Raw genomic sequence first — 54607 nt, 5'->3', positions numbered from 1 at the left:
GGATGAGAGCTCCCGGCCGGGTGCTGGCCAGATCGTGCACCAGGTTGCTCCACGCCTTCTCCGGGTCGTCGTTGAGCTGGTCGCGGTGTCGCTCGATGGTCGCCAGGGCCTGATCGCGAAGGTCCTGGGCGACGGCCAGGAACAACTCCTCCCGAGTGCCGAAGTGCCGGTAGAGCGTGGCGATCCCGACCCCCGCTTGCTGCGCCACCGCGCTCAGCGGGATGTCCGCGCCGTGGGTGGCGAGCAGTTGCCTGGCTGCGGCCGTGATGGCCGTGGCGTTGGCGGCGGCATCGGCGCGCATGACGACTCCTTGGCTGGGGTGGGTTTACATCAGTCTATACGGAGGATTATGCTCCGGTTATAACCGGAACAAAATACTCCACTTAGGCGAGGGCATGATGGGCAAGCACGAGGTTCACGCGGCGGCGGCCGCGCAGCAGGTAGCACCGGTCGCGGGTCCACCGCGCGGACGAATTCTCGGGCTGGTGCTCGGCCTGACGGCGGCGGTGGCGCTGATGTTGTTGGCGTTGGTGCTCCCCGCCGCACACTCCGGCCCCGACCAACTGCCGATCGCGGTGAGCGGACCCCAGGCGGCACAGCGCGAGTTCGTCGGCACACTGGCGGCTGCCCACCCCGGTGCCTTCGACGTCATCAGCAAGGCTGACGCGGCCCAGGTGGCGACAGCTATTCGGGATCGATCGGTGGTCGGCGGGATCTCCCTGACCCAGTCCGGCGCGACGGTGCAGACCGCGTCGGCGGCCGGGGCGCCGTACGTCACCTTGTTGCACACGGTCGGTACCGCGATGACCGATCAGGGCCTGAAGGTGACGTACGTCGATGTGGCGCCTTATCCCTCCGCTGGCCCGGCCGGGTCAGGGCTGACCGCGCTTGGCCTCCCGCTGGTCTTCGGTGGAATGGCCTCTGCGGTCAGTCTGTCCACCCTGCTGAAGCGCCGCTGGTGGCTGCGGGTCACTGCCTCCATCGCGTTCGCGGTCTTGGCGGGACTGGCCGCAACCGCCATCCTGCAGTTCTGGATCGGGACTCTCGAAGGCAACTACTGGGAGGCGGCGTTGACGATGATCCTGGGGATCGCGGCGATCTCACTGACGGTGCTGGGACTGGAGTCGCTCTTCGGCTACCCGGGCCTGCTGGTCGGCGCGCTCCTGATGCTGTTCGTCTCAAACCCGTTGTCGGGCATCGCAACCGGGTCGCAGTGGCTGCCTCACCCGTGGGGAACGATCGGGCAATGGCTGCCCATCGGCGCTACCGGCAACGCGATGCGCGGTGTCGGGTTCTTCGGCGGCGCTCTGGCGGGCGGCTCGCTGCTGGTGCTGCTCGGCTGGGCGGTATTCGGGGTTGCGCTGACGACCATCGCCCACCTGCGGCATCGTCGGGCCCGCGAGGCGGCGGCGTCCCTCAGCACGGATCGCCAACTCCTCCCGGCCTGAGCGGAGCCGACCTCAGCTGAGGTGCACCGGCTCCGGTCGGGCCTTGTGGCCCTCGTCAGCACCGACCTGCTCCTGCCCATCGGCGCGGTCGTTCTCCAGCGCCGAGCCGGCCGGGACCAGCCGGATGATGACGGCCTTGGACGTTGGCGTGTTGGATCCCTCCGCCGTCGAATCAAGCGGGATCAGTGGATTGGTCTCCGGGTAGTAGGCCGCGGCGCTGCCCCGCGGCGTTGCGTATTCGACGATCCGGAAATCCCTTGCCACGCGGTCGATCTCGTCGGCTTCCCAGTGCGTGATGAGGTCGACCATGTCGCCGGGTTCGAAGCCCAACATCGCGATGTCCTCGCGGTGGATGAAGATGACCCGCCGCCCGTCGTGGATACCGCGATAGCGGTCGTCGAGGCCGTAGATGGTGGTGTTGAACTGGTCGTGGCTGCGCAGCGTCTGCAGCACGAGATGCTTTTGTGGCACCTGCATGACGTCGATGGGCGCGACATGGAACTCGGCTTTGCCGCTCTTGGTCGGGAAGGTACGCGAGTCCCGCGGCGGATGCGGAAGGGTGAATCCGCCCGGCTGTTTGGCCCGCTCGCTGTAGTTCTCGCAGCCGGCGACCACGCGCGAGATGTGGTCGCGGATCACGTCGTAGTCGTCGCGCATGGCGGCCCAGGCGATCCCGTAGCGGTCGCCGAGCGTCGCCTGCGCGATACCGGTGACGATGGCAACCTCGCTGCGCAGGTGCTCGCTGGCCGGCTGCAACGGACCGTGCGAGGCGTGCACGGCACAGACCGAATCCTCGACGGTGACCTGCTGCGGGCCGCTGGCCTGCACGTCCGTCTCTGTGCGACCCAACGTGGGCAGGATCAGAGCGGTGTCGCCGGTGACCAGGTGTGAACGGTTCAGGGTGGTCGAGATCTGCACGGTGAGAGCGGCCGAGGACAACGCCGCGTAGGTCACATCGGTATCCGGGCTCGCATCGACGAAGTTGCCGCCGAGGCCAAGGAAGAAGGAGGCTTTGCCGTCGCGCAGCGCTCGGATCGAGTCGACCACGTCGTGGCCGTGCTCGCGGGGCGGTTCGAAGCCGAACTCCGTGGCCAGCGAGTCCAGGAACCGCTCCGGCGGCCGCTCCCAGATGCCCATCGTGCGGTCGCCTTGCACGTTGGAGTGACCGCGCACCGGAAACAGGCCGGCGCCCTTCTTGCCGATGTCTCCACGCAGGAACGCCAGATTGCACAACTCGCGGATCGTGTTGACGGCGTTGCGGTGCTGGGTCAGGCCCATCGCCCAGAAATAGATGGTGGCCCGGGAGGCCGCGATCATCTCCGCAGCCTGGGCGATCTGTGCCTTCGTGAGCCCACTGGACTGCTCGACCTGCACCCAGTCGAGGGCGCGCAGATGCTCGCGCCATTCCGCGAAACCGGTCGTGTGCTCGTCGATGAAAGCGCGGTCGAGCGCGTCCTGCTCGAGCAGAAGAGCTGCGATGCCCTGGAACAGCGCCAGGTCGCCGTTGAGTTTGACGGGGAGGTGCAGGTCTGCGATCTGCACGCCGTCGCCGATGACTCCCCTGGGCTTCTGCGGATTCTTGAACCGCATCAGGCCGGGCTCGTTGAGGGGGTTGATCGCGATGATCTTGGCGCCGCGGTGCTTGGCGATCTCCAGAGCCGACAGCATCCGTGGGTGGTTGGTGCCGGGATTCTGGCCGGCGATGACCAGCAGATCCGCGTCGTAGACATCCGACATCCGCACACTGGCCTTGCCGATGCCGATGGCCTCCGCGAGGGCGACACTGGTCGACTCGTGACACATGTTGGAGCAGTCCGGCAGGTTGTTGGTGCCGTAGGCCCGCACGAAGAGTTGGTAGGCGAACGCGGCCTCGTTGGAGGCGCGTCCGGAGGTGTAGAAGATCGCCTCGTCGGGATCGATGGACGAGAGGTGCCGGGCGATCAGAGCGAACGCATCGTCCCACTCGATCGGCGAGTAATGCGTGGCACCAGGCTGCTTCACCATCGGGTGGGTGATGCGTCCCTGCATCCCGAGCCAGTAGTCGTCATGGGCGCGCAACTGGTCCAGGGAGTGCTCGGCGAAGAACTGCGGCGTCACCCGCTTCTTGTTGCCCTCGTGGGAGACCGCCTTGGCACCGTTCTCGCAGAACTCGGCGGTGTGCCGGTGATCGGGGTCGGGCCAGGCGCAACTCATGCAGTCGAAGCCGTCCTTCTGGTTCAGCTTCAACAGGGTCTTGGCGCTGCGGATCGGCCCCATCTGGGTGAGCGCGGTCTTCATGGCGACTGCGACGCCGGGCACCCCCGCGGCCCAGTCCTTCTGGTGGCTCACCCTGAGGCCGGCTTCATCGACGTCGGGGAAGACCTGGTCAACAGCATCCGGATCCGTCATAGCCGCGACGCTACCCCTGTGGGCTGACAGGATCATCCCCTGCCGGTGTGCAACGGTGGGTGCATGGGTGGCGACCGATCGGCGTACGACGCGATCGTGCTGGCCGGAGGAGCCGGCTCCCGCCTGGGCGGGCCGGACAAACCCGACCACCTGGTCGGTGGGCGGTCCATGCTCGAACGTGTCGTTGCCTCGGTCGCCGGCGCCCGGCGGGTGATCGTCGTCGGCCCTGAGCGTACGGCGATCGGCGGCGTGCGCTGGGTGCTGGAGGATCCGCCGGGCGGGGGACCGGTCGCCGCGGTGGCGGCTGGGCTCCCCGCCACTGGGGAGGCGGTGACGTTGCTGCTGGCTGCTGATCTGCCGTTTGTCGCGGCCGCGATCGAGCCCTTGCTTGCGGCACTGGGCCGCGATGATGACGCCGTGGCGCTTGCTGATGCCGGGGGACGGATCAACTTCCTGGCCGCCGCCTGGCGGACGCAGGCGCTGCGGGAGGCGGTCGCGGCGTTGCCCGATCCAGCGGGTCGGCCGATGCGTGCCCTGGGGATTCCGCGCGCCGTACCCGATCCGGCCGGGTGGGGGGATGATTGTGATACCCCAGAACAGTTGGCGGCGGCTCGGCACCGGGCAGGAGAGGAATAGGCGTGACGCAGGAAGTGCAGCAATGGTCCGATGAGTTGGCGGCGGCCCTGGGCTTGGACCCGGAGGTGATCGACGTCGATGAGATCCTGGGGATGACCGGTGTCGTTGCCCACGCCGTCGTGCGCCCGGCTGCTCCGATGTCGGCGTTCCTGGTGGGGTTGGCGGCGGGTTTGCAGGGTGGGGATCGTGCAGCGATCGAGCGCGCGGTAGCGGTCACCAAGGACCTGGCCCAGGCGCGGCCCGACGGTCTGGGTCGGTGAGGAAGCAGGCTGCCCGTCGCCGGGTCACCCGGATCGAGGTGGGCGACGACGGCGGGGTGGTGCGGCGCGCGGTGCGCGAGGATCACCTCGCGGCGGAGGAGCCGCTGGAGATCCGGCTGGGCGGACGGTCCTTCGTGGTCACCATGCGTACGCCGGGTCACGACGTCGAACTGGCCCAGGGCTTCCTGGTCGGCGAGGGCGTGATCCGCGGCCGCGATGATCTGCTGAGCGCGCGCTACTGCGCCGGCGAGGTCGACGGGGAGAACACCTACAACGTGCTGGACCTGCAACTGGCGGCGCACGTGCCGCCACCGCTGGCCACCGCCGAGCGCCACACCTACACCACCTCTTCCTGTGGAGTCTGTGGCAAGGCGAGTATCGATGCGGTCCGGACGATTTCAGCGTTCGACGTGGCCAGCGACCCGTTGGAGATCCGCCCTCAGCAGTTGGTCGAGCTGCCGCAGCGGCTGCGAGATTCGCAACCGGTCTTCGAGCGAACCGGCGGTCTGCACGGTGCGGCGCTCTTCGACGGTCGCAGTGGCGAACTACTCGCTGCCCGAGAGGATGTGGGTCGGCACAACGCCGTCGACAAGGTCGTCGGGTGGGCGGTCGAGCACGACAAACTGCCGTTGGCGGGCACCATCTTGATGTTGTCCGGCCGCGCGGGATTCGAGCTGATCCAGAAGGCTTCGATGGCCGGGATTCCCTGTGTTGCAGCGGTTTCCGCGCCATCGTCGCTGGCCGCTGAGCTCGCCCAGGAGGCGGGGATCACGTTGGTCGGGTTCTTGCGTGATCGCTCGATGGTCGCCTATTCAGGAGCGCATCGACTCGTCGGTGAGGTCACTCGAGGGTGAGGGTGCGGGCGTCGGCGTCGAGTGTCGCGGCGACCCCGATCGGGTAGCTCTGCACGTGGCCACCGTGACCGATGTTGGCGCCGTCGATGGTCGGAATCCCCAGTGATCCCAGCCGATCTCGCACGACCCGAGAGAGCACGTCCTCATCACCGCTGTCGTGCCAGGTTCCGCAGATGATGCCCGCGGCATCGTCGAAGTAGCCGGCCCGGCGAAGGTGGGTGAGCATCGTGTCGATGCGCTCTGGTGACTCGGTCTCGTCCTCCAACAACCAGATCCCCTGATCGGGTACCCACGCGGTGTCGGTGCCGACTGACCCGGCCAGCAGCGACAGGTTCCCGCCGCAGGTGATCCCGTCGGCACGGCCAGGAGTGACTGTGTGTGCGTCCGGGAACTGCAGGACGAGTTCGGGGTGTGTGCCGGTGGCCAACCGGATCAGCGAGTTGAACGAGTAGGACTCGGCGAACTCGTGCTCGCTGACCATCGGACCCATGATGCTGCTCCAGCCCAGGCGGGAGGCAACCGCTTCGAGCAGCCCGGTGACGTCCGAGTATCCGACGACCAGCTTCGGAGTGGTGGCTTCCAGTCCGCTCCAGTCCAACGCTTCCAACGTTCGCTGTGATCCATAACCACCACTGACGAGGAAGATCGCGTCGATGTCGCTGTCCAGCAGAGCTTTTCGCAGATCGGCGGCACGCTCGGCGTCGGTGCCGACCAGCCAGCTGAACTGGGTGGCTCGACCGCGCGCGGTGGGAAACTCGACCGGCTCGAAACCCGCGAACCGCAGTGAGTCGTAGCCAGCCTCCAGCCGGTCGAGATTCGATGGGCTGCTCACGCCGAGGACGCCGATGCGTGCCCCGGCGCGTAGGGCAGGCGGTTGGCGCAGCGAGGCGTTCACGACGAGTGGCTGTGATGGCGCTGGAGCAGGGGGAGCACCTCATCGACTGAGTCGACCAGATGGGTCGCCTTGGCCATCGGTCGTCCTGCACCGAGAGCCTCGATAGCTGGCCACACCGGCACATCGTGTGCCCACTGCTGCTCACCGACCAGGATCAGCGACGGCAACGGACGCTCGTCGGTGACGTAGTACATCGGTGTGACGGCTTGGAAGATCTCCTGCACCGTGCCGGCGGTGCCGGGAAGTACCACGATCGCGGTGGAACTGCGCGTCAGCAGGGCGTCCTCGCGCAGCGCGTTGGAGAAGAACTTCGCGATCCGCTGGGCGAACATGTTCGGCGGCTCATGTCCGTAGAACCAGGTGGGGATACCCAGGCTGCGCACCTGCGGTGACATCCGCACTGACTTCGCGACCGATGCCGACTGCTGGGCCCAGGCATCGATGCCCTCGGACCAGTCCGGAGCCTTTGCCAGGCTCGCGACGGCGTGGTTAAGCGAGTCCGTATCCCGCACGGCGGCACCGAGATTCGCCGCCTCCATCGCTCCCGGGCCACCACCGGTCGCGACCAGGAAACCAGCCTCGGCGAGTTTGAACCCCAACCGGGCCGCATCGGCGTACTGGGTGCTGTTGGCTCTGACCGAGTGGCCGCCCATCACGCCGACGACCGCACGGTCGTCGAGCAGTTCGATGAGTGCATCGTTCATCGCGTCGTCGTGCATCGCGCGCACCAGCGTGGCGTAAGCATCGCCCGCCGTACGCCGATCGCGCAGCCAGCGGTAGGCGCGGGCATCGGGGGTGGCTGAGTACCCGCCGTCGGTCAGGCCGGCGTACAACTCGGCGGGGGTGTAGAGCGCGCCGCGGTAGGGGTCCACCGGCAGTTTCGGATCGGTCGGGAAGACCAGGGCGCCGATCTGGCGCAGGTGGCGATCCAGCGCCGGCGTGGTCTCACCACCCAGCACGATGGTGCCGTTGGCGTGGGTCTGGGTCAGCAGGACGGCCTCGCGGTCGCGCAGATCCAGATCCTGCAGGCGCAACCCGTCCAGCGAACCACCCGCCTGCAGGATGGCATCAAGGGCTCGCAGCGTCGCGATCTCGGTTGCTCCGGTCACGTCGCCATTCTGCCCGGCGTCGTCGGTGCTCGATCGTAGGGTTCGAAGCATGTTGCGCACCCTGGCCATCCGCGGCTACCGCTCCCTGCGTGACGTGACCGTGCCGTTGTCGGGATTGACCGTCATCACCGGCCCCAACGGCAGCGGCAAGTCGTCGCTCTACCGGGCGGTGCGGTTGCTGGCCGACGTCGGATCCGGACGACTGATCGGCTCGTTGGCCCGCGAAGGGGGTCTGGGTTCGGCGTTGTGGGCAGGCCCGGCGGAGTTGCGCTCGGCGCGGTCCAGCGGGGTCACCCAGGGCGTCTTGCGCAAAGGACCGATCAGCTTGTTGGTCGGATTCGGCAGCGATGACTTCGGCTACCTGATGGACCTGGGTCTGCCGCCGCAGTCGCCGGAGGCGAGGCTGGCCCCGCAGCCCTCACTCTTCCTGCGCGACCCGGAGATCAAACGGGAGGTGGTGTTCGCCGGCACGGCGATGCGCCGGGCCAACGTGCTCGCCCGACGGTCCTGGGGACTGGTCGAAGTGGCCGACGCCGACCTTGATGGGTCGGCCGGCTGGCAGCGGCTGAGCGACAAACTCGCCCCCTACCGATCGATGCTCACCGAGTACGCCGATCCAAGCCGAGCCGCCGAACTCGTCGCTGTCCGTGAGCAATTGAGGTCCTGGCGGTTCTACGACGGCTTCCGCGCGGACGTGGACGCGCCCGCTCGGCACCCCATGGTCGGTACCCGCACACCGGTGTTGGCTGACGATGGCCGCGACCTGGCAGCGGCGCTGCAGACGATCATCGAGGACGGCAGACGGCAGCTCGATGAAACGATCGACGACGCCTTTCCTGGGTCCAGCATCGAGATCGTTGAGAACGACGGCCTGTTCGACATCGCGTTGCAACAGCCCGGGATGCTGCGCACAATGCGCGCCGCCGAACTGTCCGACGGCACGTTGCGCTACCTGTTGTGGGTGGCCGCGTTGCTCAGCCCGGCGCCCCCGCCGCTGTTGGTGATCAACGAGCCGGAGGCGTCCTTGCATCCCTCGTTGTTGGAGCCGCTGGCCCGGCTGATCACCGCAACCGCGACCCGCTCCCAGGTCATCGTGGTGACCCACTCATCGGCGATGACGGCTGCGCTTGAAGCGGTTCCGGTGTTGGAGTGGGACGGCGAGCAGCCCCTTTTGCTGCCCTTGAACCGCGACACCGGTGAGACGGTGGTCGAGGGCCTGGGTGCGTTGACTACGCCTGAGTGGCAATGGGGTTCGCGCCGATCATGATCGTCACCTGGCCGCACGCTGGGAGAACGCTGACTCACCCGCAGAGGTAGTTGTGCCGCGGGTCACGCAGGGACAGGGTTCTCATGGCTCATGCACAGGATGGCGGGCGGGGCCGAGCAGGGGATATGACCAACTCCGCCGTCACCATGAGCTAAGGGGTCGTTCAGGTGAGAATGTCGAGTAGAGCGGCGGCGGGTGCTGCCGCAACAGCACTTGTCGCAATCATGTCGAGCGGAGTGGCTTCGGCGGCGACTGCGCCGAAGCCGATCACATCAGGCAACTTCGAGTACACCGCCCCGCAGTACTACTGCAACGGGCAGGTACCAGCGGTTGCCGGCTACTTCCGCACACTGCGCCACGCCGAGAAGGCAGTGACCCTGACCTTGCCGGGAGTGGGGAGCAAGACACTGGGGGCCGCAAAGCCTTACGAACCAGGGGTTTACGCAGCCGCAGGCATGAAGGGCGCGGACGGCGCGCTGGTCGTCAGCGGGTCGAGCACGGGGTCGAAGTTCACGGTGCAGATCCACCTGCCCACGAGTTGCGCCGGGTTACCGACCACGCGTCCTGCGCCGCCAGCATGGGTGGTAGCGAAGCCTACGGGGTCAAGCAGTCCGACGAGTTCCACCCACCCGACGAGCGGACCACCGGTGGTCACCGACGGTCCGATGACGCCGGCCACCGATGGGTCGAACGAGCAGGTGCTCATCGCGGGCGGCGTGCTCGCCGCGGGCGCCCTGGTCACGGGCGTCGGATTGCGTCGGCGCCTCAAGCGCCAGGGCTGATTCTTGGATCCGGCCGGCCCCGGCGTTCATCGGGGCCGGTCGTGAACCGCAGTTCAACAACTGCGCCGGGCGCAACCGCAACGGCAGCGGTGAACCCAGGAATGTCTAGGTCGCGAATCACGATGTCTGGCAGTTCATCTGAGGGCCATTGCACAACCCGGTCGGTTTCAATACCGATCTGCTGCATCGGGATCCGCAGGCCGTCCCCGGTCAGTTTGAGGGCAGCTTCTTTGCGCACCCAGTCCTGCAGGTCCGCGGCGCCGCAATCGGCGGGAACCGCTCGACCGAGGGGTTCGAGGTCCACTCCAACCGGGGTGTCGCCGACTGCGACCAGCGCTGTTCCGTTGGCGTGCGCGATGCTGAGGTTCGCGCCAGCCACGCGTGGTCGCCCGTGGGGTGCCCCGCATCTTTCGCACGTCCGGTCGAGGGGCACCTCAGCTTCCGGTACGCCGAGCCAAGCCCCCAGCGCGAACCTCGCGAGCGTCGTGCCCACCAGGAAGTCCGTCGCCGCGGTGACGGACTTGTAGCGCGAAAGGCGCTCCCGCTCAGTGGGGTTCAACCAGTCGAGCGGACCTTTCGCGGAACTCACCCACACCTGGACGGTGTTCTTCATCGCGGGAAGGTGCGTGCGAGGCGCGGGAGGGCGCGATCGACCGCCGTGGGCAACCCGTTGCCGAACGGCGCTGTCACCACAGGATCCTCGGCTTTCCAGGTGGCCACCGCACGTCCCTGGTGCAGCACCGTCGGCAGGAAGTAGCCGTTGCGGCCAGGTACCACCTTCTCGAAGTCGGACGGCGACAGCGTTGGTGCCCGATCGGCGTACCCGATGATCAGTTCGTCGAAGGCGGGCAGCAACATGGGGGCGCGCGCAGCGGCCCGCAGGTTGGGTAATGCGTCGAGAGTCCGCGGATCGACGTAGAGGGCTCGGCCATCGAGCTGGATCTCCTCGAACGCCGAAACAATCTGGGCCCACAACGGTTTCACGTCCCGCACGAGGAGTTTGCTCCACCAACAGAAGTCCGCCATGGACGCGGGTCCGTGCGAGCGCAGATAGCGCTGCGCGAACTCCACGATGGCAGCGTCCCGCTCCAGCGTGCGGGACGACGGGATCCAGGTGGCGCAGAGCACGAGGTGCTGCTGGCTGTCGACGACCGGACCGAGGCAGACCACACCGTCCAGTGCGAGGCGTTGCAGCAGATGGATGAACCGCTGCCCGGCGACGTCCACGCCGGCGCTGACCCAGGCTGCCTTCAGGTCGCTCCGCGAGCAGCCACCGTCGGCCAGAGCCGCCTGCGTCAAGGAGCGCACTTCCTCGACGTCCCGGTCAGCGATCCCGAGTTGCCGATGCCGACCGGCGGCGGCGCGCACGGTCGCTGCCGAGGTCAGGGACAGCATCCACTGCAGGTCTTGCGCAGGCAGCCAGTGCAAGGTTCCACGCATCGGCCAACTGCGCACGATCGCAGCGGAATTCGCTGCCTCGTCCACGTCTGCCACAGCCGTATCGGAGCGCAGGGCCAGGGCCGACCGTGACGCCTTCCAGTCCTGGGCTTGCAGGCAGGTGAGATGAGTGACGGCATTCGTGAGTGACGAGGCCGGTGTGGCCAACTGCTGGGAGATGACCCGCAGCAACGCAACCTCGGACGCGGCCTGCCTCACGTCGTGACCGGCCCCGCAGTGATCGTGAAACCCTGTGCGCGCAACCGATCCGACAGCACACTGCCCAAGGCGGTGGCCGGAGTGAGCACCCCGCCGTCGAGGCCTTCGGGCATGGGCAGATCGTCGCGTTGGGTCGCCAACGCCAGAGCGCTCTCGCCGAGCATCACGCAGGTCGCCGCGTAGCCGGGATCGCCCTTGGCTGCGACGACGCTGCGGTAACCGCCCGAGCGAGCCTCCACGCTGAACCGACCGTTGGTGCGGTCCTCCTCGGACGGGCCCTCACCGGGAGCGGGGACGACCTTGTCGATCAACGGTGCCAGCTTGCCGACAGACAGCGCCGCCATTCCGGCCGCCATGCCCTTGGCGATGGCCTCGGCCCGCAGGCGACCCTGCCAACCGTCACCAGTGGTGAGGGTCTCGCGATAACGGAACCCCTCGCCGTACGCGTAACCGAGCAGGGCGTTGCTGCGCCGCACGATCCGGGTGTTGAAGGTGGACATGATGAACGGCGCTGCCCACGAGTGCATTTCGTCGCTGTGCCACACCGTGAGCGAGTCCTTCCACTCACCCTTCGGCTCGGCGGCGCGGTCGGGGGAGAGGGCGAACTTGTCCAGCGCGATCGCCCGTTTGGCCTTGTCCGAGCGCACCTGCGCCATCTGCTCGCGCGCCGAGGCGACGGTGCCGCCACTGACGCCGCCCTTCATCCGAACGTACGACGTGGTGTCGGTGAGCGGCCCAGCCACCTGGGCCAATTCGTAGACCGCGAGGTCGGAGGGCACCGAATCGAAGCCGCAGGAGTGCACGATCCGCGCACCGGTCGAGCCGGCCAACGCGTGGAAGCGGTCGATCGACTCCCGCACGAAGAGCACCTCGCCGGTCAGGTCGACATAGTCAGTGCCCGCCGTCGCGCACGCCTCGACCAGCGGCAGCCCGTACTTGGCGTAGGGCCCGACCGTGCTGATCACAACCCGCGTCGACTCGGCGAGTGCCTTCAGAGAGTCCGGATCGGACGAATCGGCAATCACCAGAGGCCAGTCCACACCAAGGTCGGCGTGGACCACCTCCAACTTGCTCGGTGACCGCCCGGCCAGCGCGATCCGCACACCGTCGGGGGCGTGCGCCGCCAGATGCTCGGCGGTGAGTTTGCCGACGAATCCGGTTGCGCCGTACAGGACGATGTCGTAGTCACGCTCGGTCATGCACCGAGCCTACGACGGGTCAGAGGATGTCCAACGCCTCCGTCAGAACCCCGCGCAGCGTCCCCTCGATCCAGTCGAACTCGTCCTGGCCGATGATCAGCGGCGGGGAGAGCTGGATGACCGGGTCACCGCGGTCGTCGGCGCGACAGTAGATGCCGGCCTCGAACAGAGCTTTGGACAGGAATCCGCGCAGGAGCCGCTCGGACTCCTCCTCGTTGAAGGTCTCCCGGGTCTCCTTGTCCTTGACCAGTTCGATCCCGTAGAAGTAGCCCTCACCGCGGACGTCGCCGACGATCGGCAGATCGAGCAGCTTCTCCAAGGTGGAGCGGAACTTGGGCGCGTTCTCGTGCACGTGGTCGGTGAGCTTCTCGCGCTCGAAGATGTCCAGGTTGGCCATCGCGACCGCGGCGGAGACCGGGTGGCCACCGAAGGTGTAGCCGTGACCGAACGCTTCGGTGCCCTTGCGGAACGGTTCGAAGAGCCGGTCGCTGGCCATCATCACCCCGAGCGGGGAGTAGCCGGAGGTCAGGCCCTTGGCGGTGGTGATGATGTCGGGGACGTAGCCAAAGTCGTTGCAGGCGAAGATCTCTCCGATCCGGCCGAACGCGCAGATGGTCTCGTCCGAGACCAGCAACACGTCGTACTCGTCGCAGATCTCGCGCACCCGCTCGAAGTAGCCGGGCGGCGGCGGGAAGCAACCACCGGCGTTCTGCACCGGCTCCAGGAAGACGGCCGCAACGGTGTCCGGTCCCTCGAACTCGATGGCCTCACCGATGCGGTCGGCGGCCCAGCGACCGAACGCCTTCGGGTCGTCGCGCAGTTCGGGCTGCGCGCGGTAGATGTTGGTGTTCGGAGCACGGAACGCGCCCGGCACCAGCGGCTCGAAGGGGATCTTCAGATCCGGGATGCCGGTGATCGCCAACGCGCCCTGCGGGGTGCCGTGGTAGGCGATGGAGCGGCTGATCACCTTGTGCTTGGTGGGCTTGCCGGTCAGTTTGAAGTACTGCTTGGCCAGCTTCCAGGCGGACTCGACCGCCTCACCACCGCCGGTGGTGAAGAAGGCGCGGTTCAGGTCGCCGGGGGCGTAGGTCGCCAGGCGCTCGGCCAGGTCGATCGCCGGGGCGTGGGCGTAGGACCAGATCGGGAAGAAGGCCAGCTTCTCGGCCTGCTTGGCTGCGGCTTCCGCCAGTTCGGCGCGGCCGTGGCCCACCTGCACCGTGAACAGACCGGCCAGGCCATCGAAGTACTTCTTGCCGTTGACGTCCCAGATCCAGGCGCCTTCACCACGCTCGATGATCGGCACGTGCGCGCCGAGACCGCCCTCGGCAACGGGTTCGTAGACCGACTGCCGGGTGAAGTGACCCCACAGGTGGTCTCGGGCGGCGACGTACCGATCGGTGCCGCGGGGCGTCGTACCCGCACCGGAAGCGGTTGCGGCAGTTGAGGTTTCGGGTGTGGTGCTCATCGGGTTCCCCAGTCGTAGCGCTGTTTCGTCAGGTTGAGATACATCAGGGTCTCGGTCTGCGCGACGCCGTCGACGGCGCGGATCCGACTACCCAGCAGATTCAGGAGGTGATCGTCGTCCTCACAGACGACCTCGATCAGGATGTCGTAGCGTCCAGCGGTCACCACGACGTAGGCAGCCTCGTCCAGACGGGCCAGTTGATCGGCGACCTTCTGGATGTCGCCGCGCACGGTGATGCCGATGAGCGCCTGGCGCTGAAAGCCCACCTGGGTGGGATCGGTGACCGCGACGATCTGCAACGTCTCGTTCTCGAGCAACCGTTGCACCCGGGCGCGGACGGCGGCTTCCGACAGACCCACCTCGCGTGCAATGGTGGCGTAGGGCGCACGTCCATCGCGCTGCAGCATCGCGATGATCGCCTTCGCGGTGTCGTCCATGGCACCGGCGTCGCCACTTCGGCTGCGCATCGCGTCTGTCACAGGACCATCTTGGCACTGAATCCGTTGCGAAACAACCCTTGAACGATGAATTCGTGTTTTCTGTCCCGGTCGTGGCTATTCTTTCCGTATGGCGCTCAGTGCGTTCGACCTCTACTCGATCGGCATCGGGCCGTCGTCCTCCCACACGGTCGGGCCGATGCGCGCTGCGCGGATGTTCGCCAGCGGCCTGCCGCTGCCTCGCGTCAGCCGGATCAGCGCCCAACTGTTCGGCTCCCTGGGAGCGACGGGTCACGGCCACGGGTCGGACAAAGCCGTCGTGCTGGGGCTGGAGGGTTCGGCGCCCGAGACGGTCGACACCGCCACCACTGACTCGCGGTACGCCGAGGTGCGGCGCAGCGGCAAACTCACCGTGATGGGAGATCACCCCATCTCCTTCGATCCCGACACCGATCTGGTGCTGCACCGGCGCAAGACGTTGCCGACTCATCCCAACGGCATGTTGTTCGAAGCCTTCGACGCGGCCGGCGAGTTGGTTGACAGCCACGTCTATTACTCCGTCGGGGGCGGTTTCGTCGTCGATGAGACGGCCAGCGGCGCGGACCGCGTGGTGGAGGACGACACGGCGGTGCCGTTGCCCTTCAACACAGGGGCAGAGTTGCTCGCGATCTGTGAGCGGGAGAACTGCTCGATCAGCGAGGTGATGCTGCGCAACGAACAGGCCTGGCGCAGTGAGCAGGAGGTCCACGACGGTCTACTGCACCTGTGGTCGGTAATGCGCGAATGCGTCACCAATGGCTTCAACGCTAGCGGCGTGCTGCCCGGTGGTTTGAAGGTGCCCCGGCGGGCCCCTGCGCTCTTCGATGAGTTGATGCAGGCCGGTGCGCGAGACCCGTTGCACGTCATGGACTGGGTCAATCTCTACGCGCTGTCGGTCAACGAGGAGAACGCCGCTGGTGGACGCATAGTCACGGCACCGACCAATGGCGCAGCCGGGGTCATCCCGGCCGTCCTGCACTACTACGCACGGTTCGTCGACGGGGCTGACGAGGACGGCATCGTGCGCTTCCTGCTCACGGCGGCCGCGATCGGCATCCTGTTCAAGCAGAACGCGTCGATCTCCGGCGCCGAAGTCGGCTGCCAGGGGGAAGTGGGCTCGGCGTGCGCCATGGCTGCCGGCGCGTTGTGCGAGGTCACCGGAGGCACACCCACCCAGGTCGAGAACGCCGCCGAGATCGGCATCGAGCACAACCTGGGGCTGACCTGTGACCCGGTTGGTGGTCTGGTGCAGATTCCCTGCATCGAACGCAACGCCATTGCCAGCGTCAAAGCAATCAACGCCTCGCGGCTGTCGCTCAGCGGCACCGGGGTGCACGCCGTGAGCCTGGACAAGGCCATCAAGACCATGCGCGACACCGGTCGCGACATGTCCGTGAAGTACAAGGAGACCGCCCGGGGCGGTCTCGCAGTCAATGTGATCGAGTGTTGAGGTGGAGCTATGACCCGCATCCTGAAGAACTTCGTCAACGGCGAGTACGTCGAGGCGCGCGGCGACGCACGCCAGGACGTTGTCGACCCGAGCACCGGCCAGGTCGTCGCCTCCGCGGCGATCTCGACCGAGGCTGATGTCGACGCTGCGTACACCGCTGCGTCGAAGGCGTTCGAGGAGTGGGGGCAGACCACTCCTTCGGAGCGCCAGCAGGCCTTGCTCAAGTTCGCCGACGCCATCGAGAAGCGCGCCGATGACTTCATCAAGCTGGAAGCCCAGAACACCGGAAAGCCTTGGGCCCTCACCGAATCCGAAGAGATCCCGCCGATGCTTGACCAGCTGCGGTTCTTCGCTGGTGCCGCTCGCGTGCTGGAGGGCAAGGCAGCGGGGGAGTACATGAAGGGTCACACCTCGTGGATCCGGCGGGAGCCGATCGGTGTCGTCGGTCAGGTGACCCCGTGGAACTACCCGATGATGATGGCAATGTGGAAGATCGCCCCGGCGCTCGCCGCGGGCAACACCGTCGTCCTCAAGCCCAGCGACACCACCCCCGAGACCACGCTGTTGCTGGCCGAGGTCGCCGCGGAGTTCCTGCCGGCCGGTGCCTTCAACGTCGTGACCGGTGACCGCTCGACCGGGCAGTTGGTGGTCGAGCACAAGACCCCGCAACTGGTGGCAATCACTGGTTCGGTGCGCGCCGGCATCCAGGTGGCGCTCTCCGGCGCGGCCGATGTGAAGCGGGTGCACCTGGAGCTCGGCGGCAAGGCGCCGGTCATCGTCTTCGACGACGCGGACATCGAAGCGGCGGTCGAGGGCATCGCGGTCGCCGGCTACTTCAACGCCGGGCAGGACTGCACTGCGGCCACCCGCGTGCTCGTCCAGGAGGGCATCCACGACGAATTCGTCGCTGCCCTAGCCGAATACGCTAAGAACGAGGCCAAGGTCGGGCTGCCGGACGACGCGGACGCGCTGCTCGGCCCCGTCAACAACAGCAACCAGTTGGCGCACGTCACCGGTCTGCTGGAGCGGCTGCCCGACCACGCGTCGATCGCGGCTGGTGGATCCCGACTCACCGCCCTCGGTGGCGGATTCTACTTCGAGCCGACGGTCGTGTCCGGGCTGTTGCAGGACGACGAGGTCAGCCAGAACGAGATCTTCGGCCCGGTCATCACCGCGCAGAAGTTCACCGACGAGGCCGAGGCCATTGCCGCTGGCAACGGCGTGCAGTATGCGCTGGCGTCCTCGGTCTGGACCAAGGACTTCGGTCGGGCGATGCGCGTCTCCAAGGCGCTCGACTTCGGTTGCGTGTGGATCAACACCCACATCCCGCTCGTCGCCGAGATGCCGCACGGCGGGTTCAAGCACAGCGGGTACGGCAAGGACCTCTCGCTCTACGGCTTTGAGGACTACACGCGCATCAAGCACGTGATGGCCAACATCGAACTCTGAAATCACTGGTAGACAGGGAGATTCATCGTGGCATCTTCGGCAGCCGTGGACGGCGTCGCCAAGCAGCTTTACATCGGCGGTCAGTGGCGGGACGCCACCGACGGCAAGACACTCACCGTTGACAACCCGGCCACCGGGCAGGAGTTGGCCCGAGTGGCCGACGCCAGTCCGGCGGACGGGATAGCTGCGCTGACTGCTGCGGCCGATGCACAGAAGGACTGGGCGCGCACTGACCCGCGCGAGCGGGGAGAGTTGCTGCGCAAAGCATTCGAGCTCATCACCGAACGCGCGGACCTCTTCGCCGAGTTGATGACGCTGGAGATGGGCAAGCCGCTGGCCGAGGCGCGCGGTGAGGTCACCTACGGCGGGGAGTTCTTCCGCTGGTTCTCCGAGGAGGCCGTGCGGATCTCCGGCCGCTACTCGGTGGCACCGTCGGGTGGTACTCGACTGCTGACGATGAAGCAGCCGGTCGGTCCGACAGTGATGATCACCCCGTGGAACTTCCCGCTGGCCATGGGAACTCGCAAGATCGGCCCGGCCATCGCAGCGGGTTGCACCATGGTGGTGAAGCCGGCAGCTGAAACGCCACTGACGATGTTGGCGCTCGCCCAGTTGCTGGAAGAGGTGGGGCTGCCCGGCGGCGTACTCAATGTCATCACCACCTCGAGCAGTGGCGCGGTGATGGAGCCGATCATCCGTGACCCGCGCACCCGTAAGCTCACCTTCACCGGCTCGACTGCCGTGGGACGCACGCTGATCGAGCAGTCCGCCCAGCAGGTGTTGCGCGTCTCGATGGAGTTGGGCGGCAACGCGCCGTTCATCGTCTTCGAGGACGCCGACATCGACGCGGCCGTCGAGGGCGCGATGCTGGCGAAAATGCGCAACATCGGCGAAGCGTGCACGGCAGCTAACCGGCTCTATGTACATGCCTCTGTCGCAGACGAATTCGCCTCCAAGATGGCCGCGAAGATGGGCGGTCTGGTCGTCGCCGACGGGATGGACCCGAAGTCCCAGGTCGGTCCGTTGATCAACCAGAAGGCGATCGACAAGGTCGACGCCCTGGTGAAGGACGCCGTGACCAGAGGTGCGCAGGTGGTGACCGGTGGCTCGACGACCGGTGACGCAGGCTTCTTCTACGAGCCGACCGTCATCACCAACCTGCCGGCCGATGCCGACATGGTGCGTGAGGAGATCTTCGGACCGGTCGCTGCCATCCAGACCTTCACCGATGAGGACGAGGTCGTCGCGAAGGCCAATGACACCGAATACGGCCTGGCCTCATACTTCTTCACCCGGGACTTCTCCCGGGCGATCCGGGTTGCCGAGGCACTGGAGTACGGCATGGTCGGCGTCAACCAGGGCATCATCTCCAACCCAGCGGCACCGTTCGGTGGCGTGAAGGCCAGCGGGTTCGGCCGCGAGGGCGGGTTCGAGGGGATCGACGAGTACCTCGAGGACAAGTACGTCGGCATCAAACTCTGAGCGGCGGATCATGTGCTGCTGACAGCGCCTGGTGATACGAGACGTTCGGGATGCTCGCCGAACGCGCGTGTCGTGATCGGAAGAACCAAAGTTTCACTTTGTCGGGCCTTGTGTCGCTCTGCGGCCCTTTGAAAGGTTGGAAGTAGGCGGCGGTGTATGCCGTCCTCAACGAGGAGAGGGCTGACGATGTACCACAGCAACGGCAATTTCGAGGCGTTCGCGCAGGCGATCAAGCCGGAGGGGGCTGACAAGAAGAAGGCGTACTTCGTTGGATCCGGTCTCGCATCACTGGCTGGCGCCGCATTTCTGATCCGGGACGCCGGTGTCCCCGGCAAGAACATCACGGTGTTCGAGGAGCTCGCACTGCCCGGCGGCAGCATGGACGGAATCCTCGATGAACACAAGGGATTCATCATCCGCGGCGGTCGCGAGATGGAAGCGCACTTCGAAACTCTGTGGGACTTGTTCCGGTCGGTGCCGTCGCTGGCCAAACCGGGCGTCTCTGTGCTCGACGAGATGTATGAGTTGCACAAGTCCGACCCGAGCAGCAACCCGATGCGCGCGACGTACGAGCGGGGCAAGGCGGTCCCGTCCATGGGCGAGCTGACGCTGACGCCGAAGGCGGTCCAGGAGATCATCGATCTGGCGCTCACCCCGGAGTCGCAGCTGGACGACAAGCGCATCGATGAGTACTTCACCCAGGAGTTCTTCGACTCCAACTTTTGGCTGTACTGGGCGACCATGTTCGCGTTCGAGCCGTGGGCCAGCGCGCTGGAGATGCGTCGTTACCTGCTGCGCTTCATCCACCACGTCGCCACCTTGCCGGACCTGACCTCGTTGCGGTTCACGCACTACAACCAGTACGAGTCACTGATCGTGCCCCTGGTCAAGCACCTGGAGTCCGAGGGCGTGACGTTCCAGTACGACACCCAGGTCGAGGACATCGGGCTGGACCTCAGTGGGGGCAAGAAGGTCGCAACCTCTCTGGAACTGACGGTGGGCGGTGAGAAGAAGACCATCGACCTGACCACCGACGACCTGGTCTTCGTCACCAACGGTTCGATCACCGAGAGCAGCACCTTCGGCGACAACGACCACCCGGCGCCGATCGAGACCGACCACGGCGGGGCCTGGAAGCTGTGGAAGACGCTCGCCGCCAAGGACCCCTCCCTTGGTCACCCGGAGAAGTTCTGCGAGAACATCCCCAGCGACAACTGGGTCATCTCCGGAACTATCACTCTCACCGACGACAAGATCTGGCCCTACATCCAGAAGCTGACCGGCCGGGACCCGCGCAACGGCAAGATCGTCACCGGCGGACCGTGCAACTTCAAGGACTCCGGCTGGTTCTACGGCTTCACCATGAGTCGGCAGCCGCACTTCGAGAAGCAGGACCCCAACAAGGAGCTTGTGCTCTGGGTCTACGGCCTCTTCTCCGACCGGCCCGGCGACTACGTGAAGAAGCCGATCAAGGAGGCCACTGGCATCGAGCTCACCGAGGAGTTGCTCTACCACCTCGGTGTCCCCGTCGAGGAGATCCCCGACCTGGCCCGCAACAGTGCCAGCACGGTGCCGTGTCACATGCCCTACATCACCTCCTACTTCATGCCGCGCGCGGCCGGCGACCGCCCGTTGGTGGTGCCGGAGGGCTCAACGAACCTCGCCTTCATCGGCAACTTCGCTGAGACGCCGATCGACACGGTGTTCACCACTGAGTACTCCGTGCGCACCGCCATGGAGGCGGTCTACACGTTGCTGGACGTGAACCGTGGGGTGCCAGAGGTCTTCGGGTCGCAATACGACATCCGCGTGTTGTTGAGCGCGCTGTACTACCTCAACGACAAGAAGAAGCTGGCTGACGTGAAGCTACCCCTGATGACCAAGGTCGTCGGTGCTGCCGCACTGCACAAGGTGAAGGGCACCTACGTCGAGGAACTGCTCAAAGACGCCGGTCTGATCTAGTGCGCTGCCAGGGCACTACGGTGGGCAGATGTTTGAAGATCGACCGTGGCTGAGCAGCTATTCACAGGGTGTCCCGGCTGACGTCGAGATTCCGCTGGTCCTGCTGGACGGCCTGTTGCGACAGGCCGCCCAGCGGTGGCCCGACCGAGTTGCTGTCGACTTCTTCGGGGCCAGCACGACGTACCGCGAACTGGATGCTCAGGTCGATCGAGCGGCGGCGGGTCTTCGGCAACTCGGCGTGACCCCGGGCACGCGTGTCTCGTTGGTGATGCCCAACTGCACCGCCCACATCGTGGCGTTCTACGCCGTATTGCGTTGTGGTGCAGCGGTTGTCGAGCACAACCCGACGTACACAACGGCTGAACTGCACGATCAGCTCGGGTTGACTGGGTCCCGGGTGGTGCTGGTGTGGCGCAACCGCGTGGCCGACGTGCAGGTTGCTGCCCAGGACACCGACCTGCAACACATCGTGTCCGTGGACGTCGCGCGGGACCTGCCGCGCAAGATGCAGTTGTTGCTCCGGCTGCCGGTCAAGGCGGCTCGCAGCAAACGGGCGGCGCTCACGGGTGGCCCGGTTGGCGACGCGAAGGACTGGGCGGACCTGGTTCGCACTGAGCCCGGGGGCCAGCCTTCCGGCGCGCAGGAGCCGACCGACGAGGCACTGGTGCTCTTCACCGGTGGCACGACGGGGGTACCCAAGGGGGCGAGCATCACCCACTACAACCTGGTGGCGAATGCGACCCAAGGTACGGCGTGGGCGGGCTTCCAGCCGGGGGCCGAGGTGGTCTGTGGTGTCCTACCGTTCTTCCACGCGTTCGGGATGATCTTCTGCGTCGTCCTGCCACCGCTGATCGGCGCCACGCTCGTGGCGTTCCCGAACTTTGACCCACCCGCAGTGGTCGCGGGCCAGAAGCGGGCGCCGTACACCTTCATGCCAGCGGTCGCTCCGATGTTCAGCCGGATTCTGGATGCCGCCGGTGGTGTCTCGCTCGGGTCGATCAAACAAGCGTTCTGCGGTGCCATGCCGCTGGACGCGGCGACTGCCGACCGCTGGGAGCAGGCGACCGGCGGTCTGCTGATCGAGGGTTACGGTTCTACCGAGACTTCGCCGATCGTGCTGGGCAACCCGGCGTCGGAGAAGCGGCGACGCGGCGCGCTGGGAATTCCCTTCCCCAACACCGAAATTCGCGTGGTTGATCCCGATGACCAAACCGTCGAAGCCACTGCGAACGAAGCGGGCGTCGTCCGCGGCGAACTGCTGGTGCGCGGGCCGCAGGTCTTCGCCGGGTACGTCGATCGGCCGGAGGAGACCGCAAACGTGCTGTCGCCGGATGGTTGGTTACGCACCGGCGACGTCGTGGAGGTCGACCGCGACGGGTTTGCGGTGCTGGTCGATCGCACCAAGGAGATCATCATCGTGGGCGGTTTCAAGGTCTTCCCGACCGTCGTCGAGGAGCACTTGAGGGAACTGGCCGGCGTCGATGACGTCGCGGTCGTCGGCGTGCCACGTGGTGCGGGCGGCGACGAAGAGGTTGTCGCCGTCGTGGTCTCCGACGGTCAGCCACCCACCCTGGATCAGGTGCGTGAGCACGCCGCCCAGCGGCTGGCGAAGTACGCGGTCCCGCGACATCTGCACATCGTCGAAGAGCTACCCCGCTCGATGATCGGCAAGGTGCAGCGACGCTTGGTGCGTGACGACGTCCTGAAGCGGAATTCAGATTCCTGATCCGGCTCGGGCCGCGACCGCTCGACCTCGGACCAGAGCGCTCAGCGCACCGATCACGACGATCGACTCGGACACGATGGACACCACGCCGAGCGGTTCCCACCAGTTGCCGACGTCGTCGGCAAGCATCGGAAAGGCGACCACGCGGGTTGCCGCATAGCCAATCACCGCGAGGCCACAGGTGAGGACGGACAGCGCGTAGACGACGGCGGAGTCGTGGATGGCTATGGCCGCAGCCAGAATGAGGCAAGCGAGCGTCAACACGACGAACAAGACACCCATGTACGGCGCTTCATCAAGATGCGGAGCGATCACCGGCACATGCGCGATCGCGGCGACCACGACCGCCGCGATCATGAGCCAGCGGTAGGGGACCCGAAGCGGTCGTCCGAGCAAGCGGTCCATTCACTGCACCTCCCGTGCTGCCGGTCCGGTTGAACCGATCGGGAGGTGATTCGTCGCCACGGCGCCGACGGATCGACTACTCCTGACGACGGGAGAGGGCGCTCGGCCACCAGGTCTTGGGCCCGATGTCGATGGTCAGCGCGGGCACGAGCAATGTCCGCACGATCAGGGTGTCCAGCAGCACGCCGAACGCGACCAGGAAGGCCACCTGCACCAGGAAGAGCAGCGGGATCACCGCCAGTGCCGCGAAGGTTGCTGCCAGGACCACTCCGGCTGAGGTGATGACGCCACCGGTGGAGGTGAGTGCACGCACGATGCCCTCCCGGGTGCCGTGCTGCATCGACTCTTCCCGGGCCCGGGTCATCAGGAAGATGTTGTAGTCGATCCCGAGGGCGACCAGGAAGACGAAGGCGAACAGCGGCACCACGGGGTCGGCGCCGGCGAAGCCGAACGGGCCGTTGAACAACAGCGCGGCGACACCGAGGGTGGCTGCGAAGGACAACACAGTGGTCGCCAGCAGCAGGATGGGAGCCAGGACGCTGCGTAGCAGCAGCATGAGCACCAGCAGGACCACGACCAGGACGACCGGGATGATCAGGTTGCGGTCGCGGATCGAGGTCAGCCGGGTGTCCAGGTCGGTCGCGGTGGTGCCACCGACGACCGCCTCGGAGCCGGCGATGGCATGTACGGCGTCCCGCAACTTCTCGACCGTGTCTTGCGCTGGGAGCGACTCGGCGTTGTCCTTCAGGACCACCTGAACGGCGACGCGCCCGTCCTTGACGACCGGCTGCCCGTCGGTGGCGAGGACCTCGGCGGACGCCACCCCGGCGGTCGACTTTGCTGCGGCGACAACGCTGTTCGCACTCTGCTGCTCCGCGATGATCCAGGTCGGCGAGCCGCTGCCGGCGTCGAAGTGCTCGGCCTGGAGTTTGGCGCCCTCGACCGAACCGACGGTGCCGATGAAGTAATCGGTGGTGGCGATGCCGTCGGCCTTGAAGGTCGGTGCGAAGGCGGCCGCGGCAGCCAGAGCAACAGCGGTGGTGATCCAGATCTTGCGCGGTTTCGAGGCCACCCAGTGCGCGACCTTCGACCAGAACTTATGGCCCTGACCCTCAGACACGTCGTCGGTGACCTTGGGCTCGAAGGGCCAGAACGCTTTGCGGCCCAGCAGGGCCAGGGCAGCAGGCAGGAAGGTCATCGAGGCCAGGAAGGAGGCGACAATGCCCAGCGCAGCGACCGGTCCGAGACTGCGGTTGGAGTTCAGATCGGACAGGAGCAGGCACAGGACGCCGAGGATGACCGTGGCGGCGGAGGCCGCGACCGGCTCGATGGTGGCGCGGTACGCCGAGCGCAGCGCCGCGACCTTGTCTTGGGTGTGCATCAGCTCTTCACGGAACCGGGCGACCAGTAGCAGCGCGTAGTCCGTGGCGGCGCCGAAGACCAGGATGAACAAGATGCCCTGGCTCTGGCCGTTGAGGTCCAGGATGCCCTGTTTGGTGAGGAAATAGACTGCGCCAGAGGCTAATCCGAGGGCGAAGATCGCAGAGATCAGTACGACGAACGGCAGGATCGGGCTGCGATAGACCACGGTCAGGATGAGGATCACGACCCCACCGGCCACCAGGAGCAGCAAGCCGTCGATGCCCTTGAAGGCCTCACTGAGGTCCGCGATCTGACCGGCTGGTCCGGTCACTTTGACGGTCAGGCCATCCGGTGGGCTGCGCAACGCATCGCGCAAGGTCGTCACCGTGTCGGCGGGTTCGCCGGCGGAGTCGATGGGTACGAAGACCTGCGCCGCCTTCTGGTCTTTCGAGGGGATCGGCGGGGAGATCTGCTTGCCGAAGCCGCTCTGGCCGGCGAATTCCTGCGTCTGCTTGGTCAGCCACGCCTTGTCCGCCGCGGTGATCCCGCCATCACGCACCGCGATCACGATCGCCGGTACCTCACTGGTGTCCTGGAACTTCTCCAGTTCCTTCTGTGCCTTGGTCGACTCGGCCGAGGCGGGCAGGAAGGCGGTGTTGTCGTTGGTCGACACCGAGGCGAGCTTGCCGGCGTACGGTCCGGTGAAACTGCCCACCACCAGCCAGGCCAGGAGAACCAGGGCTGGGATGAGCCAGCGTTTGCGGGACGTGGCTGACGATGCGCTCATCGAGCCATCCTGTCAAAGCGTGGGGTGCTGGAGGCGGTGCTGGTCTTCGAACGCAAGCTCGCACCACCGAGTTCGGTGGCGGTTTGCTGGTCTGTCGGATGCGAATGCGCCAACGACATCCAAAGCCGGCCGTCCAGCCCTGTCGTGTGCTCAGGACGGTGCCAGCACCCGTAGGCCCAGGTGGTTCGCGGCCTCGCCCAGCCGCGCGTCGTACGTGAGCACGGCTTCCAACTCGTCGCCCAGCGTCAACGCGCTGGCCAAGTGGACGGCGTCCAGGGTGCGCAGCGTGATCGGCTCCAGAACGGCGGCGGCGTCGAAGATCGCCGGGGTCGCGGCCAGCAGAACCAACCGGGACAGAACATCGCGGGCCGCGCTCACTGCCGCAGGAGTGCTGCGCCGTGAGGCTCGCAGCAACTCGGTTCTCGCAAGATCGCTCGAGACCAGCACCGCGCCCGATGTCGTGAGTTGGTGGACTGCTGCTGATTCCGGTTCGCGCACCACCAGTTTCACCAGGGCGGACGTGTCGGCGTAGATCATCAGTACCGCTCGTCGTCGCGCATGTCTCGCAGAACCGAACTCAGATCTGCCTCGAGTTGGGGGGCGGGAAGGTCGGCGAGCGCATGCAACGGTGCTCGCGCCGCGCCGGAGGCAATCAGCCGGTCAAGGAGAGACTGCTCAAGCGGCGTCAGCCGGGCCACGGGTCGCCCACGGTCAGTGATCGTGATCGACTCGCCGGCGGCTGCCGCGGAAACCACCTGCGAGGCGTTCTGTTTGAGCGCGCGAATCCCGACTTCCATGTGCTACATCGTAGAACACTGTGGCTTGGGGGAGAATGGCGCCCGTGAGTTCAGCAGCCTCAGAAACGCAGCGCACCGTCGCGTTGCTCGGATCGACCGGTTCCATCGGCACCCAGGCCGTCCAGATCGTCACGGCCAACCCGGATCGCTTCCGCGTCGTCGCGATTAGCGCCGGTGGCCGGGATCTCGACCTCGTCGCGCGGCAGGCGGTGCAACTGCAAGCGGAGCGGGTGGGAATCGCGAGCGGGCAGGAGCGCGACCTGGCCACCCGGATCGGTGAGCTGGCCCGGGAAGCCGGCCGATCGGCGTACCTGCCACAGATCGTCACCGGCCCCGACGCGAGCGTGGCCGTTGCGCAAAGTGGCGCCGACGTCGTCCTGAACGGGATCACCGGATCGATCGGGTTGCGCCCGACTTTGGCTGCGCTGCAAGCTGGTTCGACGTTGGCGCTGGCGAACAAGGAGTCGCTGATCGTCGGCGGACCGCTGGTCAAGGAGCGGGTGAAGCCGGGGCAGCTGGTGCCCGTCGACAGTGAGCACAGCGCGATCGCCCAGTGCCTGCTGGCAGGCACCAAGCCCGAGGTACGCCGATTGGTCGTCACCGCGAGCGGCGGCCCGTTCCGTGGCTGGTCACCTGAGCGACTGAAAGCGGTGACCCCTGCGCAGGCGCTTGCCCACCCGAACTTCGCGATGGGCAAGGTCATCACCACCAACTCGGCCACCTTGGTCAACAAGGGCTTGGAGGTCATCGAGGCGCATCTGCTGTTCGACGTGCCGTTCGAGCAGATCGAGGTCGTGGTGCACCCGCAGCAGTACATCCACTCGATGGTGGAATTCGTTGACGGCTCAACGGTGGCGCAGTGCGGCCCGCCCAGCATGCTGGTGCCCATCTCCCTGGGGCTGGACTGGCCGCACCGGGTGCCTGACGCGGAGGCGCCGATCGACTGGACCCAGGCCCGCAGCTGGGAATTCGAGCCGCTGGACAACGAAGCGTTCCCGGCGGTGGCGTTGGCCCGGCAGGTCGGGGAGGCGGGCCGGACCTTCCCGGCGGTCTACAACGCGGCCAACGAGGAGTGCGTCGAGGCGTTCCACGCCGGGCGGATCGCGTTCACCGACATCGTGCCGACGGTGCAGCGAGTCGTCGACGAGCACACCCCGGACACACAGCTGGATCTGGACACGGTGCTCGCCGCCGAGGACTGGGCGCGGATCCGCACCCACGAACTATTGAAGGACTGACAGATGCGCGTGCGAGGATGCCGAACGTGCTGTTCGTAGTCGGCGTCCTGCTCATCGCGCTCGGGGTGGCGTTGTCCATTGCGCTGCACGAGATCGGCCACCTGGTGCCGGCCAAGAAGTTCGGCGTCAAGGTGACTCAGTACATGGTCGGTTTCGGGCCGACGGTGTGGTCGCGGACCCGCGGGGAGACCGAGTACGGCATCAAGGCGATCCCGCTAGGTGGCTACATCCGGATGATCGGGATGTTCCCGCCGAAACCCGGGCATCGGGCCGCGAACGCGTCCACCGGGCGGTTCAGCCAACTGGTCGACCAGATGCGCGACGAAGCGCAGGCGGAGGTCAGTGAGGCCGACGACCAGCGAGCCTTCTACCGGCTGAAGACCTGGCAGAAGGTCACCGTGATGTTCGGCGGCCCGTTCATGAACCTGGTCATCGCGTCGGTGTTGATGCTGATCATCCTGGTCGGGATCGGCACCCCGAAGATCACCGGCACGGTGCTGGGCGGCATCGCGCCGTGCACCAGCAGTGCGTGCAGTCCCGCCGCCAAGGCCGGGTTGAAGGATGGCGACAAGGTCGTATCGGTGGGCGGGGTTGCCGTCGTCACTCCCACTCAGGTGACCCAGCAGATCCGCCCGCATGCGGGCGAAACGGTGCCGATCGTCGTACGTCGGGATGGTCAGGAGATCACCCTGTCCGTCACGCCGGAGGAAGGCACCCTGCCCAAACTGGACGCGGACGGCAATGCGGTCACCGACGCGAACGGCAAGGCAGTCACCGAGAAGACGGGCATGGTCGGCGCGTCGCTGGCCTCGACGCACATCTACGTACGGCAGCCGGTCAGCGAGGTACCCGGGGTCATCGGCAACGGACTGAAGCAGACCGCCAGCGTCTTCCTGAAGCTGCCGCAGAAGATGGCCGGAGTCTTCCAGGCGGCGTTCAGCGGGCAGCAGCGAGACCAGGAATCGCCCGTCTCCGTGGTCGGTGTCGGTCGGCTCGGCGGTGACGTCGCGAACGACTCGCACGTGGCGCTGCTGGACAAGGTCGTGATGCTGCTCAGCCTGCTGGCCGGGCTGAACCTGGCGCTGTTCGTCTTCAACCTGGTGCCGCTGCTGCCGTTGGACGGCGGGCACATCGCCGGCGCGCTCTGGGAGGGCGTGAAGCGGCGGATCGCCCGGCTACGCGGACAGACCGGTGAGGTCTACGTCGACGTCGCGAAGGGATTGCCCGTGGCGTACGCCGTGGCGCTGGTCCTGATCGGCATGTCGGCCCTGTTGATGTACGCCGATATCGTCAATCCGGTGAAGTTCTAGTCCCCGAACCGGTTCAGCTTGATCAGCAGGCCGCCGGGGGAGCGCAGGATCAGTTGCCGCCCGAACCCGGTGGTTTCGACCGGCCCCGTCGCATAGGGCGACGTCGCGAACTGCGCGAGCTCGTCGTCCGTTGCCTCGAAATTCAGCTCCACCTCGCCCTCGTGCTGCTCGGGGTTCGGCGGGTGGGCCAGCAACGACAACTCCGTGCCGTCAGCTAGGTGTAGGAGCGCGAAGTCACCGTCCGGATCGGCGTGCAACACCGATGCGCCCAACGACTGGTAGAACTCCAGGCTGGGCGCCAGTTCCTCGACGTGCACCATCGGCTGCAGCTTCATGAGGGTGACGGTACGGCGGGTGGCTGGGACTGCCGCCACCCTGGGGGATACTGGATGGCATGAGTGTTTCGCTCGGCATGCCGTCGGTCAAAGAAGCCCCGCAGCTGATTGCGCCGCGGCGCAAGTCCCGCAAGATCCGGGTCGGCAAAGTCGAGGTCGGTGGCGATGCCCCGGTGTCGGTGCAGTCGATGACCACTACGCCGACGACCGACATCAACGCCACGCTGCAGCAGATCGCCGAACTCACCGCCGCCGGCTGCGACATCGTGCGGGTGGCCTGCCCGAGCCAGGACGACGCCGACGCGTTGCCGATGATCGCCAAGAAGAGCCAGATCCCGGTCATCGCGGACATCCACTTCCAGCCCAAGTACGTCTTCGCGGCCATTGACGCCGGGTGCGCGGGGGTGCGCGTGAACCCCGGCAACATCCGCAAGTTCGACGACCAGGTCAAGGAGATTGCGCGGGCCGCCAAGGACGCCGGCGTCTCGATCCGGATCGGCGTCAACGCGGGGTCCCTGGATAAGCGGTTGCTGGAGAAGTACGGCAAACCGACCGCGGAGGCCCTGGTGGAGTCCGCGGTCTGGGAGGCGAGCCTCTTCGAGGAGCACGATTTCCACGACTTCAAGATCTCGGTCAAGCACAACGACCCGGTCGTGATGGTCCGGGCCTACGAGCAACTCGCGCAGCGCGGTGACTGGCCGCTGCACCTGGGTGTGACCGAGGCCGGTCCGGCGTTCCAGGGCACCATCAAGTCCGCCGTGGCGTTCGGCGCGCTGCTGTCACGGGGGATCGGCGACACCATCCGGGTCTCCCTGTCCGCGCCGCCGGTCGAGGAGATCAAGGTCGGCAACCAGATCCTCCAAAGCCTGAACCTCAAGCCCCGCAAGCTGGAGATCGTCTCCTGCCCGTCCTGCGGTCGCGCCCAGGTCGACGTCTACACGCTGGCCGAGCAGGTCACCAAGGGCCTGGAGGGCATGGAGGTGCCGCTGCGGGTGGCCGTCATGGGCTGTGTCGTGAACGGTCCGGGTGAGGCCCGCGAGGCCGACCTGGGCGTCGCCTCCGGCAACGGCAAGGGCCAGATCTTCGTCAAGGGCGAGGTCATCAAGACCGTCCCCGAGTCGCAGATCGTGGAGACGCTGATCGAGGAAGCGATGCGGATCGCCGAGGAGATGGAGCCGGTGGAGGGTTCGGCGCCGGCGGTCACGATCAGCTGAGGTCGCGCAGGGCCTCGACCCATCGACGTACGACGTCCTGCCGGAACGGTGCCCGCCCCGCCTGGACGTCGGCCAGCAACCCGTCCGCGTCCTTGCGGGCCTGCGCGATGACCTCGTCCGGGTAGCCGAACAGCTTCTGGTGCTCGAGGAACTCGTCCTCATCATCGACGTACGGCGCTTGGCCGCCTCGCTCGACCACGTCCAGATCGAGGTCGATCATGGACACCTCGAGCCCGGACCCGGTTGTCGTCCACACCGGCACGGTCGCCAGGTCGATGTAGTACCGGATCAAACCCTCCGGGCCGGTGTCGTAGAGCCGCCCGACCCAGCCCTCGTGGCGGGGGAACAGCAGGGTGTGGTCGCGCTTGGCAACCACGCGGCGGCCCGGCCGGTAGAACTCGGTGTCCGCGGAGAAGCCGACCCACACGCCGTACTCGTCATCACCCAGCAGCACACCGTCGGACTGCCAGTGCTGGCGACCGTCCCACTTGGTGAAGTTGACGTGCACCGGGGTCCCGGGGCGCGCGGAATCGTCCATCCCGATAGCTAAGCAACGAAGAGCCGCGGAAAGCCGCTGAAACTCCGCGGACTCAGAGACTTCGCAGCATGTCGAGCCAGTGCCGGCCGGTGTCCTCGTCGAAGGGTGGCCGGTGCGCGCGGACTTCTTCCAACAGCGCGTCGGCGACGGCGCGCACCTGCGCGATGACCTGCGGTGGGTAGTCGAAGAGAACCTGGTGCTCGAGGAACTCGTCCTCGCAGCGGCACCAGCATTCCCGCTCGCCCAGAAACTCGCCGCCCAGCCGTGTGCGGGCGGGAAGAGCGCGACCCGCGCGTGCTGGACGCTGAAATCGCGGCCGGGTCGGCGCATCCGCGTACCGGCCGGAAATCCGACCCAGGTGCCCCAGGCGTCACTTCCGAGCAGGAGCCCGTCGACCTGCCAATGCTCACGGCCGTCCCATTTGCGGTAGTTCTCGAGGACTGGCGTGCCCGGCAAAAGGCTTGATGGGTCAACGGACACAACCGCCACCGTAACCGCGGGACTGGGAGAAACTCGGGCGTTTCTCACCCGCGCGTGCCCCCGGGCAGGCACTCTTAGATGGTGTTGCGGATCATGCACGGAGCGCGGGTGCTCGGTCGTGACGACTACGGCGCTGCCCTCGACGTGTGCGACCTGGATCCACTGACGAACGTCTTTGTCGCCGCCCGACTCCTGGAAGGTGGCCCCTACGCCACCTCGTCCGCGTTGGGAGTGGACGACTCCGACGGTCTGCGCTCGCTGTGCTGGATGTCGGCCAACGTCGTCCCGGTGAACGCCGATGACGCTGCCCTGGACGCGTACGCCGAGCGGTTGCGCAAACATCAGCGCCGTACTTCGTCGCTGTTCGGTGATGCCGCCCAGGTGCTGGCCCTGTGGGGTCGTCTCGAACGTCACTGGGGCACTCCGCGTTCCCTGCGCCGGCATCAGCCGATGATGGCGGTCAGCACTGCGCCGCTGGCGACCGGTCGGGAGATCGACCCGCGGGTGCGGCCGGCCCGTCCGGACGAGGTGGATCTCGTGCTGCCCGCGTCCGCGCACATGTTCACCGAGGAGATCGGTTACCGCCCGTACGTCGGGTCGGACCGGGACTACCGGCGGCTCGTCAGCGCGTTGATCGGTGCTGGTCAGACGTTCGTGTTGGTCGAGCGGGGTCGGGTGGTGTTCAAGGCTGACGTCGGATCGGTCGCCAGCGGGGTCGCACAGATCCAGGGTGTGTGGGTCGCACCGGATCGTCGCGGCCAGGGCATCGCGATCCCAGCCATGAACGCAGTCGTCCAACAGGTGTTGGACTTTTACGCCCACACCGTCACCCTCTACGTCAACGACTTCAACGAACCGGCTGTGCGCACCTACACCGCGGTCGGCTTCCGGCAGGTCGGCGAGTTCGCCACCGTCATCCTCTAGCGTGCGATCAGGGTGGGCCGGCGCCGGTCAGCCACCACACGCCGTACGTCGTGCCGATCAGTCCCAGAGCAATCAGGACGCCTGCGACCAACGGCTGGGAGCGCCTCGTCAGGCGGGTCGCGACCGGAAGCAGCAATGGGAACGCCGCCAGCAGGTAGCGCGGTTTGGACCCGAAGTAGCCCGACGTCGTGAGCGCCATCGTGATGACCACCGCGGTGTAGAGGATCACCGGCCAGGGTTCGTGGTCGCGAATGAGCAACAACCACAGGCCGATCAGGGTGGCGACAGCCGCGATCACCGCGATGGCGAGGGGGCCGAGAGTCCCGATCCATCGCACGAAGGACAGGCCGCCGTCGAAGCCGTTGTGCCAGCCGTCGGTCACGTCGAAGTACCCGGTAGCCGAACCAGTCTGTGCGCTCACCCACGCGAGGTAGCCCAGCAGTCCGGTCGGGGCGAGGACCGCCGCGAGCATGGGTCGCCAGCGCCGTTGTTGAGTCGCTGCGACGACAGCGGCGGCAGCCACGGTCAGAACCAGTGCGGCGCCGGTCGGCCGGGTGAATCCCGCTGCGGCGGCGAGCAATCCGGCCGTCACCCAGTTCTCTCGCTGAAGCGCAACCAGGCCCCATGCGGCGAGGGCCGCCAACAAGGTGTCCGAGTAGCTCAAGGCGAGCACGGCACTCATCGGCAGGATCGACCAGAGGCAGGCCGCAACGAAACCGACTCTGGGCGAGTGCAGTTCGGTGCCCAGAGCACAGATTCCCGCGGCTGCGAGGGCGCCGGCGGTCCAGGAAACCACCAACCCGACGTTGGCGGGGGCAAGCCCGGTCAGGGCATGACCGGCTCTCTCGAGAAGCGGCAGCAGGGGGAAGAACGCGTAGTCGTACCGGCGCCCGCCGTCGGGTGCGAGCCAGGAGTGTCCGTAGCCGGAGGTCGCGATCCGGGCGTACCACTGACCGTCCCATCGGGTCAGGATCGTGTACGCCGATCGCGGCCGACCGTCTCGTGTCACCATGAGCAGGGACACCAGCCAGAGGCTTCGGGCCAGCAGGAAGACCGCGGCGGAGGCCACCATCGCCGTGGTGCGCGATGTCATGGCGCCCCGTCGGTTGATGAGGTCGGACGCTGCGGCACCCGATGAGGATAGATGCGCCGAACAACGTGTCGGGCGGATGAGGAGAGGGCTCGACGGATGAACGCAAAGAAGGCGTTGGTGGTAGGGGCGTCCCGCAGCTTGGGAGCAGCTGTGGTGCGGGAACTGTCCGACCACGGCTGGGAGGTGACGGGCACGGTGCGCGGCGATCGGCGTACCGAACTGCACAACCTCGCTGATGAGCCCGGACGAACGATCCACATCGTGCGCCTGGACGTCACCGATGATGCCCAGATCGACCAGCTGCGAGAGCACTTCGCCTCATCGGAGCTCGATCTGCTCTTCGTCAACGCAGGCGTCACCGATCCCGACGTTCCCGCTGGGCAGGTGCCGGCGGACGTCTTCTCCACGGTGCTGGTCACGAACGCGCTCGCCCCGCTGCACGTCATCGAACGGCTGGCCGACCGCGTGTCCGACACCGGGACCATCGGGGTGATGTCCTCCCGCCAGGGCAGTATCGGGATGAATACCCGCGGCGGCCACGAGGTCTATCGGGCGAGCAAGTCGGCCCTGAACCAACTCATGCGCAGTTACGCCACCCGCGCACCGCAGGGCGTCACGCTCCTGCTCATGCATCCCGGGTGGGTGCAGACACAGCTGGGCGGCGACGGAGCCTCCCTCACTGTCGCCGAGAGCGCGCATGGTGTCGTCGAGGTCATGCTCGCCCACGCCCACGATGGTGGCCTGCAGTTCCTGGACTACGAAGGCAATCCGGTTGCCTGGTGATGGCAGGGTGTGACGGCACATCAGAGAGTCTGCAAGGCTGCGTGAATGTCGCTTCCGCTGCTGAGCAAAATCGTCGTTGGTGCGTTCGCCGGATCCGGTGTCATTCACCTGGTCCGCCCGCAGGTGTTCGAACCGATCGTGCCGAAGGTGCTTCCGGCCAAACGGGAGCTGGTCTACGCCAGCGGGGTAGCCGAGTTGGCCTGCGCCGCAGGGTTGGTCGCGCCGAAGACCCGCTCGGTTGCGGGTCTCGCCTCGGCGGGTCTCCTGGTAGCGGTGTTGCCGGCCAATGTGCAGATGGCCGTGGACGCGTGGCAAGCGGCGCAGCGCAAACCCACGACGCAGCGCCGCGCGATGCAGGTCGGCACCATCGCCCGGCTGCCCTTGCAGTGGCCGTTGATCAAGGGCGCGCTGGCCGCACGATCGGCGTAGTCCCGGCGGTTTGCCGAGGAGACTTGTATCGTGGCGGTGTTGATCAATCCGGTTGTGCTGACCGAAGGATGAGCATCATGGCTCGCTCGCGACCGATGATGGCCGGGCTGAGCGTCGTTGTCGCGGCCCTCGTCCTGGCGGGGTGTGGTCGATCAGCGACGGAAGGTGGCCGCAGTCCTGCCCCGGCCACGACCACTGCCAGCCCAGCACGTCACGTCGCCCCGTCGACGACGCCGGTCGGATCTCCTGGCGCGGATTCTTCGGACCCGACGACGCCGAGCCAGGACGAACTCGACTACCAGAACGCAGGATCCGAGACCATCGCGAAGGTCGCCCGCGAGTTGCACATCAGCACCGATAATTTTGCCTTCGAGTGGCATCCCTCACGAATGGTCGGCTACTACACGCTCGACAACCAGCGCGGTCCGATGGCGGCTGCCGGGATCACACCGATGAAGGTGCAGTACTCCGCTGAGACGCTGGAGAAGATGGCCGACACCGTGATGACGAAGGTTTCCACCGACACGACCGGGTTGCATTCGGTCAGCGTCGATGTGGGCGCGCAACGTGTCGTCGTCGCGGGAACGGCCGGCTTTTTCGCGTCGCCGGAATGGCGCCGGGCAGCGGCGGGCGTGCCCATCCGCGTACAGGTCGAGGACGCCAGTGACGCGCCGAGCGTGGCTGCCGGCGAGGTCGCCGGGCGACGTCACTCAGGTGCGTTCCACGCGCATGCGGCCTGGCCGTACTCGTCCGGCGGCGAGGGATAGTCGATCGGTTCACCGCGGACAACGACCGGCGGGCGCACATAGCGCAAGCGGCCGTATGGGCTTGGCCGCTCACCGAAGAATCGGTCCTCGACAACGCTCACCGATCCGCCGGGCTCGGCTGGGTGGTCCTGCAACCAGGCACCGGTGCGGGCCAGCGACAGGTGCGCCGCCCGGCCGCCGTCGCTCTCCCTGGCGGCGAGCAACCGCATCACGGCAGCGGCCATCAGGTAGCCGGTCGCGTGGTCCAGCGCCTGGACGGGCAGGGCCCCCGGACGCCCATGATCGGCGTATGTCGTGGCGATGCCGGTGACCGCCTGGACGATGCTGTCGAAGCCCCGCTGGTGCGCCCACGGTCCGGTCGCGCCCCACGCGGACAGATCGACGCTGATGAGCCAGGGGCGCCGGGCGAGAAGGCGCCCGCTCGACAGACCGAACCTCGCCAGCGCGCCCGGCCGATAGCCGGTGACCACGACGTCGGCCGTGTCCAGCAGGTCCTGGATGGGGGTCTGCGCCAGGTCGACCAGTGCGGTCCGCTTGCCGAAGTCGGTGTCCAGGTGCTGGTCGAGCAGTTCCGGGGTAGCGGGCGGATCCAGACGCAGGACGTCGGCGCCGAGCGCCGCCAGCAGCCGGGTGGCGGTCGGACCGGCGATGACCCGGGTCAGGTCGAGCACGCGCAGGCCGACCATCGGTGCGTCGTCGGTGGGGCTGAGCGGTCGGCCGCTCCCGGTCGGGTCGTCCAGGGTGATCAGGCCTTGTCCCTCGACAGCCTCCCGGTATTGCGGATGGGCACGCCACGTGTGCATCGAACGTACAGTGCCGGCGATACCCCCGGCGGCCCGGACGTCCCGCTCGATGTCGGGGGCCGTTCGCGAGCGCAGGGCCGCCTGCGCCCCGGCTCTGTCATGGGCGCCGGTGTAGGCGCGGATGACCGCCGCGTGGTGTGGATAGTTGCCGTGCAGGCGTACCCAGCCGTCAGCGGCCTCGAAGAAGCCGGAGAGTTCGGCCCACGCGGCGATCGGCTCGTCGTCGCGACGAAGCACTCCGATGGAGTCGAAAGAAGTGCCGACCAGGGCGCTGTTGACCGCGCCCCTCCAGGATGAACCGCGTTGGGCAGCAAGCGCATTCGCAGCACTCACGGCGGCACTCACGGCGCCGACCGCGATCGCTTCGACGTCCAGCGGACCGTGCCACCAGCCTCGCGGACCTTCCACGGTGGCATCCGATGGCCACGGCAGGTCAAGCGACGGCCAGGTCATGAGGTCGGGTAGAGCCCCGCTTTGTACCGCTCGACGTCGTAGTACTTGTCGAGTTCGGCCAGCGGACTGTCCGGGCGGACGAGTTCCTTGGCGATGACAGCGTGCCGCGGCATCACGGTGGGATCCCACGTCGCCGGCTCCCACAATTGCGAGCGCATGAACGCCTTGGCGCAGTGGTAGAACACCTCTTGCACGTCCAGCAACAATGCCATCACCGGTCGATGCCCCTTCACGACGAGGTCGTCGAAGAACGGGCCATCGCTGACCAACCGGGCGCGACCGTTGACCCGCAACGTGTCACCGCGACCGGGGATCAGGAAGAGCAGTCCGACGTGCGGGTTGGTCAGCACGTTGTGGTAGCCGTCGAAGCGCTTGTTGCCGGCGCGCTCCGGCACGACCAGGGTGTGCTCGTCGAGCACCTTGACGAAGCCGGGCGGGTCGCCCTTCGGGGAGGCGTCGCACCGGCCGTCGGGGCTGGCGGTGGCCAGGACCACGAAGGGGGAGTGGGAGATCCACTGCCTGTCCAGATCGTGCAGGCGATCGCGGACTTTGTCGCGCACCGCTGGTTGGGGCACCCCGTAGGACTCGAGCGCCGCGGCGGAATCGATCGTCGGCAGGTCGTCGTAGGCCATGCTGTCCACTATGACAGTGCCCGCATTTGAGTTAATCGCCCAGGACCCACACGGCCTCGAGGTTGCGGCCAGCGTCGGAGCCGATCGGATCGAACTGTGCTGTGCCCTCGAGCTTGGTGGCCTGACCCCGTCGTTGGCGCTGATCGACGCCGCGGTCGCAGCCCGGGATGCCGGTGGGCCGGGGGTGCACGTGCTGGTGCGTTCTCGTCCGGGCGGTTTCGAGTACCACCCCGCCGAGCTGGACCTGATGGTCGCCGACGCCGTCACCTCGGTGCAGCACGGCGCGGACGGCGTCGTGATCGGAGCCAGTGAACGTGGCGTGCTCGACCTTGCGTTCGTCGACCGGGTGGTGTCTTCGGTGGGCGATGCCAGCGTCACGGTCCACCGGGTGGTCGACAGCCTGGCCGATCCCGTGGGAGCAGTGATCTCGTTGCGGGACAGGGGAGTACGCCGAGTGCTCACCTCAGGGGGCGCGGCCAAGGCTCCGGACGGTGTGGCGACGATCGCTGCGATGGTGCAGGCCGCCGAGGGACAGATCGAGATCATGGCCGGCGGGGGAGTGAGCGTCGCTTCAGTCCCGGCTCTCATCGATGCGCGGGTTTCGGCGATCCACGCCTCGGCCAGCGGCGACGGTCAGCCCGACGTGGCGGTCGCCCGGCAGTTCGAGGCCGCGATCAGGCGGAGCCGCTGACGCCGCGCTCCTGACGCACCGGAGGCCGGTCGCCACGGATCGTGGCCACCATGTCCAGCACCCGGCGCGTGGCACGCACGTCGTGCGTCCGGAAGACCGTCGCGCCCTGCCAGGCGGCAATCGCTGTTGCTGCGAGACTGCCCTCGAGGCGTTCGTCGGCGGGAAGATCAAGGCTCTCACCGACGAAGTCCTTGCGCGAAATGGCCTGCAGCACAGGGAAGCCGAGATCGACAAGATCCGAGGTATTACGCAGCAGCACCAGTGAGTGCGCGGTCGTCTTACCAAAATCGAGCGTGGGATCCAGCAGGATGCGATCACGGGGGATACCCACGGACAGCGCGCGGTGGGCACCCGCGGTGAGCACTCGGCGTACGTCGGACAGGAGCGCTTCGTCCTCGGGCTCACCGTCATGTGCGTAGTGCACGTCGACAGGATCGGTGCGCGGTGGTAGGCCACCGCTGTGTGAGCAGACGATGCCGGCGCCGATCCGGGCGGCGACCTCGACCAACTGCGGGTCGTGCCCGGCCCAGGTGTCGTTGACCAGGTCCAGTCCCGCTTCGGCGGCCGCCGACGCCACGGGGGCGCGCCAGGTGTCCAGGCTCAGGATGACCTCGGGGTGGCGTCGTCGGGTCTCGATCAGGAAAGGGACGACGCGGTCGATCTCCTGCTCGATGGAGACCGTTTCACCCTCCTGCCCCGCACGCACCCCGCCGACGTCGATGATGTCGGCTCCATCAGTCAGCGCCGATTCGACTGCGGTGAAAGCAGATTCGTCGTCATGGTGTCGGTTTCCGGCGTAGAACGAGTCCCGGGTGCGGTTGACGATCGCCATCACCGCGGGCCGCGAGGCATCGAAGATTCGCCCGCGCAGCAGCAGGGGTGCTGGCGTCACCATGCGACGGCTGCACGCTCCCGCCACACCGACAACACGTCCAGTCCGTCCTGAACGATCTGGTCGCCGCGGTTCCACAGACCGGCGTAGAGCTGCACGGCGGTTGCGTGCCACGTGCAGTCCGGGTTGTCCGCGGCGTCGGTGCTGAATTCCGGCGGTGCCGATCCCAACCGCATCGTCCAGGTGTCACCGGTGTCGGTGGCGTGGACGGCCACCACGACGTCGCGGGCGGTGCGCATGCCGGATTTCGACCTGGGCAGGAAACCGCGGAGCAACTCATCGACCCCGTCGGCGGCGAACTCGGCCGGGATGTCCAGGCCGCTGCTGTCCGGCGCTGAACCCAGCCGGGCGGCGTACACGTCGATCCAGTGAATCGTGGTCTCGTGGGCCTGGCGGCGCGCCCACGCGTCCCGTGGTGCCCCGGCGTTGCGGAGGAAGAAGGGGATGTCGGCGTCCTCGGCCGTGCCGCGCAGCACCCACTCCAGCGCTTCCGATCCGCGCTGCAGCCAGCCTCCTGGATCGGGGGTGTTCATCCCCTCGGCCTCGATCAGATCGGTGACTTCAGGGCCGGCGGAGATGTCGATGCGACCCGTGATGACGCCGGTGGCCCACCGATGCACCATGCCCTGATGGGCGACAACCTGGCGGACCGACCACTCCGGAGCGGTCGGGCTGATCGCGTCCCAGTCGGCGTCTTCGCTGGTGGGCTCGTCGTCCCAGTCCACGTTGTCCGGTCGGGGCGGCTCGGTGGCGTCCGCGATCATCCGGGCGGTCGCCGTACGTAACGCATCGAGGTAGTCCTCCAAACCCAGCATGAGGAACAACCTACCGAGGCCCCCATCCCGCGCAGGCATACGCTCGGAGGCATGACCGATCCGTTCGCCCGCCACCCCGTTAACCAGGCGTCCGTGCTGGCCGGGCACAACGCCGTACTCACCGATGAGGCGCTGCTCGGCGCGCTGGATGCCTACGCCGGGGAGGACGCTTCGGCCCTGGTCACCTCCCTGACCCCGCTGGGTTGGGTGGCCGGATCGGCGGAGGCGCGAGAGCACGGGGTCCTCGCCAATTCCTATCCGCCGGCGCTGAAGACGCTGGACCGGTTCGGTGACCGGATCGACGAGGTCGAATTCCATCCGAGTTGGCATTGGTGCATGCGCACCTCGTTGGAGCACGGGATGGGCGCGACCGCCTGGACCTCGGACGAACCGTTGCCGCACGTACGCCGAGCGGCCGGTTACATCGCCTGGGCCGCGATCGAGCCGGGGCACATCTGCCCCATGACCATGACGTACGCCGCGGTGCCGGCTCTGGGTGCCTCGCCCGAGTTGGACGCGCTGTTGAGCCCCGGGCTTGGCTCCACGGAGTACGACTTCGGGTTGCGACCGCTCGCCGACAAGCGAGGTCTGCTCGCGGGAATGGGCATGACGGAGAAGCAGGGCGGCTCCGATGTGCGGACCAACGTCACGGTGGCGACCGCGCAGGATGACGGGTCGTATTCGATCCGCGGCCACAAGTGGTTCACCTCGGCGCCGATGAACGACGTGTTCCTAATCCTGGCCCAGGCACCCGGCGGGTTGACGTGTTTCCTGCTGCCGCGGATCTGCCCGGACGGATCGCGCAACAAGATCGCGATCATGCGCCTGAAGGACAAGCTGGGCAACAAGTCGAACGCTTCCTCGGAGCTGGAGTTCCACGACGCGTTCGCCTGGCGGCTGGGGCAGGAAGGGGCCGGGGTTCGCACCATCATCGAGATGGTCGCCGCGACGCGGCTGGACTGCGTCCTCGGCTCGGCGGCCCTGATGCGGCGCTGTGTGGCGGAGGCGACCTGGCACGCCGCGCAGCGATCGGCGTTCGGTGGGTTGCTGATCGACAAGCCGGCGATGTCAAACGTGTTGGCAGACATGGCGATTGAGTCCGAGGCCGCGACCCACATCGGGTTGCGGTTGGCGCTCGCGGTCGAGCGTCCGGACGATGAGCACGAGCGGGCGTTGCGCCGGATGGCGTTGCCGTTGGCGAAGTTCTGGGTGTGCAAGCGCGCCTCGTTCCTCGCGGCGGAAGCGTTGGAGGTGTTCGGCGGCAACGGGTATGCCGAAGAGTCCGGCATGCCGTTGCTGTTCCGCGAGTCGCCGCTGAATTCGATCTGGGAGGGCAGCGGCAACGTCAACGCGTTGGACGTGCTGCGGGTGCTGCAGAAGGTTCCCGAGGGCGTCGAGGCGTGGCACACCGAGGTGTCCCTTGCCGGCGACTCCCGCCTGACCGACGCGGTCGTGGAGGTGCAGAAGGTGCTGGCCAACCTGTCCGATGCCGCGTCGGCTGAGTACTCGGCGCGCTGGATCACGGCCCGGATGGCTGTCCTGCTGCAAGCGTCGCTGCTGATCCGGCACAGCCCGTCGTTTGTTGCGGATGCGTTCGTGACCAGCCGGGTCCTCGGCAACCACGCCGGGGTCTTCGGCACGCTGCCGCCGGGTCTGGACACCGACGCGATCGTCCGCCGAGCGCTACCTAAGGCGTGACTCAAGCCGGGTCGAGCAGCTCAAGCCCAAGCTGGGATGCCACCCGTTTCAGACTGTCGTCAGGGGAGAGGGCGACCGTTCTACTCCCGACAGGCATCGCCGAAGCCAGCTGGATCGCCTCCAGCGTCCCTCTCTATCGACGGTCGCCCGATCCACCAATGACGTTGCGACGCTGTCGGTCCGCCAGTTTCTCGACGTTACGTTGCGCAACCTCGGCCAGGGAGATGTCGAAGAAGTTGGCCAGGACCGCTGTGTACCAGAGCACGTCACCCAGTTCGGCCGTGATGTCGTCCCGATCGAGGCGGGCCGGGTCGGCGCCTTCGTCGCGAATCAGTTTCTTCACCTTTTCGGCAATCTCACCGGCTTCCCCGACCAGGCCGAGGACCAGATGGATGAACTCATCCGGTGCGTCCTTGTCTCGCGCGGTCCGCAAAGCAGCGCGCTGGTATTCGTTGCATTCCATCCGCACAGCGTAGGTATCGCGGGTTAAGCGAGACACCGGCGGATGCGGCGACGAAGCATGCGTCACGCAGCAGTGGCGGGTTCGGGTAATCGCGTCGTGATGCGTTTGGTGTGGCGGCGCATGGTGCAGGCCGAAGGTCTCAAGGAGCCTGGCGGCGAGGGCGGCTTGCTGGTCTCGGTCAGGCCGCGCGTGGCGGTAGTCTGCTCGGCCGCGTTGCCGCTGACCCGAAGGTCAGGATGCTCTTTGGTGTAGTTGCAGCGTGCGCAGAACCCCTCGGCGTTGGACGCACTGGTGCGTCCGCCGTCGGCATGGCGTTGGATGTGGTCGATCTGCCCGATGGGTGCATCGCAGAACGGGGTGCGGCAGGTCTGATCTCGTAATCGGACGAATGCTGCCAGGAGCCCGGTGAATCGTCGTGCCCGGGAGTCCATGGCTATCAACTCTCCGGTGTCGGGCGCGGTGAAGACCCGTCGGATCACTCCGCCTGCTTCCTCGTGCTCGGCCAGGAACTGCCGGGCAAGGTCGGCGGGGATCGGCCCGAAGCCTTCCAGGTCCGCGGGTGCTTCTCCTGTGAGCGTCTCGATCGGGACCAGCAGGTTGACCGTCACGACCGGGACGCCGGTCACGTCGCTGCCGTTGCGGCTGGTGGGGTTGCGCTCGCTGTCGAGGTTGCCGGTTCCGGCCTGCGTGTCGGCCACCTGCCATGCGCCCTCCCGTACGTCCGGCGTTGGCGCGTCGCCCGCCCGCGCCGCGGCCGTCTGCTCGTCGGCTGCTGGTGGTGTGGTTGCTTGCGGCGCGCATGATGCGCGTCGGCCACTGATCCGCTCGACCAGGGTGTCGGCCATGAGTTGGCCGCGACCCCGCGGGTCATGGCCAGCTGAGTTGGCGGCGGCTTCCAGGGCGGCCAGGCACGTTATGCCGTCTTTGACCGGCAGGAGCGCGGTCAGCCAGGTCATGGTGTCTGGTGCCGGCCGCACCCACACCCGTCGTTCGCGTTCGGCTTTCGCCCGGCGCGCGACCGCTGCTTCCGGGTCGAGACGGTAGGCGGTCTGACGGGCCAGGCCGGCCAAGCGTCGCCCGGTGGCCTTACCCAGTGCTCCTTGGATCGCCTCATCCACACGCCCGCGGTGCTCCTGTGACAGGTAGGCGGTCTCGGCGACGACCTGGGTGGTCTGCCACTCGCTGATGGTCCCGGCCCGTAGCGCTGCGGCCGTGTGGGGCATCTCGATCACGACCGCACGGGCCACCCCCAGGAACCGGGTTCCCAACCTCGGGCTCTCCCGGCGGGCCAACCCCAGTTGGGCTCCGACGACTCGGGCGGTCTCGTCCGCGCTGATGCCGCGGGCCTGATCGGCAGCGCGCTGGCTGTCGTGCACCACGACCGAGAGTTCGGCCTGCACCGCGGTCGCGGTGTTCTTCAGCTCTTCCAACTCGCGGATCAGCACCAACGCCAGGTCGGGATCGACCCCGTCACTGGCGGTGAGCAGGCGCTCGCGAACAGCGCGCAGTTCCTCAACCGACAACGACGAAGCCATGGCGACCCTCCCTCCTGGACTGCTCGGCCCTCCCCAGAACCGATGCCCCATCTTATCGCACAGATGTCCAGCCCGGGAAGGGCTTGTGCACAACTCTGCACCACGAATTCCGTTGTGCTGCAGGAAACTTCGGCCAACCCGGGCCACTCATTGAGCTGCCGCTTCGACTCTACGACCGACCACTGACAACGTTCAGTGAGCCGGGCACTCGGAGGGTGTGCCTCAGCAGTTCCTGAATCCCGAGCCGTTCTTCTTGTACGTGCAGGTGGTGATCAATTGCTTGCTCGGCTTCTCCAGGTACGCCGTGTCGCCGCTGTTGTTCCACACGTAGAACCCTTGCTTCCAATACACGTCGGTCGCGGTGTTCTTCCCCGAGCCACTGTGCACCTTGACGGTTTTCTTCGCCCCGAGCTTCGAACCTTTCGGGAAGACGAAGACGTGACCCTTCTTGTCCCGCACGCGGTAGCCCGTCAGAGCGATGGTCTTGCTCGTGGTGTTCGTGACGCTGATGTATTCGCGATTCACCTTGACGTTGTTCGCCGGCAAGTCGTTGCCCGGCGGGTCGGCGACCCACTTGCCGAATTTCAGCGGGGCAGTGGCGGCCTCTGCCGGCGTGGCAAACACCGGCGCGACCAGAGCGGCGGTGCAGACGGGTACGAGCAGCACGCGAACGAGACGCATGGAACCTCCAGATCAGGGGACGGCATTGTCAGCGTGCTCACACTAAACGTTCAGCCTCGACTCCGAGATGCAACGCCGGAAACCGGTCGCGACTATCCTCGCCAGGGCAGCCGAAACACCATCCCAAGGAGCACTCCCGTGGCTATGCGTATGTCGACCCTGTTCGTGCGGACCCTGCGCGACGACCCGGCCGACGCCGAACTGCCCGGCCACAAACTGCTGGTCCGCGCCGGTTACATCCGTCGCGTCGCCCCGGGCATCTACACCTGGCTGCCGCTGGGCATGCGGGTGTTGGCCAAGGTGGAGAACATCATCCGCGAGGAGATGGACGCGATCGGTGCGCAGGAAGTGAAGTTCCCCGCCCTGCTGCCGCGCGAGCCCTACGAGGCGACCAACCGCTGGACCGAGTACGGCGACAACCTGTTCAAGCTGCAGGATCGCAAAGACAACGACATGCTGCTCGGCCCGACGCATGAGGAGATGTTCTGCCTCGCGGTCAAGGACATGTATTCCTCCTACAAAGACCTGCCGCTGTCGCTCTACCAGATCCAGAACAAGTACCGCGACGAAGCGCGCCCCCGGGCGGGCATCCTGCGCGGCCGCGAGTTCATCATGAAGGACTCCTACTCCTTCGACATCGACGCTGCCGGCTTGCAGAAGGCCTACGACCGGCACCGTGACGCCTACATCAAGATCTTCAACCGCCTCGGTTTCGAGTACGTCATCGTGCACGCCGACTCCGGCGCCATGGGCGGCTCGGCCTCCGAGGAATTCCTGGCCGTCAGCCCGCACGGTGAGGACACCTTCGTGCGTGATGATTCGGGGTACGCCGCGAACGTGGAAGCCGTCGAAGTTCCCCAAGCGCCGAAACAGCAAGTGACTGTAGGCGATAGCCACATCGAGCCCACCCCGGACACCCCGACGATCGCCACCCTCGTTGACGCCCTGAACGCGAACCACCCGCGCACCGACAACCGCGCGTGGACGGCGGCCGACACGTTGAAGAACGTCCTGGTGATGCTCCGCCAACCCGACGGCACCCGCGAACCCCTGGCGATCGGCGTACCCGGTGATCGCGACGTGGACGCCAAGCGGCTGGAGGCGAAAGTCTCGCCGGCGGAAGTGGAACCCTTCGAGGAGAAGGACTTCGCGACGTACCCGCACTTGGTCAAGGGCTACATCGGCCCCGGCGCGCTGGGGGAGGACAAGGGGATCCGCTACCTGCTCGACCCGAGCATCGCCGAAGGCAGCGCCTGGGTGACCGGCGCCGACCAGCCCGGGCACCACGTGATCGACCTGGTCTATGGGCGCGACTTCACCGCCGACGGCACCATCCAGGCCGCCGAGATCAAGGAGGGTGACCCCTCACCGTCCGGCTCTGGCACCCTCAAACTCGCGCGCGGCATCGAGATGGGGCACATCTTCCAACTGGGCACCAAGTACGCCGAGGCGCTGGGTCTGAAGGTGCTCGACGAGAACGGGAAGCTCACCACCGTGACGATGGGCTCCTACGGCGTCGGCGTGACGCGCGCGGTCGGAGTCATCGCCGAGGACAACCTGGACGACGCCGGTCTGATCTGGCCACGCACCGTCGCCCCGGCCGACGTACACATTGTGGCCACTGGCAAGGACGACGCGGTCTACCTCAAGGCCGAGGAAATCGTCCGCGAGCTCGAAGCCCTGCAGCTGGAAGTCCTCTACGACGACCGGCCGAAGGTCTCGCCCGGGGTGAAGTTCAAGGACGCCGAGCTCATCGGTGTCCCCACGATCGTCGTGGTCGGCAAGGGCCTGGCGGACGGGGTCGTGGAGATCAAGGACCGCCGCTCGGGGGAGCGCCGCGAGGTTCCCGTGTCGAGTGTGGTCGCCGAGGTGCTGGGGGAGATCAACGCCGCGAACGCGTGACACCTCACCCAGCCGGGCGGATACGTCGGTCGGTTGTGGAACGATCGGTGACATGACCGACAAGGGTTCCTCCACGCCCCAGCCGCACGCCTCCGATCCGGCGGCGGGACGGGTTTCTGCTGCCCGGGCCAGCACCGACGAGACTGTCCCGGGCCAGGCCGCCGCGCCGACCAAGGGTGAGCCGCAGGGCACGCCGAAATCCGCGAACAAACCAGTCCAGCCCAGCCAGCCGTCACACGCAGAGGAATTGGCGCAGTCGGACCTGTTGCACCGCACGCGCGCCAGCGTCTGGTACGTCGGACTCATCGTCGTGGCCATTCTGCTGATCCTGCTGATGATCTTCATCGGCCAGAACCTGGACAAGGTCACCCTGCACTTCCTCGGCCTGAGCGGGCAGGTTTCCATCGCTATCGCGCTGGTCATCGCAGCGGTCGCCGGCATCCTGCTCGTGGCGATTCCCGGCGGCATCCGGATGCTGCAACTGCGCAAGCGGGTCAAGGGCCTGAGCAAGGCCGTGCTGAAGTCCTGATAGAACTGGCGGTTACCCTGGGGCGGTGACCGCTAGCACCGCCACGACCCCCGACGCGCGCCCGACCACCGACTGGAAACCCTGGGTGGGTCTCGCCGCCCGGCTGATCCTGGGCGTGACCTACCTGGTCTCCGGTGCGATCAAAGCCACGAACATCCCCGAGGCGCAGCTGGCGACCCGCGCGTTCAAGATCCTGCCGTACGACCTGGCCAACCTGTGGGGGGCGTTCATGCCCTTCGCCGAGATCATCTTCGGGCTGTTGCTGGTGCTGGGCCTGTTCACCCGGTGGGCAGCAATCCTCGGCTCGTTGCTGATGATCGCCTTCCTGATCGGCATCATCTCGGCGTGGGCACGCGGCCTGTCGATCAACTGCGGCTGCTTCGGCGGTGGCGGTGAGGTCGGCGTGAAACCCAACTACACCTGGGACGTGCTGCGCGACCTCGGCCTGCTGGCGTGCGGCGCCTGGCTGGTGTTCTTCCCCCGGACCAAGTTCAGTCTCGACCAGAAGCTGTGGGGCTGACGGAACCCGCCGCCGCCACAGATCGTTCCCAGAGCAATCCACCCATACAGATAGGGACCTCGTCATGCCTCGCCCCGATGCCGCCGAGAAGATCAAGGCGGCAGCCCCCAAAGAGGGGCCGTCCAAGGCGTTGATCGCCTCCGTGATCGCTGTCGTTCTCGTGATCGCCGGCTTCGCTGCCTTCCTGGTGACCCAGAGCAAGAACACCAGCAGCGCGTCCAGCGCCGTCCCGACCGGTGGCATCGAGGGGGGCAAGGGCCTGGTTCTGTACCCGGACGCCAAGCTGCAGTCCGGCGCCAAGACGGTCAACGTCTACGAGGACTTCCAGTGCCCGGTCTGCAAGCAGTTCGAGACGCAGAACGGCGACATGATGAAGACGATGGCCAAGAACGGCCAGGTGAAGGTCGTCGTACACATGATGTCGTTCCTGGACAACAACTTCGGCAACGATGCGTCGGCGCAAGCCGCCAACGCCGGCTTCTGCGCGGCGGACGCGGGCAAGTTCCCCGAGTACCACTCGACCGTCTACGCCAACCAGCCCGCGACGGAGGGCGACGGGTACACCGTCGACCAGTTGAAGAGCTTCGGCAAGGACGCCGGGATCACCGGTGCGGCGTACACGACGTTCGTCAAATGCGTGGACAGCAACAAGTACAAGGACTACGTCAACGAGACCGAGACTCAGTCCGGTAAGGACGGCGTGACCGGAACCCCGACGTTCTTCGTCGACGGCAAGGAGATCGACAACACCGGCACCGAGTACAAGACGCTGCTGACCCAGCCGAACTCCTTCGAGTCGGTCATCAACTCCGTCAAGTAATCAATGGCAGTACGACGCGGGGCCGGGTTTGCGTCACCCGGCCCCGCGTTCGTGTCTCTAGAGTGAGCCCATGCCTCGCCCTGATGCCGCCGAACGGCTCAAAGCCTCCGCCCCCAGACAAGGCCCGTCCAAGGCGCTGATCGCGGCGTTGATCGCGACCGTGCTGGTGATCGCCGGGTTCGCGGCGTTCCTGGTGACCCAGTCCGGCGGATCGGACAATGCCGCTGTCCCTACCGGTGGTATCACGGGTGGCAAAGGCGTCGTGGCCTACCCGGACGTGAAGTTGCAGTCAGGGGCGAAAACCGTGGACGTGTACGAAGACTTTCAGTGCCCATACTGCAAGCGACTGGAGACGCATAACGGCGAGCAGATGCAGAGCATGGCGGCCGCTGGGAAGGTGAAGCTCGTGCTGCACGTGAAGACGTTCCTGGACGGAAGTCATCCCGGTGACAACTCGCTGCGCGCCGCGAACGCCGCGTACTGTGCCGCCGACGCCGGTAAGTTCCCGCAGTACCACTCGACCGTGTTCGCCAACCAGCCCGCCACCGAAGGGGAGGGATACACCGACGACCAGTTGACGAGCTTCGGCAAGGACGCCGGCATCAGCGGCTCCGCCTACGACACCTTCGTGAAGTGTGTGAGTGACCAGAAGTACAAGGACTACGCCGAGGCCACGGAGACCCAATCCGGCAAGGACGGCGTCACCGGGACCCCGACAGTTTTCATCGACGGCAAGGAACTGGACCAGTACGGCGCGGAGTACGGCGCGTTGATGAGTCAGGACAACTCGTTCGAGTCGGTGGTCACCTCCTTCAAGGGGTGAACCTGGGTCAGCCCGTTCAGGTCATCGCTTTGGCGATGGTGATCCACCGGGACAGCGCCGCATCACCTGGTGGTGTCTCGCACGCGTTGAGGACGCATCGCACGAAGGACCAGGCCATCGCGTCGTCCTCGTCGATGCCCGCCGATTCGGCGACCAGACCCGCCCGCAGTCGAAGGTGGGACCGCAGGTTGTAGGCAGCGGTCGCCTCCGACCACCGGTTCCACAGCACTGGGGCGACGCCGAAGGCTGGACTGGCGGTGACTGGTTTCGGATCGATGGCCAGCCACGAAGCTCTTTGTCCCGCAAGCACATTCGCGAAGTGCAGATCACTGTGGACCAGGCGGTCTCCAGTCGGTAGATCTCGCAGCAGCGCGGCAGCCCGGGTGACGAACCGGCGTGGCACGTGCTCACCACCGTGCTCCAGCAACGCGCGCCATGCGTCAACTGGTGGCGAGCCGATCTGGGGCAGTGCGGGCCGATCCAGTTGCCGCAGTAGCGAACCCACGGTCTCGCAGGCTTCCAGAAGGTCAATCTGCTCCAGCGACCGATCGGCGTCCAGTTGCTCCAGCAACAGTGCGTGATCCGTGGTGTCGGCGGCGAGCAACCGGACCGCTCCATCGCCGTTCCAGGCTCGCAACGCCAGGTGTTCGAATCGTGCTTCGGGATGGGGCCAGGTCAACTTCAGCGCGACCGGACCCGACGAGGAGGTGCAGGGTACGACGAGCGCGCACTCGCCGTACCTCGGCGGTTGCGGATCACTCAGCCCCCACCGGTCGGCGGCTGCGGCCAGAAGCCGGGGAAGGGCGCGCAGCCAGTCATCGCCCGATGGCCCGCCCGCGGGCGGGCGGCCCGCCAGGGTGGTCCGCAGACCGTCCGGGACGTCGAGCTCGAAGCTCACTCGGCGAGTCCGGGGAACGCCACCGGCGGGACGCCCCACGTCCAGGACGTGGTCAGCGCGGTGCCCCACACGTGCAGCAGTGCGCCGACGTGGTCGGCCGACCCCTTGGTCGCGGCGGCCTGGTCGGCGCACGCGGCTACTACTGCGGTCAGCAGGTGGCGCGCCAGCGTCGTACGCGCCTGGTCGGTGCTGGGGTCGGGCGTGAGTGCGTACGTCGAGTGCAGCGGGGGCGCCGCATCGCCGGCGATGGCCTCGAGCTGGGCGCGGATCGGGTACATGGTGTGCAAGGTGGCGGTGACCCGCGCGCGGCCGCTGAGCGCGCTCTTCGCAGCGATGACCTCCAGGCCGTAGACCGCCTCGCGGACCGCTGGCAACAGGCCGACCGCAACGTCTGCGGGAAGGGCAGCGGTGGGCCATGCCGGTGCTGGACCCTGGGCAGCAACGCCCTGTGGACTCAGCGCCGCGCCGGCGTCCAGTGCACTGGACGCGGCGAGCATCGGCACGTAGGCGGCCTCGGCACCAGCGATGCGCGCGAAGGTCGACGCGTTGAGCTGAGCGCGGATGAAGGTCTCGAAGCCGACCAGGGACTTGGCCGTCGTACCCGTCGTCGGCGAGCTCGTGGCTTCCGGCATGCCCGCGCTGGCCATCACCGCTTGCAGTCGGCTCAGTTGCTGGCGGTAGGCCGGCTTGATCGAGGTCTGCAGCCCGGCGCTGGGTTGGGCCAAGGTCTCCAAGGCCATGGTCCGACTCGCCACGGTGGCCTGCAGGGCGGCCGTGTCGACAGGCGGCCCCTGCGTCTGCAAACCCGGGATCGCGGGAGCACCGGACTCCAGCCGGATGCCGCACGCCGACAGGCCTACCGCGAGCACACCGGCGCCAGCACCGCCCAGCAGCCCGCGGCGGGTGACAGGGCGACGGGACACATGTGGGAAACTACCTCCCGGCCGCACCCGTCGTGACCGCGCCCCGCCGGTCTAAGGGGTGAGACAACGGCGGCATTATTTGACGTTTGGTTCATCCAAATGTCACGTTATATGACGTGCCAGAACGACCCGTTGCTCCTGCGCGCCCACGACGCGCTGAGACCCGCGAACCCCGTAGTGAAGGGCAGTGGGCCCTTGGCCAGCGCGAACCGCTCAATCCCAATGAGGTCTTCAAACAGGCCGACGACGGACTGAACGTCCGCGAGCGCATCGAGACCGTCTACGCCCGCGAGGGTTTCGCATCGATCTCCCCGGAGGATCTGCGCGGTCGCATGCGCTGGTGGGGCCTGTACACCCAGCGCCGGCCCGGGATCGAGGGCGGCCGCACCGCGACCATCGCCCCGGAGGACCTGGACGATGAGTACTTCATGCTGCGGGTACGCGTCGACGGGGGCGCTCTCACCACCGAGCAGCTGCGGGTGATCGCGGACATCTCGATCGACTTCGGCCGGGACACCGCGGACATCACCGACCGGGAGAACATCCAGTTCCACTGGATCCGCGTCGAGGACGTCCCGGAGATCTGGCGCCGCCTGGAAGGGGTCGGTCTGTCGACCACCGAGGCGTGCGGTGATACCCCTCGTGTCGTGCTCGGCTCGCCGGTCTCGGGGGTCAGCGCGCAGGAGGTGCTCAACCCCGAGCCGGCCATCCAGGAGATCTGCCGCCGGTTCATCGGTGACCCGACGCTGTCGAACCTGCCCCGCAAGTTCAAGACCTCGATCGCCTGGTTGGCCGATGCGGCACCGGAGATCAACGACGTCTCCTTCGTCGGCGTCGAGCACCCGGAGCACGGACCCGGCTTCGACCTGCTCGTGGGTGGTGCGTTGTCGACCAACCCGCGCCTGGCCGAACGACTCGGTGTGTGGGTGCCGCTGGACGAGGTGCCCGACGTGTGGCATGGCGTCATCCAGATCTTCCGCGATTACGGCTACCGGCGGTTGCGGCACCGCGCGCGGCTGAAGTTCCTGGTCGCCGACTGGGGCACCGAGAAGTTCCGCGACGTGCTCGAGACCGAGTACCTGCACCGCAGCCTGCTGGACGGTCCTGCCGCGCCGCTGCCCGATCAGCCCCTTGACCACATCGGCGTCCACGACCAGATCGACGGCAACAAGTACGTCGGGCTGGCCCCGATCGCGGGCCGCGTCAGTGGGACGGTGCTGAAGTCCGTGGCCGACTCCGCGCAGAAGGCGGGGTCCGGGCGGATTCGGCTCACGCCGTACCAGAAACTCGTCGTCCTGGATGTGCGACCCGAAGCGGTCGACGCCTTGGTCGAGGAAGTCAGCGCCGTTGGGCTGGAGGCGAATCCGAGCCCGTGGCGCCGCTCGACGATGGCGTGCACCGGTATCGAGTTCTGCAAGCTGGCGATCGTCGAGACCAAGGCGCGAGCCCACACGCTGGTTGCTGACCTCGAGGAGCGACTGGACCACATCGAGTTGGAGCGGCCGCTGTCGATCCACATCAACGGCTGCCCCAACTCCTGCGCCCGCATCCAGACGGCCGACATCGGGCTGAAGGGCCAGATCGTCACCAACGACGCGGGGGAGCAGGTCGAAGGGTTCCAGGTGCACCTCGGTGGCGGCCTCGGTCTGGACGCGGGCTTCGGTCGCAAGCTGCGCTCGCACAAGGTGTCCTCGGCTGAGTTGGGCGACTACGTCGTGCGGGTCACCGAGAACTTCGTCAAGCAGCACGAACCGGGCGAGCGCTTCGCGCAATGGGCGCAGCGGGCGGACGAGGAGGACCTGCGATGACAGCGCCCCACTCGGCCGGCACGCAGCGCGCGGTGCCCTACTACTGCCCGTACTGCAGCGACGAGGATCTGCGCCCCGAGCCGGAGCCGCGCGGAGCCTGGCGGTGCGCCGGATGCACCCGCGTCTTCACGGTCTCGTTCGTGGGTCTTTCTGTTGCGGGACAGGCAGATTCGCAGGTGCGCTCATGACCACGACCACCGACCTGGAAGCTCTCGCGACCGAGGCGGGCCGCGACCTCGAGGGCGCCGACGCCACCGACATCGTGCGCTGGGCCGCCGACACGTTCGGCACGCGATTCGCGGTCGCCTCCTCCATGCAGGACACCGTGTTGCTGCACTTGGTGCAGAACGTCATCCCGGACGTTGACGTGCTCTTCCTCGACACCGGTTACCACTTCGCCGAGACGATCGAGACGCGCGACCGGGTTGCCGCGCGCTACCCCCGGCTGCAGGTGCGCAACCTGACGCCACGGCAGACCGTCGCGCAGCAGGACGCCGACTACGGCAAGGACCTCTTCGCCACGGATCCCGATCTGTGTTGTGCGTTGCGCAAGACGCACCCGTTGGATGAGGCGTTGGACGACTACGACGCCTGGGCGACCGGTCTGCGGCGGGTGGAGTCAGCCACGCGCGCGAACACCCCTGTCGTGTCGTTCGATCCGCGCCGGGACAAAGTCAAGGTCGCCCCGCTGGCGCTGTGGACCGACGAGCAGGTCGAGGCGTACGCCGCGGAGCATGACCTGATCTCGAATCCACTTCTGACGCAGGGCTACCCGTCGATCGGCTGCGCACCGTGCACACGGCGGGTCGCTGCAGGGGAGGACCCTCGGGCGGGTCGTTGGTCGGGGACCGACAAGACCGAATGCGGGATCCACCTATGAGTAGCGGAATCACTCTCTGGCTGACCGGGCTGTCAGGGGCAGGCAAGTCGACCATCGCGGAGGCGTTGGCGGAGCACCTGGCGGGTCAGGGCGTGGACGCACAGATTCTCGACGGGGACGAGCTGCGCACGAACCTGTCGGCGGGACTGGGCTTTTCCCGCGAGGACCGCACGACCCACGTCACCCGGGTCGGCTTCGTCGCGGAGTTGCTCTCCCGGCACGGCGTGGTCTCGATCGTGCCGGTCATCGCGCCGTACGCCGACGCCCGGGCCGCTGTCCGCGCCCACCACGACAGCCACGGCACGCCGTACGCCGAGGTGTACGTCGCAACGACACTGGCCGAATGTCAGCGGCGGGACGTGAAGGGGCTTTACGCCAAGGCTGCCGCGGGGGAGTTGCGTGGCATGACCGGGGTCGATGATCCCTATGAGGTGCCGGTCGATCCGGACCTGACCATCCAGACCGAGCAGATCAGCGTCGCCGACGCCGTCCGGGTCATCGTGGACCACTTCTGCATCGGTACGTCCACCCTCGTCAGCACAGTGCAGGAGACCGCATGACGACCTTTGCGCCCAGCGACGCTGCCACGACCTCCGCCCTGCGGGAGTTGGAGGCGGAGTCGATTCAGATCATCCGGGAAGTCGTCGCCGAATTCGACCGTCCCGCACTGCTCTTCAGCGGTGGCAAGGACTCCGCGGTGCTGCTGCACCTGGCCCGCAAAGCGGTGGCCCCTGCTCCGTTGCCGATCACGTTGCTGCACGTGGACACCGGGCACAACCTGGCTGAGGTCATTGCGTTCCGTGATCAGGTTGTCGAGGACGGCGGGCACCGGCTGGTCGTCGCCAATGTCGAGGACTGGCTCGCCGACGGTCGGCTGAGCGAGCGTCCCGACGGCACTCGCAACCCGTTGCAGACCGTGCCGTTGCTCGACACGATCGCCGAGCAGAAGTTCGACGCGCTGCTGGGCGGTGCGCGACGCGACGAGGATCGGGCCCGCGCCAAGGAGCGGATCTTCTCGGTGCGGGACGCATTCGGCGGCTGGGATCCGCGCCGGCAGCGACCGGAGTTGTGGGACATCTACAACGGTCGGCACGCTCCGGGCGAGCACACCCGGGTCTTCCCGATCTCGAACTGGACCGAACTCGACATCTGGCACTACATCGCCATTGAGGACGTGGCGCTGCCGAGCATCTACTTCGCGCACGAACGGGACGTTTTCCTGCGGGACGGGATGCTGCTGACGCCTGGCCCGTGGGGTGGTCCTCGCGACGGGGAAGTGCTGCAGCGCAGGATGGTTCGCTACCGCACGGTGGGTGACGGCTCGTGCACCGGCGCCGTCGAGAGCGATGCCGTCACCGCCGACCAGATCATCGCCGAGGTGTCGGTGAGCACTTTGACCGAGCGCGGCGCCACCCGGGCCGACGACCGGTTGTCCGAGGCCGCCATGGAAGACCGCAAGCGGGAAGGCTATTTCTAATATGACGCACACCGAGAGCCCCTCTGTGTCCGATGCTCCCGCGATCGGCCAGTTGCGTCTGGTCGTGGCCGGGTCGGTCGACGACGGCAAGTCGACCCTGGTCGGGCGGCTGCTGCACGACACCAAGTCGATCCTGGCCGACCAGTACGACGCCACTCTGGCCGCCAGCCAGCGCCGCGGTGCCGGCGACTTCGACCTCGCGTTGCTCACCGACGGTCTGCGCGCTGAGCGAGAGCAGGGCATCACGATCGACGTTGCCTACCGCTACTTCTCGACCCCTCGGCGCAGCTTCGTGCTGGCCGATACGCCGGGCCACGTGCAGTACACCCGCAACACGGTGACCGGTGCGTCCACGGCTGACGCCGCGGTGGTGCTGATCGACGTACGTAACGGGGTCA

At 67.0% G+C, this 54607-nt stretch carries 56 protein-coding genes (2 of these 56 cut by a window edge); 31 read left to right on the top strand and 25 right to left on the bottom strand.

The window, feature by feature from the left end; all coding sequences use genetic code 11:
* Positions 1 to 301 carry the 5' portion of a TetR/AcrR family transcriptional regulator gene (locus tag DR843_RS09750; RefSeq protein ID WP_109685397.1) on the bottom strand. It extends 272 nt beyond the left edge of the window, so 301 of the gene's 573 nt are visible here — the first part of the coding sequence; its start codon is at positions 299 to 301; its stop codon lies beyond the left edge, outside the window.
* A 94-nt stretch (positions 302 to 395) separates the two neighbouring features.
* Here DR843_RS09750 and DR843_RS09745 point away from each other — a divergent pair, with 94 nt between their 5' ends.
* Complete coding sequence (locus tag DR843_RS09745; RefSeq protein WP_211310212.1) at positions 396 to 1448, top strand: ABC transporter permease; 1053 nt, start codon at positions 396 to 398, stop codon at positions 1446 to 1448.
* 12 nt (positions 1449 to 1460) lie between these two features.
* Here DR843_RS09745 and DR843_RS09740 read toward each other — a convergent pair whose 3' ends face one another.
* Entirely contained in the window at positions 1461 to 3836 is a 2376-nt protein-coding gene (locus tag DR843_RS09740) for an FdhF/YdeP family oxidoreductase (RefSeq protein ID WP_109685395.1), read from the bottom strand.
* A 63-nt stretch (positions 3837 to 3899) separates the two neighbouring features.
* Between DR843_RS09740 and mobA the strand changes: the two genes are divergently transcribed.
* Genes mobA through fdhD form a run of 3 tightly spaced genes read left to right on the top strand, consistent with a single transcriptional unit; the run spans position 3900 to position 5586 of the window.
* Complete coding sequence (gene mobA, locus DR843_RS09735) at positions 3900 to 4472, top strand: molybdenum cofactor guanylyltransferase (RefSeq protein WP_109685393.1); 573 nt, start codon at positions 3900 to 3902, stop codon at positions 4470 to 4472.
* A 2-nt stretch (positions 4473 to 4474) separates the two neighbouring features.
* On the top strand, positions 4475 to 4732 hold the full coding sequence (locus DR843_RS09730) for a DUF6457 domain-containing protein (RefSeq protein ID WP_245934070.1): 258 nt from the start codon (positions 4475 to 4477) through the stop codon (positions 4730 to 4732).
* Positions 4729 to 5586 carry a formate dehydrogenase accessory sulfurtransferase FdhD gene (gene fdhD, locus DR843_RS09725; protein ID WP_109685391.1) on the top strand — a complete coding sequence of 286 codons (858 nt, stop codon included), beginning with the start codon at positions 4729 to 4731 and terminating at the stop codon, positions 5584 to 5586. Before DR843_RS09730 ends, fdhD begins: the two co-directional genes overlap by 4 nt.
* Here fdhD and DR843_RS09720 read toward each other — a convergent pair.
* Complete coding sequence (locus DR843_RS09720) at positions 5573 to 6481, bottom strand: S66 peptidase family protein (protein ID WP_109685388.1); 909 nt, start codon at positions 6479 to 6481, stop codon at positions 5573 to 5575. The genes fdhD and DR843_RS09720 overlap by 14 nt on opposite strands.
* Complete coding sequence (locus DR843_RS09715; protein WP_109688787.1) at positions 6478 to 7641, bottom strand: LOG family protein; 1164 nt, start codon at positions 7639 to 7641, stop codon at positions 6478 to 6480. The genes DR843_RS09720 and DR843_RS09715 overlap by 4 nt, the downstream gene beginning before the upstream one ends.
* On the opposite strand from DR843_RS09715, the gene DR843_RS09710 reads away from it, so the two are divergent.
* Positions 7640 to 8857 carry an AAA family ATPase gene (locus DR843_RS09710; protein ID WP_109685386.1) on the top strand — a complete coding sequence of 406 codons (1218 nt, stop codon included), beginning with the start codon at positions 7640 to 7642 and terminating at the stop codon, positions 8855 to 8857. The genes DR843_RS09715 and DR843_RS09710 overlap by 2 nt on opposite strands.
* 224 nt (positions 8858 to 9081) lie before the next feature.
* Positions 9082 to 9639, top strand: a complete 558-nt coding sequence (locus DR843_RS19800; protein ID WP_146202548.1) for a hypothetical protein — start codon at positions 9082 to 9084, stop codon at positions 9637 to 9639.
* Here DR843_RS19800 and DR843_RS09700 read toward each other — a convergent pair.
* The 5 genes from DR843_RS09700 to DR843_RS09680 are packed head-to-tail and all read right to left on the bottom strand — an operon-like array spanning position 9623 to position 14426.
* Positions 9623 to 10252 (bottom strand): 4'-phosphopantetheinyl transferase family protein, encoded by a 630-nt coding sequence (locus tag DR843_RS09700; protein WP_109685382.1) that lies wholly within the window; start codon positions 10250 to 10252, stop codon positions 9623 to 9625. The genes DR843_RS19800 and DR843_RS09700 overlap by 17 nt on opposite strands.
* Entirely contained in the window at positions 10249 to 11295 is a 1047-nt protein-coding gene (locus DR843_RS09695; RefSeq protein WP_109685380.1) for a winged helix DNA-binding domain-containing protein, read from the bottom strand. Before DR843_RS09695 ends, DR843_RS09700 begins: the two co-directional genes overlap by 4 nt.
* Positions 11292 to 12494 carry a saccharopine dehydrogenase family protein gene (locus tag DR843_RS09690; RefSeq protein ID WP_109685378.1) on the bottom strand — a complete coding sequence of 401 codons (1203 nt, stop codon included), beginning with the start codon at positions 12492 to 12494 and terminating at the stop codon, positions 11292 to 11294. The genes DR843_RS09695 and DR843_RS09690 overlap by 4 nt, the downstream gene beginning before the upstream one ends.
* 19 nt (positions 12495 to 12513) lie before the next feature.
* Positions 12514 to 13959, bottom strand: a complete 1446-nt coding sequence (locus DR843_RS09685) for an aspartate aminotransferase family protein (RefSeq protein WP_109685376.1) — start codon at positions 13957 to 13959, stop codon at positions 12514 to 12516.
* Complete coding sequence (locus DR843_RS09680) at positions 13956 to 14426, bottom strand: Lrp/AsnC family transcriptional regulator (RefSeq protein WP_109685374.1); 471 nt, start codon at positions 14424 to 14426, stop codon at positions 13956 to 13958. The genes DR843_RS09685 and DR843_RS09680 overlap by 4 nt, the downstream gene beginning before the upstream one ends.
* A 100-nt stretch (positions 14427 to 14526) precedes the next feature.
* Between DR843_RS09680 and DR843_RS09675 the strand changes: the two genes are divergently transcribed.
* From DR843_RS09675 to DR843_RS09655, 5 genes are all read left to right on the top strand, one after another.
* On the top strand, positions 14527 to 15885 hold the full coding sequence (locus DR843_RS09675; protein ID WP_109685372.1) for an L-serine ammonia-lyase: 1359 nt from the start codon (positions 14527 to 14529) through the stop codon (positions 15883 to 15885).
* Between the two features lie 9 nt (positions 15886 to 15894).
* Positions 15895 to 17334: a gamma-aminobutyraldehyde dehydrogenase gene (locus tag DR843_RS09670; RefSeq protein WP_109685370.1), complete on the top strand. Its 1440-nt coding sequence runs from the start codon at positions 15895 to 15897 to the stop codon at positions 17332 to 17334.
* 24 nt (positions 17335 to 17358) lie between these two features.
* Positions 17359 to 18816 carry an NAD-dependent succinate-semialdehyde dehydrogenase gene (locus DR843_RS09665; protein ID WP_425451579.1) on the top strand — a complete coding sequence of 486 codons (1458 nt, stop codon included), beginning with the start codon at positions 17359 to 17361 and terminating at the stop codon, positions 18814 to 18816.
* 186 nt (positions 18817 to 19002) lie between these two features.
* A complete protein-coding gene (locus DR843_RS09660) occupies positions 19003 to 20778 on the top strand; it encodes an oleate hydratase (RefSeq protein WP_109685365.1) in 1776 nt (591 codons plus the stop codon).
* A 28-nt stretch (positions 20779 to 20806) separates the two neighbouring features.
* Positions 20807 to 22504: an AMP-binding protein gene (locus tag DR843_RS09655; RefSeq protein ID WP_109685363.1), complete on the top strand. Its 1698-nt coding sequence runs from the start codon at positions 20807 to 20809 to the stop codon at positions 22502 to 22504.
* Here DR843_RS09655 and DR843_RS09650 read toward each other — a convergent pair.
* The 4 genes from DR843_RS09650 to DR843_RS09635 all read right to left on the bottom strand — a co-directional run bounded on the left by DR843_RS09650 (position 22493) and on the right by DR843_RS09635 (position 25855).
* Complete coding sequence (locus DR843_RS09650; protein WP_146202547.1) at positions 22493 to 22861, bottom strand: hypothetical protein; 369 nt, start codon at positions 22859 to 22861, stop codon at positions 22493 to 22495. The two genes, DR843_RS09655 and DR843_RS09650, sit on opposite strands and share 12 nt — an antisense overlap.
* 124 nt (positions 22862 to 22985) lie before the next feature.
* Complete coding sequence (locus tag DR843_RS09645) at positions 22986 to 25058, bottom strand: MMPL family transporter (RefSeq protein WP_109685360.1); 2073 nt, start codon at positions 25056 to 25058, stop codon at positions 22986 to 22988.
* A gap of 150 nt (positions 25059 to 25208) precedes the next feature.
* Positions 25209 to 25595, bottom strand: coding sequence for a type II toxin-antitoxin system VapC family toxin (locus DR843_RS09640; protein WP_172461491.1), 387 nt, complete (start codon positions 25593 to 25595; stop codon positions 25209 to 25211).
* Positions 25595 to 25855, bottom strand: coding sequence for a type II toxin-antitoxin system Phd/YefM family antitoxin (locus DR843_RS09635; RefSeq protein WP_109685356.1), 261 nt, complete (start codon positions 25853 to 25855; stop codon positions 25595 to 25597). The genes DR843_RS09640 and DR843_RS09635 overlap by 1 nt, the downstream gene beginning before the upstream one ends.
* Before the next feature lie 35 nt (positions 25856 to 25890).
* On the opposite strand from DR843_RS09635, the gene dxr reads away from it, so the two are divergent.
* Entirely contained in the window at positions 25891 to 27093 is a 1203-nt protein-coding gene (dxr, locus tag DR843_RS09630; RefSeq protein ID WP_109685354.1) for a 1-deoxy-D-xylulose-5-phosphate reductoisomerase, read from the top strand.
* Between the two features lie 17 nt (positions 27094 to 27110).
* Positions 27111 to 28403 carry a M50 family metallopeptidase gene (locus DR843_RS09625; RefSeq protein WP_109685352.1) on the top strand — a complete coding sequence of 431 codons (1293 nt, stop codon included), beginning with the start codon at positions 27111 to 27113 and terminating at the stop codon, positions 28401 to 28403.
* On the opposite strand, the gene DR843_RS09620 is transcribed toward DR843_RS09625, so the two are convergent.
* On the bottom strand, positions 28400 to 28738 hold the full coding sequence (locus DR843_RS09620) for a VOC family protein (protein ID WP_109685350.1): 339 nt from the start codon (positions 28736 to 28738) through the stop codon (positions 28400 to 28402). The two genes, DR843_RS09625 and DR843_RS09620, sit on opposite strands and share 4 nt — an antisense overlap.
* A gap of 59 nt (positions 28739 to 28797) precedes the next feature.
* On the opposite strand from DR843_RS09620, the gene ispG reads away from it, so the two are divergent.
* Complete coding sequence (gene ispG / locus DR843_RS09615) at positions 28798 to 29952, top strand: flavodoxin-dependent (E)-4-hydroxy-3-methylbut-2-enyl-diphosphate synthase (protein ID WP_109685348.1); 1155 nt, start codon at positions 28798 to 28800, stop codon at positions 29950 to 29952.
* Here the strand turns inward: ispG and DR843_RS09610 are convergent.
* Positions 29945 to 30490, bottom strand: a complete 546-nt coding sequence (locus tag DR843_RS09610) for a DUF402 domain-containing protein (RefSeq protein ID WP_109685346.1) — start codon at positions 30488 to 30490, stop codon at positions 29945 to 29947. The genes ispG and DR843_RS09610 overlap by 8 nt on opposite strands.
* Before the next feature lie 558 nt (positions 30491 to 31048).
* Between DR843_RS09610 and DR843_RS09605 the strand changes: the two genes are divergently transcribed.
* On the top strand, positions 31049 to 31894 hold the full coding sequence (locus DR843_RS09605; RefSeq protein ID WP_170119821.1) for a GNAT family N-acetyltransferase: 846 nt from the start codon (positions 31049 to 31051) through the stop codon (positions 31892 to 31894).
* 7 nt (positions 31895 to 31901) lie between these two features.
* On the opposite strand, the gene DR843_RS09600 is transcribed toward DR843_RS09605, so the two are convergent.
* Complete coding sequence (locus tag DR843_RS09600; RefSeq protein ID WP_109685344.1) at positions 31902 to 32987, bottom strand: hypothetical protein; 1086 nt, start codon at positions 32985 to 32987, stop codon at positions 31902 to 31904.
* Between the two features lie 96 nt (positions 32988 to 33083).
* Here DR843_RS09600 and DR843_RS09595 point away from each other — a divergent pair, with 96 nt between their 5' ends.
* The 3 genes from DR843_RS09595 (at position 33084) to DR843_RS09585 (ending at position 34966) form a co-directional block, all read left to right on the top strand.
* Positions 33084 to 33770, top strand: a complete 687-nt coding sequence (locus tag DR843_RS09595; protein WP_109685342.1) for an SDR family NAD(P)-dependent oxidoreductase — start codon at positions 33084 to 33086, stop codon at positions 33768 to 33770.
* Positions 33771 to 33815: 45 nt separating this feature from the next.
* Positions 33816 to 34199: a DoxX family protein gene (locus DR843_RS09590; RefSeq protein WP_109685340.1), complete on the top strand. Its 384-nt coding sequence runs from the start codon at positions 33816 to 33818 to the stop codon at positions 34197 to 34199.
* A gap of 77 nt (positions 34200 to 34276) precedes the next feature.
* Positions 34277 to 34966, top strand: a complete 690-nt coding sequence (locus DR843_RS09585; protein ID WP_109685338.1) for a hypothetical protein — start codon at positions 34277 to 34279, stop codon at positions 34964 to 34966.
* Here the strand turns inward: DR843_RS09585 and DR843_RS09580 are convergent.
* Both DR843_RS09580 and DR843_RS09575 read right to left on the bottom strand, forming a co-directional pair.
* Positions 34906 to 36222 carry a CoA transferase gene (locus tag DR843_RS09580; protein ID WP_109685336.1) on the bottom strand — a complete coding sequence of 439 codons (1317 nt, stop codon included), beginning with the start codon at positions 36220 to 36222 and terminating at the stop codon, positions 34906 to 34908. The genes DR843_RS09585 and DR843_RS09580 overlap by 61 nt on opposite strands.
* Positions 36219 to 36854, bottom strand: coding sequence for a pyridoxamine 5'-phosphate oxidase family protein (locus DR843_RS09575; protein WP_109685335.1), 636 nt, complete (start codon positions 36852 to 36854; stop codon positions 36219 to 36221). The genes DR843_RS09580 and DR843_RS09575 overlap by 4 nt, the downstream gene beginning before the upstream one ends.
* 10 nt (positions 36855 to 36864) lie before the next feature.
* Here DR843_RS09575 and DR843_RS09570 point away from each other — a divergent pair, with 10 nt between their 5' ends.
* A complete protein-coding gene (locus DR843_RS09570) occupies positions 36865 to 37545 on the top strand; it encodes a copper homeostasis protein CutC (RefSeq protein WP_170119820.1) in 681 nt (226 codons plus the stop codon).
* Here DR843_RS09570 and folP read toward each other — a convergent pair.
* Both folP and DR843_RS09560 read right to left on the bottom strand, forming a co-directional pair.
* Positions 37529 to 38440 (bottom strand): dihydropteroate synthase, encoded by a 912-nt coding sequence (gene folP / locus DR843_RS09565; protein ID WP_109685331.1) that lies wholly within the window; start codon positions 38438 to 38440, stop codon positions 37529 to 37531. The two genes, DR843_RS09570 and folP, sit on opposite strands and share 17 nt — an antisense overlap.
* Entirely contained in the window at positions 38434 to 39252 is an 819-nt protein-coding gene (locus DR843_RS09560; protein ID WP_170119819.1) for a maleylpyruvate isomerase family mycothiol-dependent enzyme, read from the bottom strand. The genes folP and DR843_RS09560 overlap by 7 nt, the downstream gene beginning before the upstream one ends.
* A 51-nt stretch (positions 39253 to 39303) precedes the next feature.
* Here DR843_RS09560 and DR843_RS09555 point away from each other — a divergent pair, with 51 nt between their 5' ends.
* Complete coding sequence (locus tag DR843_RS09555) at positions 39304 to 40950, top strand: acyl-CoA dehydrogenase family protein (RefSeq protein WP_109685327.1); 1647 nt, start codon at positions 39304 to 39306, stop codon at positions 40948 to 40950.
* A gap of 133 nt (positions 40951 to 41083) precedes the next feature.
* Here the strand turns inward: DR843_RS09555 and DR843_RS09550 are convergent, their stop codons facing one another.
* From DR843_RS09550 to DR843_RS09540, 3 genes are all read right to left on the bottom strand, one after another.
* Positions 41084 to 41413, bottom strand: a complete 330-nt coding sequence (locus DR843_RS09550; RefSeq protein WP_109685325.1) for a nucleoside triphosphate pyrophosphohydrolase family protein — start codon at positions 41411 to 41413, stop codon at positions 41084 to 41086.
* Between the two features lie 62 nt (positions 41414 to 41475).
* Complete coding sequence (locus DR843_RS09545) at positions 41476 to 42948, bottom strand: HNH endonuclease (protein WP_170119818.1); 1473 nt, start codon at positions 42946 to 42948, stop codon at positions 41476 to 41478.
* A gap of 222 nt (positions 42949 to 43170) precedes the next feature.
* Complete coding sequence (locus DR843_RS09540) at positions 43171 to 43629, bottom strand: lamin tail domain-containing protein (RefSeq protein WP_109685321.1); 459 nt, start codon at positions 43627 to 43629, stop codon at positions 43171 to 43173.
* A 138-nt stretch (positions 43630 to 43767) separates the two neighbouring features.
* On the opposite strand from DR843_RS09540, the gene DR843_RS09535 reads away from it, so the two are divergent.
* The 5 genes from DR843_RS09535 to DR843_RS09515 all read left to right on the top strand — a co-directional run bounded on the left by DR843_RS09535 (position 43768) and on the right by DR843_RS09515 (position 48223).
* On the top strand, positions 43768 to 45531 hold the full coding sequence (locus DR843_RS09535; protein WP_425451554.1) for a proline--tRNA ligase: 1764 nt from the start codon (positions 43768 to 43770) through the stop codon (positions 45529 to 45531).
* Between the two features lie 52 nt (positions 45532 to 45583).
* A complete protein-coding gene (locus DR843_RS20545; protein ID WP_109685317.1) occupies positions 45584 to 46060 on the top strand; it encodes a lipopolysaccharide assembly protein LapA domain-containing protein in 477 nt (158 codons plus the stop codon).
* Between the two features lie 25 nt (positions 46061 to 46085).
* The gene (locus DR843_RS09525; protein ID WP_109685315.1) at positions 46086 to 46580 is read left to right on the top strand and encodes a MauE/DoxX family redox-associated membrane protein; all 495 of its coding nucleotides are present in this window, start codon (positions 46086 to 46088) and stop codon (positions 46578 to 46580) included.
* Positions 46581 to 46644: 64 nt separating this feature from the next.
* Positions 46645 to 47400, top strand: a complete 756-nt coding sequence (locus DR843_RS09520; protein ID WP_109685313.1) for a DsbA family protein — start codon at positions 46645 to 46647, stop codon at positions 47398 to 47400.
* Positions 47401 to 47470: 70 nt separating this feature from the next.
* Positions 47471 to 48223: a DsbA family protein gene (locus DR843_RS09515; RefSeq protein WP_109685311.1), complete on the top strand. Its 753-nt coding sequence runs from the start codon at positions 47471 to 47473 to the stop codon at positions 48221 to 48223.
* A gap of 16 nt (positions 48224 to 48239) precedes the next feature.
* Here the strand turns inward: DR843_RS09515 and DR843_RS09510 are convergent, their stop codons facing one another.
* Complete coding sequence (locus DR843_RS09510) at positions 48240 to 49121, bottom strand: aminoglycoside phosphotransferase family protein (protein ID WP_170119817.1); 882 nt, start codon at positions 49119 to 49121, stop codon at positions 48240 to 48242.
* A complete protein-coding gene (locus tag DR843_RS20085) occupies positions 49118 to 50044 on the bottom strand; it encodes a hypothetical protein (protein WP_170119816.1) in 927 nt (308 codons plus the stop codon). The genes DR843_RS09510 and DR843_RS20085 overlap by 4 nt, the downstream gene beginning before the upstream one ends.
* A gap of 116 nt (positions 50045 to 50160) precedes the next feature.
* Between DR843_RS20085 and DR843_RS09505 the strand changes: the two genes are divergently transcribed.
* The 6 genes in view from DR843_RS09505 to DR843_RS09480 are tightly spaced (at most 1 nt apart) and all read left to right on the top strand, a layout consistent with a single transcriptional unit that may run on beyond the window.
* The gene (locus tag DR843_RS09505; protein ID WP_109685307.1) at positions 50161 to 51852 is read left to right on the top strand and encodes a nitrite/sulfite reductase; all 1692 of its coding nucleotides are present in this window, start codon (positions 50161 to 50163) and stop codon (positions 51850 to 51852) included.
* Positions 51849 to 52040, top strand: coding sequence for an Insertion element protein (locus DR843_RS09500; protein WP_109685305.1), 192 nt, complete (start codon positions 51849 to 51851; stop codon positions 52038 to 52040). The genes DR843_RS09505 and DR843_RS09500 overlap by 4 nt, the downstream gene beginning before the upstream one ends.
* A complete protein-coding gene (locus DR843_RS09495) occupies positions 52037 to 52732 on the top strand; it encodes a phosphoadenylyl-sulfate reductase (protein ID WP_109685303.1) in 696 nt (231 codons plus the stop codon). Before DR843_RS09500 ends, DR843_RS09495 begins: the two co-directional genes overlap by 4 nt.
* Complete coding sequence (gene cysC / locus DR843_RS09490) at positions 52729 to 53292, top strand: adenylyl-sulfate kinase (protein WP_109685301.1); 564 nt, start codon at positions 52729 to 52731, stop codon at positions 53290 to 53292. Before DR843_RS09495 ends, cysC begins: the two co-directional genes overlap by 4 nt.
* The gene (gene cysD / locus DR843_RS09485) at positions 53289 to 54209 is read left to right on the top strand and encodes a sulfate adenylyltransferase subunit CysD (RefSeq protein WP_109685299.1); all 921 of its coding nucleotides are present in this window, start codon (positions 53289 to 53291) and stop codon (positions 54207 to 54209) included. The genes cysC and cysD overlap by 4 nt, the downstream gene beginning before the upstream one ends.
* Position 54210: 1 nt before the next feature.
* On the top strand, positions 54211 to 54607 hold the start of the coding sequence (locus DR843_RS09480; protein ID WP_109685297.1) for a sulfate adenylyltransferase subunit 1. The gene runs 920 nt beyond the window's last position; 397 of the gene's 1317 nt are visible here — the first part of the coding sequence; its start codon is at positions 54211 to 54213; its stop codon lies off the right edge, out of view.

This window comes from Branchiibius hedensis (assembly GCF_900108585.1).
Classification (GTDB): Bacteria; Actinomycetota; Actinomycetes; order Actinomycetales; family Dermatophilaceae; genus Branchiibius; species Branchiibius hedensis.
The sequence above is the reverse complement of the archived record's forward strand: the minus strand, read 5'-3'. Positions and strand labels throughout refer to the sequence as shown.

Excerpts from the sequence above, each read along its gene's own strand:
- DR843_RS09650 (WP_146202547.1), bottom strand. The coding sequence starts at position 22,861 with ATGATCGCGGCGGTCGTGGTCGCCGCGATCGCGCATGTGCCGGTGATC.
- cysD (WP_109685299.1), top strand. The coding sequence starts at position 53,289 with ATGACGACCTTTGCGCCCAGCGACGCTGCCACGACCTCCGCCCTGCGG.
- DR843_RS09560 (WP_170119819.1), bottom strand. The coding sequence starts at position 39,252 with ATGCTGGGTTTGGAGGACTACCTCGATGCGTTACGTACGGCGACCGCC.
- DR843_RS09540 (WP_109685321.1), bottom strand. The coding sequence starts at position 43,629 with ATGCGTCTCGTTCGCGTGCTGCTCGTACCCGTCTGCACCGCCGCTCTG.
- DR843_RS09660 (WP_109685365.1), top strand. The coding sequence starts at position 19,003 with ATGTACCACAGCAACGGCAATTTCGAGGCGTTCGCGCAGGCGATCAAG.
- DR843_RS09575 (WP_109685335.1), bottom strand. The coding sequence starts at position 36,854 with ATGGCCTACGACGACCTGCCGACGATCGATTCCGCCGCGGCGCTCGAG.
- DR843_RS09670 (WP_109685370.1), top strand. The coding sequence starts at position 15,895 with ATGACCCGCATCCTGAAGAACTTCGTCAACGGCGAGTACGTCGAGGCG.
- DR843_RS09655 (WP_109685363.1), top strand. The coding sequence starts at position 20,807 with ATGTTTGAAGATCGACCGTGGCTGAGCAGCTATTCACAGGGTGTCCCG.
- DR843_RS09545 (WP_170119818.1), bottom strand. The coding sequence starts at position 42,948 with ATGGCTTCGTCGTTGTCGGTTGAGGAACTGCGCGCTGTTCGCGAGCGC.
- DR843_RS09685 (WP_109685376.1), bottom strand. The coding sequence starts at position 13,959 with ATGAGCACCACACCCGAAACCTCAACTGCCGCAACCGCTTCCGGTGCG.
- DR843_RS09635 (WP_109685356.1), bottom strand. The coding sequence starts at position 25,855 with ATGGAAGTCGGGATTCGCGCGCTCAAACAGAACGCCTCGCAGGTGGTT.
- DR843_RS09625 (WP_109685352.1), top strand. The coding sequence starts at position 27,111 with ATGCCGAACGTGCTGTTCGTAGTCGGCGTCCTGCTCATCGCGCTCGGG.
- DR843_RS09595 (WP_109685342.1), top strand. The coding sequence starts at position 33,084 with ATGAACGCAAAGAAGGCGTTGGTGGTAGGGGCGTCCCGCAGCTTGGGA.
- DR843_RS09610 (WP_109685346.1), bottom strand. The coding sequence starts at position 30,490 with ATGGACGATTCCGCGCGCCCCGGGACCCCGGTGCACGTCAACTTCACC.
- DR843_RS09740 (WP_109685395.1), bottom strand. The coding sequence starts at position 3,836 with ATGACGGATCCGGATGCTGTTGACCAGGTCTTCCCCGACGTCGATGAA.
- DR843_RS09745 (WP_211310212.1), top strand. The coding sequence starts at position 396 with ATGATGGGCAAGCACGAGGTTCACGCGGCGGCGGCCGCGCAGCAGGTA.
- DR843_RS09700 (WP_109685382.1), bottom strand. The coding sequence starts at position 10,252 with ATGAAGAACACCGTCCAGGTGTGGGTGAGTTCCGCGAAAGGTCCGCTC.
- cysC (WP_109685301.1), top strand. The coding sequence starts at position 52,729 with ATGAGTAGCGGAATCACTCTCTGGCTGACCGGGCTGTCAGGGGCAGGC.
- DR843_RS09600 (WP_109685344.1), bottom strand. The coding sequence starts at position 32,987 with ATGACATCGCGCACCACGGCGATGGTGGCCTCCGCCGCGGTCTTCCTG.
- DR843_RS09645 (WP_109685360.1), bottom strand. The coding sequence starts at position 25,058 with ATGAGCGCATCGTCAGCCACGTCCCGCAAACGCTGGCTCATCCCAGCC.
- dxr (WP_109685354.1), top strand. The coding sequence starts at position 25,891 with ATGGCGCCCGTGAGTTCAGCAGCCTCAGAAACGCAGCGCACCGTCGCG.
- DR843_RS09640 (WP_172461491.1), bottom strand. The coding sequence starts at position 25,595 with ATGATCTACGCCGACACGTCCGCCCTGGTGAAACTGGTGGTGCGCGAA.
- DR843_RS09590 (WP_109685340.1), top strand. The coding sequence starts at position 33,816 with ATGTCGCTTCCGCTGCTGAGCAAAATCGTCGTTGGTGCGTTCGCCGGA.
- DR843_RS09550 (WP_109685325.1), bottom strand. The coding sequence starts at position 41,413 with ATGGAATGCAACGAATACCAGCGCGCTGCTTTGCGGACCGCGCGAGAC.
- DR843_RS09715 (WP_109688787.1), bottom strand. The coding sequence starts at position 7,641 with ATGCTTCGAACCCTACGATCGAGCACCGACGACGCCGGGCAGAATGGC.
- DR843_RS09500 (WP_109685305.1), top strand. The coding sequence starts at position 51,849 with ATGACAGCGCCCCACTCGGCCGGCACGCAGCGCGCGGTGCCCTACTAC.
- mobA (WP_109685393.1), top strand. The coding sequence starts at position 3,900 with ATGGGTGGCGACCGATCGGCGTACGACGCGATCGTGCTGGCCGGAGGA.
- DR843_RS09515 (WP_109685311.1), top strand. The coding sequence starts at position 47,471 with ATGCCTCGCCCTGATGCCGCCGAACGGCTCAAAGCCTCCGCCCCCAGA.
- DR843_RS09605 (WP_170119821.1), top strand. The coding sequence starts at position 31,049 with ATGGTGTTGCGGATCATGCACGGAGCGCGGGTGCTCGGTCGTGACGAC.
- DR843_RS09690 (WP_109685378.1), bottom strand. The coding sequence starts at position 12,494 with ATGACCGAGCGTGACTACGACATCGTCCTGTACGGCGCAACCGGATTC.
- DR843_RS20545 (WP_109685317.1), top strand. The coding sequence starts at position 45,584 with ATGACCGACAAGGGTTCCTCCACGCCCCAGCCGCACGCCTCCGATCCG.
- DR843_RS09710 (WP_109685386.1), top strand. The coding sequence starts at position 7,640 with ATGTTGCGCACCCTGGCCATCCGCGGCTACCGCTCCCTGCGTGACGTG.
- DR843_RS19800 (WP_146202548.1), top strand. The coding sequence starts at position 9,082 with ATGTCGAGCGGAGTGGCTTCGGCGGCGACTGCGCCGAAGCCGATCACA.
- ispG (WP_109685348.1), top strand. The coding sequence starts at position 28,798 with ATGAGTGTTTCGCTCGGCATGCCGTCGGTCAAAGAAGCCCCGCAGCTG.
- DR843_RS09570 (WP_170119820.1), top strand. The coding sequence starts at position 36,865 with ATGACAGTGCCCGCATTTGAGTTAATCGCCCAGGACCCACACGGCCTC.
- DR843_RS09495 (WP_109685303.1), top strand. The coding sequence starts at position 52,037 with ATGACCACGACCACCGACCTGGAAGCTCTCGCGACCGAGGCGGGCCGC.
- DR843_RS09620 (WP_109685350.1), bottom strand. The coding sequence starts at position 28,738 with ATGAAGCTGCAGCCGATGGTGCACGTCGAGGAACTGGCGCCCAGCCTG.
- folP (WP_109685331.1), bottom strand. The coding sequence starts at position 38,440 with ATGGTGACGCCAGCACCCCTGCTGCTGCGCGGGCGAATCTTCGATGCC.
- DR843_RS09585 (WP_109685338.1), top strand. The coding sequence starts at position 34,277 with ATGGCTCGCTCGCGACCGATGATGGCCGGGCTGAGCGTCGTTGTCGCG.
- DR843_RS09520 (WP_109685313.1), top strand. The coding sequence starts at position 46,645 with ATGCCTCGCCCCGATGCCGCCGAGAAGATCAAGGCGGCAGCCCCCAAA.
- DR843_RS09680 (WP_109685374.1), bottom strand. The coding sequence starts at position 14,426 with ATGCGCAGCCGAAGTGGCGACGCCGGTGCCATGGACGACACCGCGAAG.
- DR843_RS09555 (WP_109685327.1), top strand. The coding sequence starts at position 39,304 with ATGACCGATCCGTTCGCCCGCCACCCCGTTAACCAGGCGTCCGTGCTG.
- DR843_RS09580 (WP_109685336.1), bottom strand. The coding sequence starts at position 36,222 with ATGACCTGGCCGTCGCTTGACCTGCCGTGGCCATCGGATGCCACCGTG.
- DR843_RS09675 (WP_109685372.1), top strand. The coding sequence starts at position 14,527 with ATGGCGCTCAGTGCGTTCGACCTCTACTCGATCGGCATCGGGCCGTCG.